Raw genomic sequence first — 44,917 nt, forward strand, 5'->3', positions numbered from 1 at the left:
TATGTGTTTTTTAGGAATCCTTTTGGGACATTTTCTCTTGCGCTTTCTTAAGACATTATCACTTTTGGAGCAGAAAAAATATCTGAAAATGGAAAAAAACAGTTGACGCTTTCAGAAAATTGGTGTATAAAAATAGTGAGTCGACTCACTATTTGTGTTTTTATTGATGAACTATTTGGAGGATAGTGATGAAAAAAGAAATGAATGCACCGAATTTGGCGGGAAGTGAGCGAGAATTTAGCTTTCGTGCGATATTTTTCGGCGTTTTAATCGGCCTTCTTTTGATGGCCTTAATGATGTATTTGGATGCAGTGCTGGGGCTTGATACAGATGTAGCCGTTGTAGCATCCATGATTGGTGTAATTTTAATTCCTCTCTTTGGCGGTCCAACAAACAGGAGGGAAGTCAATCTAATGCAGACCTGCGCAACAGCAACCACCCTTTCTGCCTACTCACTGACGGGCAATGTGGTACCAATGCTTCTGATGGGTGAGGAACTGAGATTGCTGCCAACCTTTGTTATACTGCTTCTTGCAGATGTTATGGGAATTTGCTTTGTATCAATTCTGCGTGATCAGTTTGTTTATGATGAAAATCTGCCGTTTCCAGGTGCAGTTATGTGTACTACTGCAATGGATCAAATTGACACTAAAGATAAGTCTTCTACAAAGATTTTGGCAGGGGCAGTCGTGGTTGGATTGATTGTATCTTTCCTGCAGAATATGGAGTATATACCATGGATGATTAGCTTTACATCTTGGCTGCCTGTGAAAGGTATGACTTTGGAAATGCTGATTATGCCTCTGACGCTTGGTATGGGCTATGTGCTGGGTGCAAAGATTGCACTGTGCATGCTGGCAGCTAACTTGCTGGTTTGTCTCGTTGAAGGTCCAGTGGGAACTAGTTTAGGTTGGTTTGACAATCCTGCGGAAGACTATTTTACAGGAATCCAGGATTTCAATCTGCCGATTGCGGTAGGTACAGCGCTGTTTGCTGCATTGATTCCGATTTTAAAACAGTGGAGAACCTTTGCTGCGGCTTTCAATCTTAAGAAAGAAACAGGACAGAAAACGGAGCGAGATTACTCGATGAAATCTGTACTTGTGCTTCTTGTTGTAACATCCATTGCTTTGACAGCATTTTGCAATATCTACTATGGCATCAGCATACTCCATCTGGCAATTTGCATTGTAATCAGCCTTCTCTTTGCAATGATTGCAGTGCGTGTATTTGCAGAATCAGGTCTCAGTGCGGGTCTGGCACTGAATATAACGATGATTGTCATTGCTTACATGCTTACAAAAAATGGCATTTTCTCTATGCTCCTCGCATTTATGAATTTTAATATGTTCATACTTGCACAGGATACGATGTACGATATGAAAATCGGGCAGATGGTTAGCGCATCACCGAAGAAGCAGATTAAGGCACAGCTGATTGGTGTTTTCTTTGGCTGTATTGCTGGGGTTTTCCTGTTTTATGGGATTATTCAGGTATTTGGACTGGACGGCGATTTATTTACGTTTCCATTTGGAAATATGTACTATTCTATTATTTCAGGCATCTCAGAAGGTGGTGCAACCAGTCTGTTCAATCCGATGCGCTTTGCTATGGGAGCAGGATTGGGTACGCTGTTTACCTTCGTTGGTCTTCCTGCAGGCGGCATTGCACTGGCTCTTTATCTGGCGCCGAGGACCATCATGGGCGTTGCACTTGGCGGCGTGATTCGCTGGATTATTGAAAAAACAAAAGGAAATGATTTTGCTGAAAAAATGGATAATGCAGCAACAGGGCTGGTAATAGGTGACGCAGTTGTCTGCGTAATTATGGTAATCATATCTATTGCAGCATAAGGAAGAAGGGAAACTATGTTTGATATACTGATTCAAAACGGTCTGATTTGTGACGGAACAGGGAAGCCTTCCTATCAGGCAGACATTGGAATTACGGGAGATAAAATTACATATATTGGAAATTCAGAAAACAAAACCGCAGCAAAAATCATTGATGCGGCAGGAAAAATTATAACGCCGGGATTTATCGATCCCCACACTCATGTGGACTGGTCGGTGCTTTCTGAGCCTGCCATGGAGCCGTATCTGAAGCAGGGTGTAACTACTGTGGTGACAGGCAATTGCGGCTACAGTCTGGCACCACAGGGGACGGAAACTCTGTATTATTCCGATAGAAATGAAGCATTTCTTGAGGAAGCAGGTGCATCGGATGAAGATTTGAATCCAGTCATCTTCGAGAAAGAAAAAGGTGCGGCTGCATTGAAGCACCAGTTTGGAATTGATCTGGACTGGACGATCTTTGAGGAATTTTCCGCAAAGTGTGATAGCCTGCCGCTGGGTTGTAATATGGCACCCCTTGTAGGTCATAGCGCAGTGCGTACCGCAGTGATGGGCATGGACTGCAAGCGGAAGGCAACCGAAGAAGAGATTGCTGCCATGAAAGCCGAGGTAAAGGCAGCCATGGAAGCAGGTGCTTTCGGTATGTCAACGGGCAGAGACCCTCTTTATCTGCCGGGACCTTATGCGGATGATGAAGAAATCAGACAACTATTAAAACCGGTTTCAGATTATGACGGTGTGTTTGCCAGTCATACCTATAATTATAACGGCGGAGGAGAAGCCGACCGCATAGGGGGCTATAGAGAAATGTTCAGACAGGCAGAAGGCATGAAGCTGAAACTTCAGGTTTCCCATGTCCATGTAATGGGTATGGCGGTTGACAGTGAAAGTGCAGTACAGGCAACAAAAGATACTCTTGCTTGTTTTGACGAGGCGAAGGCAGCAGGGGTGGACTTGACCTACGATGTAATTCCTTCCCCAACCTGCTCGGACTTTACTTTGGATTCCTTCGGATATTTCATAAAACCCCTTGTAAAAAAGGCGGGTACGTTAGCACAGCTAGCCGAACGGTTAATGGAGCCGGAGTTTTTTAAGGAAACGAAGCAGATGATTGCAGACGGACAGCTGCCGGCCCTTGATGCAGAGGGAGAAAGCGCATGGCTTCCTGAATTTACCATTACAAGGCATAAAAATCCGGCGTACAAAGGGAAGATGATTCCTGCTATCGCAAAAGAGCTGGGCATGGAGATGGCAGATGCGATGCTTACCGTTCTTTCAGAGGATCCCAAGACGGTTGCAGACTTAGTCTCTCCGGAGTTCTCTGCGTCTGTGGATATGCTGTGCGCAAGACCCGAAGCGATGCCTTGCTCTGACGGCGCAAGCTATGCGAAGGAAACCAACTTGACGGGGAATCCTGAAATTGCAGTATACCCGAACAGCATGAATGTGGGTTATATTCCAAGATATTTAACCAGATACGGAAAAGGCGCAGACGGCGCCTTTGAGAACGCAGTGCGGATGGCAAGCGGCTTTGTGGCAGAGAGATTTGACATTGCCGGTCGCGGCGTAATTTGCGAAGGTAATTTTGCGGATCTTGTAATCATAGATCGTGCGCAGCTGCGCAGTTTTGATGAGGAAGAAAATCCGCTGCAGGATCCTGAGGGAATCGATTCTGTGCTGGTAAATGGTCAGATTGTTTTGGAAGACGGAAAGCTTGCAGGAAACGGTGCAGGCAGAGTACTTCGGAAAGGAGAAAAGTAATATGGACAGCAGAATTGAAAAACTTTCAGTCCAGCTTACCGAGTATGCGGTGGACCTAAAGAAAGGGGAAAAAGTGCTGATTGCATATGATGGAAAAGAGACGCTTCCGCTGGTGCAGCAGCTGATTCGGGATGCTTATCGGCTGGGGGCAATGCCCTTTGTAGAAGAGCGTAACGATAGAGTGCTTCGCGAGCTTCTGATGGGCGCTAGCCAGTCCCAGCTTAGGATTCAGTGCAGTGCAGAGCTTACCCGGATGAAAGAAATGGACGCTTATATCAGTGTTCGCGGCGGCGATAATATTACCGAGCTTTCCGATGTGCCGGCTGATAAACTTAAGCTGTACGGCAGAATGATGCAGCCTGTCCTTGACCGGCGTCTTAACCACACCAAGTGGGTCGTTTCCCGCTACCCGAATCCTTCTATGGCGCAGCTTTCGGGGAAAAGTCTGGCGGCATTTGAAGATTTTTATTTTCAGGTATGTAACATGGATTATCAGCGTATGAGTAAAGCGATGGATGCTTTGGTTGATATGATGAACAGGACAGATCGGGTGCGCCTTGTGGGTCCGGGAACGGATTTGACTTTTTCTATTAAGGACATTCCGGCGATAAAATGTGACGGTAAAATGAACATTCCTGATGGTGAGGTCTATACTGCACCGGTAAGAGATTCGATGAACGGAGTTATTACATACAATGCACCCAGCGAAATGCAAGGGTTCGTCTACGAAAATGTTCGTTTTGAAATTGAAAATGGACGTATTGTCGATGCACAGGCTAATGATACGGCGCGCATTAACGAGTATTTGGACAGTGATGAAGGCGCACGATATTTCGGCGAGTTTGCTATCGGCGTAAATCCGTTTATTCTGGAGCCGATGAAGGACATTCTCTTTGACGAAAAAATCTGCGGCAGTATTCACTTAACGCCGGGAATGGCATATGAGGATGCAGATAACGGAAATCGTTCTTCCGTGCATTGGGATTTGGTGCTGATTCAAAGACTGGAGTACGGCGGCGGAGAAATCTGGTTTGATGATAGACTGGTTCGAAAGGACGGATTGTTTGTGGTAGAGGAACTGCTGGCGCTGAATCCGGGTGAACTGATAGGGCACAGCCACCCTTTTTCATGTTAAATTTGTAAGATGGCTTGAAGTTGTGCAGATCACGCTAAATCAGCTTGATTCGCACAACTTTTAGGCTTTCTGGGCTGACGAAGTTGTGCAGGTAACCGTAAATCAGAATTACTTTGCACAACTTTCGAGTGTTGATTCGATATGAAGTTGTGCGGTTGACCCTGAATAAGATTGGTTTGCAAAACTTTAAGCGTTTCTTCAGAGGTAAAGTTTTGCAGCAGTTACGGAATTGATTTAATTTGCACAACTTTAAGATATGGATGGGAGACAAAGTTGTGCAAAAGATCTTCAAATTGATGAATCTGTATAACTTTAATAATTTCAGGGATAGCCTGCGAAGACGAAACGATTACTGGAAAATACTTTCTCCAGCTACTTTTTCATGAATCAAAATGGAGCTGCGTACTAATAATGATTTTCTGTTCATGCAGGCAGCTCCGTTTAAGTAGTTTCTTATTGCCAAAGAATAGACAGGCTTCCGGGGATCCACCCGAAGCAAAGCTTCGAGGAAGGGGGTTATTTTTTAAGTGCAAGTCCGTCTTTGAAAGCCTCGCCGACTCTCTCGGTTACTTTGTAATAGCCGTGGGTATAAGGGTCGAAAGCGATAGCGTTTACCAAAGACATATCGATTTTACCGTCCACAAGGACTTTTTCATCGGCGGTGACATTTACGACTTTGCCGATTACGCCGCAGCCATATTCGTTGTTCTGATATTCGATGAACTCACATTCCAGACAGAGGGGAAATTCGTTGATAACCGGCGCATCTACTGTTTCGGCTTTGCTTGCAGTAAGTCCGCTGTTTTTAAACTTATCAGCAGTGTTGTTGCCGGATACAACGCCGAAATAGTCAGCTTCTACAACATGTTCTGCATCGGCGATGCTGACAGTAAAAGCGCCTCTGGCTTTGATATCTTTTACTGTCTTATGACCCTCTGACAGGACAAGCGCTACATTTCCGCGCTCCTGCATAGTACCCCAGGCAGCATTCATGACATTGACACTGCCATCTTCATTGTAAGCTGCTACCATTAAAACCGGCATTGGGAAAATGCCTTCTGTTATATTCAGTTTTTTTCTCATCATCGTCACCTCATTTTTTGAATTGACAGGATTTGTGCCTGTATATATAATTATATTGATTAATTTAAAAAATACAAGTACTGTCTTTTTTGAAATGTACTAGCGTAAAGGAAAGCATAAAATGATAAAAAATTATATTGAAAAAGCAAATTTTGAAGATACAGGATTTAGTTATACTCTGTCGCTGATTTCCGGCAAGCACAAGATGGTCATTCTTTATTGCCTGATGGAATTTGAGATTGTGAGATTTAATGAGCTGAAGCGATATCTGAAACATATTTCGGACAAAACCCTCAGCACCAATCTGAAAGAACTGGAACGTGATCGACTGATTGTCAGAACAGAGTATCCACAAATTCCGCCGAAAGTTGAGTACCGATTAAGTGAAAGAGGAGAATCCCTGATGAGGGTTTTAGATCAGTTGTGTGTTTGGGGAGAAGCGAATAGATAAAGAAAAACGCTTCGGGTAAAGATCTGCCCAAAGCGTTTTTATATGGCTTAAATCAGCTCTTCCGCGCTGATTTGAAAGACCTCATTTGACTTTTCAATTTGTTCTGCCTGCTCTTTGTTTACCAACGTGACGAAGCCGTAGATTCTGAGACCGTTTTCTTCAACATAGTCGGCAGCTGCAGACAGTTCTTCTGGATATATCTCTAACATTTTACAGAACGCTTCTCTAGATGCAAGGTAACGAAGTTGACTGGTAAAGTGAGACCGCACGGTGCTTTCTTTATCTATATCTATGCCTTTGTCCGTGTCGAAGAACAGGTTCGGATAGGCGTCTCTGTCCCAACCCATAGCTGCACCGTATAGGAAATCGTAATAAAAACCTAGATTTTGTGGAGGGCCAGATGCACGTGTGCACGGCGCACACCATAGAAGCCCCGGAATTTCCTCCTTCTTTGTCCACGCAATGAAGTCTTCGTAAGGCATTTGCCGATTCAGCGTGACAAAGACGACGTATTTGTCTGCTGGGTTCATGGAGACGGTAAGATAATCGACAGGGTCTGTCAGTTCTGAAAGTGGTTGATCTGTCACATAGGAATCTCTGGTTTCAGAAAGAATTTCGCTCCAGCCGAAGATATTCATATGTGGTCTACGTAGAACATTATTGTTATAAAGGGTTAGTCGCCCTTTTTCAATTTTTCCAGAGATGTCAGAGAAACGTCCGTTGTAGGAGATACTTTGTGGGATATTGATGTCGTAGTTACCGTATCCCCGGTCGGTCACGTTGACTACATCGCGGTAATAGCCAGGCAGCATCAGACTGGTGTAAATTGCCATATCCAATTCTATCTGCTTGGTAGTTCTGTATTCCTCCTCACCGATGATTTTTCCTGGATTGTAATAAAACAGGGATACAATCTGTGGCAGCGCAAACTGGATGAAGAGTATCATAATCAGCGCCATCACCAGTATGATTACGCCCAGCTTTCGGAAGGCTTTTCTAATAGAACGATTGATGACCTTTACAAAATCCTCAGAGTCGGACAATGTTCTTTCTTTCAAAAAATCCTCTGACAGGCTGAGATCAAAGACTTCTTCGACTTCTAAAAGGTAGTCGGTGATGGCCTCCTGACGTTCAATATCGGTGCGAACTTTTTCCGCCTCTTGTTCCGTCAATTCGCCTTTTTTATATAATTCGAGTAGTTCACGATATCTCATTTTTCTTCCTCCATATGGGTTTTCAGTTCTTTTCTGGCTCGTACAGCTGCCATGCGCACAGCTGACGGAGTCATTGCCAGTACAGTGCCTATTTCCTTGTGGGATAGCTGGCCGAAGTACTGCATGATTAAAATTTCCCTTGATCTCGCGGAAAGCCGCTGCAGGTTTTTATAGAGCAGCTTGTACTGTTCCTGCTGCAAAATGATTTCCAGCGGCTCTGCGCTTTTTTTCGCTGCAGGGTCAGTTGTCATGTTCTCATACCTTCCTGCTTTTTTTATTGCATTATAGGTCAGGTTTCTTGCTACCAGGTAAAGCCAGGCACGCATATTGGTATGACCGTCTGGCAGAGCCAGAATGGCTTTTAAAAAAGTTTCCTGCAGCAGATCTTCCGTCGCATGCTTGTCTTTACAGATGGAATAAATATACAGGTATAGCTCTCTCTCGTATTTGCGGTAAAGCTGCTCCAGCACCTTGCTGTCCATGACATTTGCGCACCTCCTTTCGGCAGTATTTTGTTCTCTTTACATATATAACAATTGTGCAGTGGAAATGCAACAAGAAATTGTCTCGTTTTGACCTATTGCCATTTATGTATAGTATATATTTGAAAATATTGTATTGCAAAAAAATAATCACAAGGATATAATGAAATAGGAGTTAGCTTTGCGAAAAGGAAATCCAAAGTCTCTCCAGATTATAATTAAAAACAAAATATAAAGAAACCATTTTGTGTTCTTCCTTGTGCGTACCACAGGGGAGCTAAGAGGGAAGCAAGTGAGAGCCTTGCGCGGACCCGCCACTGTAATTGGATTGTTTTTACCACTGGTGAAGAGCCACCCACTGGGGAGACCTGGGAAGGGAAAGAAAAACGATAATCCATGAGCCAGGAGACCTGCATGAGATGAGGATTCCGCGGCGAGGTAACCGTAAGAATCCAGAGTTTAGATACAGTAAATGCGGACTGTAGGCAAAGAGCCTGCAGTTTTTTTGTGGGCAGAAATGTAGAAAGGAAGAACACATGAAGAAAAACGAAACAGTAAAGAAATTTTCTGCCATTCTTCTAAGTATCGTCATGGTACTTTGCATGATGCCGTCTATGGCATTTGCTGCGGAAGCAGATGTGCAGACAGGAAATGTACAGATTACTGTGCCGGCGGATGCAAAAGTATTTGTTGGCACGAAGGAAAAACACTTCAAGCCGTTTATAGAGCAGGAGACTATTGGTGAAGTGCCGGCTGAGGAAGGGCTGAAGACGGTATCCTATAATCTGCCGGCAAACAAGGATTACAATTTCAGAATCAGTGGGAAAGGCTATGTGACTTATACCGGAAAATTCAAGTCACCGGCAGCGTCCAAAGATCCGTATATCTTAAATGTTTCTGAAAGCGATTTGAAGCCGGAAGGAAAAAACGCTAAAACCGTCGATAAAGCTTCAACTTCAAATAAGAATTACAACATGGCAGACATTTATCTGAACATCAATCCCGCAGGCTATCTGAAGTTGAAGAAAAACGATGAATACCAGATCGTATCTCTGAGAAACTGGGAGGCAGTAGACACCCTTACAAATAATTACTTTATTGAGCCGGACTATCACTATGAGGCTGTCAACTTTGACGGAACACCAAGTGATGTGGTATCCGTATCAGAAAGTGGAAAAGTGACTGCGCAGAAGGAAGGTACTGCAGTGGTACTTGTAACCTATGACGCTTTTAATAATATTTCTGCGGTTGGCGGTCCGTTCTTTGGTGCAATCTGGCCGGAAAATACAGGTGTGTTTGTAGTATCTGTAGGATCATCTGATAGTACGGTCAGTGTCAACGCTAAGGTAAATACCGAGACGAACGCAACCGTCAGCAATGGAAAACTCGCAGGGGATGACTTGGATGCGGAGCTGGATATCATTTACTATCTGACAGAGATGACTGATGCTGCCGGGGAAAAAACAGTTTATGATGATGCTCATGGAAGCTATACATTTACACCGACAGGTGAAGTTGCTTCTGTAGAGGTGGCAAATCCTAATTATGCTGGCGGAAAGCTGAACTATGGTGGGTTTGTGCCAGCTGAAAGAAATGCAGACGGCAGTTATACTGTAAAGTTGGTCGAAGGCAGAAATATTGTGAAGGTCAGCGACGGAACTGCCTGTGATTATCAGGTGGTTTCTGCGAAAGGTGTCAAAGCAGCGGTTACCAACAAGACTACGCCGGGCAAGGCGTTAGTGGCAGGCGACCAGTTTGCAATCAGTTTCGATACATTGTATCATCCTGTCAATAAGCTAGCGGGAATTTATAATATGTCAGCAGCGGTAATCTATCAGACTGTAGAAGGAATGGAAGGTAAAACCGTTGGAGGAACCGCAGCACAGTACAATTTTGCAGCTAATGCCAAAGCGCAGACTATGGAAAATCAGGTTAGCATTACAAAGACTACGTTCTTTGGCAGCACTAACTATAGCCTGAAAAAGGGCGATGCAGCAGCTATTCCGGCGGATTATACAAAAGACACACTGACTGTATCCCAAGGGGGTCTTTTCACTTTTGGATTTGGAAGCAGTTACGGCGCACACAGAGAAATTACCTATGAAGTAGGCGCTTCTCCAAACTTTACCGCAGTCAGTCAGACAGCATATTTTGGAATTTTGCCGGATATTACCTTGCAGGTCGAAAAAGCTGACGCTGCCGGCGACATCGAAATCGTTGAAGTGGTTACGCAGCCGAAAAAAACAGCATACTTTGAGGGCGAGTCCTTTGATGGGGAAGGTATGAGTCTGAAAGTCACTTATGCAGACGGCACAGAGAGAACTGTAACAGGCGGTTACAGCGTGACGCCTTCTGTTATGGAGAAGGGTACACAGAAAGTAATGGTCAGCCTGGGAGGAAAAATCGTAGAAGTACCGGTAACTGTAACACCTTTGGAAGTGACAAAGATTGAAATTACAAAAGCGCCTTCAAAGACGGCGTATATCGCAGGAGAATATTTTAACCCGTCTGGTATGGTTGTAAGTGCAGTATATAACAGTGGAAAGAAAGAAGAAATTACAGACTATACTTATGAAGCTGCACCTCTTACAAAAGATGTAACCGGTGTGACAATTTCTTATCAGGAAAAGACTGTGGAACAGCAGATTACTGTAGCTGAACAGCAAATTTCTGCGCCTGAGGATAACAAGATAAAAGTCACCTTTACTCTGCTCGGTGATGAGAAGCACGGCGAGGACGGCGTTTCACATACTTATAAAAAGGGTACAATCGACCGGGAATGGATTTCTGCTATGGAAGTGACTGTGGATAAGGACGCAACGGTTCTGGATGTGATTGAAAAAGCCTTGAGTATCAAGGGAATGGGATTTTCCAACAGCACCGGCAACTACATCAGTGCCATCAACGGTCTTGCCGAGTTTGACAACGGACCGAACTCTGGCTGGATGTATACGGTTAATGGTGTATATGTAAAAAACGGTGTTGCAGAGCAGGTCATCAAAGACGGTGATGTAATCCTATTCCATTATACAGATGACTATACAAAGGAAAGGGCTTCCGCAGGATGGATTGAGCCGCCTGCAGATGATGAGCCGGGAACGGATATTGACGATCCGAACACGCCGCTTTCTCCAGGCCCTGAAGCAGTAAAGGGAAAGGTTGGTGCGATGAAACTAACCGCTTGCTCAGAAAGAACCAGCAAGAAGAATGTGAAAGTCACTGTAAAAGCAGATAAGGCTACGGAGACAGCTGTTAAAGAACTGGAAGAGATGGGCTATACTGTAAAATACAGATATTACCGTTCTACAAAGAAAGCGTCCGGCTATAAGGCAGCGTTAACAAAGAAAGCAAAAACTTATACCAATACTACCGGAAAGAAAGGGCAGATGTACTACTACAAAGTCCAGCTCAGAGTCTATGATAAAGATGGGAAGCTGGTTGCAAAGACAGCGCTGAAACAGTGCAGATACGCAAACAGACTTTGGACAAAGAAATAGCTGAGATGAAGAGGATGTCTCAAATAAAATGAGACATCCTCTTTGCGTATGCACCATTTAAGGCAAAGTTGATTTTGAGACAGACCTGGCTCTTTTCTAATACCATCTTACCATAGGCAGATCGTTGTTTACGCCTTTAGACATAAGAATCTGGTGAAGATCAGTGATTCCGTTGTGAAATGTGGCTGCACAGGAGGACAGATACATCTCCCACATGCGGACGAACCGTTCTCCGAACATCTTCTGAACTTCTTCTATATGGTCGCGAAAATTCTTTTCCCAGCATAACAGAGTGCGGTTGTAGTGATTGCGCAGATTTTCTATATCCAGTGTATGAAAATCATCTTCCGCCATACAGGTCAGCATTTCTCGGAGACTTGGCACGACACCGCCGGGAAAGATGTATTTTTTTATCCACGGATCGCCAGGAAATTCTTTCAGCGCACTGATAAAGTGAAGCAGAAATAATCCGCCTGGTTTCAGCACATGTGCGGCACAATCGATAAACTGTTGATAATTACCGCGTCCCACGTGTTCTACCATACCGACGCTGACAATGCGGTCAAACTGCAGATTGGACTTCTCAAGATCCCGATAGTCCATCAGTCTGACATCCAGCAGGTCCGAAAGTCCTTCTGCCTCAATTCGCCGCTTAAATTCGTCATACTGTTCCTGACTGAGTGTAATCCCCATGCCGCGTACACCGTATTTCTTTGCCGCCCTGATCAAAAGAAATCCCCAGCCGCAGCCGATATCCAGAAGTCGCATGCCTTCCTTCAGGCATAGTTTTTCCAGAATGTAATCGACTTTGTTGACCTGTGCCTGATAGAGACTGTCGTTAGCGCATCGAAAATAGCCGCAGGAATAACTCATCGTTTCGTCAAGCCATAATTTATAAAAATCATTGCCGATATCGTAATGACTTTTGACCTCTTTTTCCTGATTCTTTTTTGATCTGGATGGGAAGATTAGCTTTTTCAGTGCGTTGTGATCGGTGGAAAACTTTCCGATTTGTCCAAGGAAAAGATCAAGCGCTTCATAAAGACTGCCCTCAACTTCCAGATTGCCGTCCATGTATGCTTCACCTAGTGCCAAAGAAGTACTGGTAGACAGATCGCCTAATGGAATCATTTTATGAAATTTTACGGCAAAGGCAGGATTCCCATCTCCGATCTGATACTCTTTTTTTCCCATTTTTATGGTGAAAGGACAAGCATCAAACTTCTTTAAAAACTGTATCATAACATTTTCTTTCAGCATTTTATACCTCCTGATGTGTTTCGCTTATAACAGTATTCCACCTGGTTTTAGGGATTATAACATATTTTAGAAAATAGCAGGTGGTTTGCAGGGGGCACGGCAAGGTCGCTATCGCCGCAATGATTTAACTTAAAACAGGTGTTTTTAGAAAAAAGTGTATAAGAAGGAGGTGGGATTCTTAACCGAAAATCAAAAAATGCTAAAAAAATGTATAAACATATTTGAGACGATTTAATTAGCAGTTGTTCTTGCGAGGATTTATTCTTGCTATATTACTGAAATCTTGCGTTTTTTGTAAGAATTTTATAAAACTATTCCACATCTTGCATAAATTGCAAGGCATATAAAATGGCAAGGCGAATCTTTTATACACTTTTTTAAAAAAATGGCAATTTAGGTTAAATCGCTCTTTTGCTGCGTCTGTAGGTAAGATAAAATTGAATATTGCGTCGAAAAATGGTAAACTATGAATAAATAGTAAGATACCGAAATGAAGCACATTGGATTGGAGGAACTAAGATGGAAGTATTAGGGCTGATTGTGGATTATGTGGGTATCGTGCTGGGAATTATATGAGGAGAGAAAATATCAATTCCTCTTATAGGCGTTAGTAAAGATTTACCCAGCAGTATTACAGGAATTAACAAACATAGGCGCAATGACTAATTCTCCTAAAATGCAATAAAAAGAGCGAGTCGTCTGGTAACTAGAGGGACTCGCTCTTTTAATGTAATTACACAACCATCTGCACAAAATTGATGAATAGTTTTGCACCGTAGAATACGATGATTGCGCCGCAGATGATATTGATAATGCGAAGCACTTTGTCGTTGAATTTGGCGCTGAACAGAGCTAAGATTGTAGAGATGCCGAAAAACCACACAAAGGATGATAAATTGACACCCAGAATAAACTCCGCTACATGCTCTTTCGGCAGGGTAGTTCGAAATGCGCCGAGTAGCATGGTGCCGTCGATGATTGCCTGGGGATTGAACCAGGTAACAACGCATGCGCTGGAAATCACCTTCAAAATCGGAATATCGACTTTGGTGGAGGTATCCATACTGTCCTTTGCTCGTAGAAGACCGATTCCAATCCACATGACAATTAGACTGCCTGCGCCGAGGACAATCATCTGCAGCCACTCAAAAGCTGACATAATGGCGCCGATGCCGAAAAAGCAGGCTAATGCCAGCGTAACATCAAAAAACGTGACAATTAGAGCAGTCAGATAGACACGGCTCTTTTTTTGTGTCAGTGCAGTGTTGATAACAAAGAGATTCTGTAGACCAATGGGTGCTACATAGGCAAGTCCGATGGTAAATCCTTGTAAAAAAAGTGGCATAAAAAAACTCCTTCTAAGTTAATATCAATAAAATCATACCACAGAAAACTGCCTTTGTAACCCACCAAGACGGGAAAAAAGAGACCAACCAAGTTTCTGTTTGGTTGGTCTTATTTTTCTAACATGGTTGTTTCAGAAAAAACAGGCGGTGTTATAATGATTAAAAACAGGAAAGGATGAGGACATGAAAAATAGCTTTAAAAGCAATTTAGTACTGCTTATGACAGCAGTCATTTGGGGCGGCGGACTTGTAGCACAGAAAGCGGGAGCAGTATTACAACCGTTTACATATAATGGAATTCGCATGTTTATTGGAGGTCTGGCGCTAATACCGGTAATTTATTTACTTAAGGTAGCAGGAAAAGACAAGAGTGCAGGAAGCTCCAGGGAAGTGAAGCGAGATGAGAAAGAAGATAAGAAAAACCTGCTGATTGGAGGCATATGCTGCGGATGTTTTTTATGCTTGGCAACATCACTGCAGCAGTTTGGGTTCTATTTTGAAACAAGTGCTGGGAAGACTGGTTTTATCACTTCTCTGTACATAGTAATCGTTCCGCTGCTTGGGCTTTTTCTTGGCAAGCATGTAAGAACGCTGATATGGGTCAGTATATTGTTAGGGGCATTTGGCTTTTACCTGCTTACTATGGCAGGAAAGAGAGAGGGATTTCGACTCAGTACAGGAGAACTGTATATCCTGCTATGTGTAGTTGCGTTTTCTGTTCACATTTTGGCAGTAGATTGTTTTTCGCCGAAGTGCGATGGAATCAGACTTTCATGTGTGCAGTTTCTTACAAGCGGTGTCATAGGAATCGCCTGTATGCTGATTTTTGAAACGCCGGTGCTTTCAGACATTTTGGATTGCTGGCTTCCGATCCTGTACTGCGGTGTGATTTCTACTGGTGTCGGATATACCGGACAGGTTCTGGGTCAAAAAGATACGGAGCCAGCGGTTGCATCACTGATTTTGAGTTTGGAGGCAGTATTTTCTGTAATATTTGGAGTGCTGATACTGAAAGAGCACCTTACTATCATAGAGGGGATAGGATGTGCTGTTATCTTTGCGGCAGTGGTGATTGCGCAGATTCCGTCCCAAAATAAAAGTATATAGAAAAATGTGCATAGAAGCAGTCTGAAACACAAAATCATTTCATTGATTCGGTAGATAGGTCAAGATATAATTTTTATATCTACGGGTAGTGGGAATACTATAGGAGAAATGATATGCTGGGAGGTGAAAATATTGATGGATTATTATGAACCGCCGTTCACGATGACAGAAGAAATTACCAATTTAGTGATTCAGATTGGCGACTTAGCGGGACAAATTTCCACTGCGAATGGATTATCGAGAAATCCAAAGCTTCGCAGAGAAAACCGAATTCTTTCAATCTATTCATCGCTGGCAATAGAACAGAATACACTGACGATTGAGCAAGTAAGCGATATCATTGCAGGCAAACGAGTACTGGGACCTCCGAAGGACATTCGCGAAGTAAAGAATGCATATGAGGCATACGATTTGCTGACGGAATTGAATCCGTATTCCATAGAAGATTTGCTCAAAGCGCATAAAATTATGATGGCTGATTTAGTGGGGGAAGCGGGGCGCTTTCGAAGCAAAGGAGTTGGTGTGTACGCAGGCACTGCACTAATTCATGCAGGTACACCACCTCAATACGTGCCTGAATTAATTGACGAGCTATTCAGCTGGCTAAGAAATTCAGCGTTGCATCCTTTAATAAAATCGTGCATCTTCCATTATGAGTTTGAATTTATTCATCCCTTTGCTGATGGGAATGGGAGAACTGGACGCCTGTGGCATACTTTGATATTAGCAAAGTGGAAAGACTTCTTTTTATGGTTGCCCATCGAAATGATGATACATGAAAAGCAGGAAGCTTATTATAAAGCGTTAAATGATGCAAATGTCAGCGGAGAATCTACAATCTTTGTTTGCTATATCTTAGAAGTCATTCGTGATTTGTTACTGGATTTAGCAGAAGGGAAAAGATTGGTAGATGACAGAGCTACAATAGAAAGACAGATGCTTAAGCTTCTGCAACAGAGGGGAAAATATTCAGCAAAAGGATTGGCTGAGCAGCTTAACATTTCTGAACGGCAAGCGCAGCGCATTTTGAAGAAGCTAAAGGATGAAGGTAGTATTACACGTAGTGGTTCCAACAAAAATGGTAGCTGGATTGTGCGCTGATGTCGTAATAAATATGCGGATTTTCTGCAGAAAGCCTATAAGATAGGGCATGAAATATACTAAAAAAAGAGCGAGTCTTCCGATAGCCAGCGGGACTTGCTCTTCTTTTATGCAATTACACAATCATCTGCTGTTGAATCCTCGTAAGAAAAGTGGCATAGTAATCCTCCAATATTATTTTATTTTTTGATCAGGTATGGTAAAATAATAGCATAGAGTATCATCTTTGTTGTCGACCAAAGAAAAGGAAAGAAACCAACCAAATGATTACACTGGACTGGAAACCTGACAAACAGAATAAAACGCCGATTTACAGACAAATTGTGAAATATATCAGTGATAAAATAGCTGCGGGGGACTGGGTAATCGGCAGTCGTTTGCCCAGCCAAAGAGCTATGGCAAAGGCTTTTGAAGTTAACAGAAGCACTATTGTCAGTGCTATGGAAGAACTGATTTCTTATGGCATTTTAGAAAGTGATTTCGGAGGCGGCACGAGAGTTGCCAGCAACACTTGGTCTCTGCGTATGAGCCAGCCTCCGGACTGGAACAAATACATTGCAAGCGGACCTTTTGGCGCCAATCTATCTACCATTCAGACCATCAACAAGATGGAATTTGAACCAGGATATATTCGTATCGGCACAGGCGAATTATCGCCAGAGCTGTATCCGGGCAAGCTGATTAGCAAGATTTTTCGCAGAATGCCGGAGCGGATTCCTAATCTGGGCTATTTAGGTACTTTAGGTCTTCCAGAGCTGGGACAGGCGCTTTCTGCATGGCTAAAAGAAAGTCAGGGAATCGATGCTAAAGCATCTAATATTATGATTGCAAGCGGCTCCCTGCAGGCTCTGCAGCTGGTTTCTGTGTGTATGCTGAAGCGGGGAAGCGACGTTTATACAGAAGCGCCGTCTTATTTGAAGTCTCTGCAGATTTTTCAGTCGGCAGGGATGAACCTTCATGGTGTACCGCTGGATGAGGAAGGACTGCAGTACTGGAATATCAAGGATGCTTCTAATGAGTCGCTCCTTTATACGATTCCTACATTCCACAATCCGACAGGCACGGTCATGAGCGAAAAGCGTCGAAAAGAGGTTATGGCATTTTGCCAGAAACAGCCTATGCCGATTTTGGAGGATGACGCATACGGACAGCTGTGGCTGGACGAGAAGCCGCCGGTGTCTTTGAAATCCAGAGATAAGACCGGCTCGGTGATTTACATGGGAACCATTTCAAAGACTATGGCGCCGGGACTTAGAATCGGCTGGGTGGTCGGACCGGAGGCGGTGGTCTACAGGCTGGGGGATGTAAAGATGCAGACTGACTACGGCGCCAGCTCCGTTTCCCAGTGGATGATGACGGAACTGATTACAAGCGGCGACTACGACATCTATTTGGAAGAACTTCGAAAGGAGCTCAGAGCGCGCAGAGATAATGCGCTGGCGGCACTGGACAAACATTTCAAGGGTCTGGCAACATGGAAAAAGCCGAAAGGCGGTTTTTATATCTGGCTTCGTTTTGATAAGCGGCTGCCTATGGACAAGATTTTTAACAAGGCGCTGAAAGCCGGAATTCTGCTCAATCCGGGCAATGTATACGACTATGCGGAAAACCACGCAATCAGGCTTTCCTATGCCTATGCGGATCCGGAGGATTTGACCAAAGCGCTGGAAATACTGGCAGCGATTATTGAGAAACATCAGAAGAGGTAACACACATGGCATTTACACATTTACATGTTCATACAGAATACAGCCTGCTGGACGGTGCGGCACGCATTACCGATGTGGTGGCGCGGGCAAAGGAACTGGGCATGGATTCTCTTGCCATCACTGATCACGGCGTCATGTTCGGTGTCATAGATTTTTACAAAGAATGTAAGAAGCAGGGGATCAAACCGGTCGTCGGCTGCGAGGTTTATACGGCGGCAAGGACTATGCACGATAAAGATGCAGATAAGGATAAATATCAGGGTCATCTGGTGCTCCTTGCAAAGACCAACGATGGCTATAAGAACCTGATTAAAATTGTATCTAAAGGCTTCACAGAAGGCTATTACTATAAACCGAGAATCGATAAAGATGTGCTGCGCGCCCACAGCGGCGGCATCATCGCGCTGTCCGCCTGCCTGGCCGGTAAGGTGCAGAGCTGTCTTTTAAACCGGGACTACGAGGGCGCCAAGGCAGAGGCGCTGGCAATGGACGAGATTTTCGGCCACGGCAATTTTTATCTGGAACTGCAGGATCAGGGCCTGGATGAAGAAGCCATGATTAATCCGCAGCTTGTGAAACTATCCAGGGAACTGGATATTCCGCTGGTTGCCACCAACGACGTTCACTACGTGAAGCAGGAGGATGCCGAGGCCCACGATGTGCTCCTTGCCATTCAGACGGCCACTACCATCGACGACGAAAAGCGCATGCGCTTCCCCAATGACCAGTTTTACTTAAAGAGCGAGGATGAGATGCGGAAAATCTTCGCTTACGCCCCGGAAGCCATTGAAAATACCCATAAAATCGCCATGGAATGCGATGTGGAATTCGTCTTTGGCGACTATCATCTGCCGGAGTTTATTCCGCCTGCGGGCAAGACCAACCAGCAGTATCTGCGGGAGCTTTGTCAGAAAGGACTTGCGGAGCGTTACGATGACGTGACACCGGAGATTGCAAGCCGCCTTGATTATGAGCTTTCCGTCATTGAAAATATGGGCTATGTAGAGTACTTCCTTATCGTCTGGGATTTTATCAATTTTGCTAAGACAAACGGCATTATGGTAGGACCGGGAAGAGGTTCCGCCGCCGGAAGCCTGGTGGCATACACCCTTAGAATTACCGACCTCGACCCGATTCGTTACAGCTTGATTTTCGAGCGTTTTCTGAACCCAGAGCGTGTCAGCATGCCCGATATCGATATCGACTTCTGCATCGAACGCCGCGGAGAAGTTATTGATTATGTAATCAAAAAATATGGAAAAGAAAACGTTTCGCAGATCATCACTTTTGGAACCATGAAAGCAAAAGCTGCGGTCAGAGATGTGGGCAGGGCGCTGAATCTCAGCTATGCCGAGGCAGACAGAATCGCGAAAGCCATTCCTTTTGACCTGAAAATGACCATCGATAAAGCCCTTGACATGAATCCGGAGCTGAAAAACATGTATGAAAGCGACGCAAGAGTTGCCAAGGTTATCGACATGTCCCGTGCCATTGAGGGCATGCCGCGCCATGCTTCAACCCATGCGGCGGGAGTGGTAATTTCAAAACTGCCTCTGGACGAATACGTGCCGCTTTACATGTCAGATAAAGGGATCGCTACCCAGTTCAATATGACGACCATTGAGGAACTGGGACTTCTCAAGATGGACTTTCTGGGACTTCGGAACCTGACGGTCATTCGCGACGCCTTAGAACTCATTGAGAAAAACTACGGCGTAACTATCGACTTTGCCAGGATGGGCTACGATGATAAAGCCGTTTACGATATGATTGCCGGCGGCAATACGCTGGGTGTTTTTCAGCTGGAAAGCGGCGGCATGACTCAGTTTATGAAAAACCTGAAACCTTCCTGCTTTGAAGATGTCGTAGCGGGAATTGCCTTGTACAGACCGGGTCCTATGGATTCCATTCCGAAATACATTGAGTATAAGAAGAATCCGGAAAAAATTAAATATGTGACGCCGGAACTGGCACCGATTCTGGACGTATCCTACGGATGTCTTGTTTATCAGGAGCAGGTTATGCAGATCGTGCGGGACCTTGCCGGTTACAGTTTTGGACGTTCTGACATCGTGCGCCGCGCTATGAGTAAAAAGAAAAAAGACGTCATGCTGCAGGAGAAGGAATATTTCATCCATGGAAAGCTGGACGAAGCAGGCAATGTGGAAATTCCGGGCTGCATCCGAAACGGAATCAGCGAAGCGGCGGCGGAGTCCATCTTTGCCGATATGGAATCCTTTGCTCAGTATGCTTTTAACAAATCTCACGCCGCTGTATATGCGGTAGTCGCCTATGAGACAGGCTATTTGAAGAAATACTATCCGGTGGAATTTATGGCGGCGCTGATGACCAGCGTCATGGGAGACGCCAAATCCATCGCAAAGTATATTCGAAACTGCAAGGAGATGGGCATCGAAGTGCTGCCGCCGTCCATTCATGACAGTCAAAAGAAGTTTTCTGTAGTGGACGGAAAAATCCGCTTCGGACTTTTGGGCGTGAAGAATGTGGGCGAAGGCGCCATTGACGCTATTATCAAAGCGAGAGAAGAAAAGGGAAAGCCGAAGGATATTTTTCAGTTTATCAATAACGTGGAAATCAGTGAAGTCAACAAGAAGGCTGTAGAAAGTCTGATTAAGGCAGGCGCTCTTGACTGTCTGGACGTAAACCGCGCGGCTCATCTTGCTGTCTATGAAGGTCTGGTGGAATCTGCCCAGAACAGTGCAAAGAAAAACATTGCCGGACAGATGTCACTGTTTCAGATCAGCAGTGAGGAGATGAACAGCGGTGATACATCGGGGACACTGCCCGATGTGAACAATTTCAGCAAAGACATTTTACTAGCTATGGAAAAGGAAATGCTGGGCGTATATATTACCGACCATCCGCTGAGCGAATATGCGGAAAAAATCGAGAAATACGCCGATGTCACCAGTGAAGATTTGGCAGCAGTTTCCGAAGAGGAACACCATGACAGCAGGATACAGGACGGCATGACTGTAACCCTTGCAGGCATGATTGCGGGAAAGAAGAATCAGATTACAAAGAACAACAAGATGATGGCTTTTGTCAATCTGGAAGACCTTTACGGGGAAGTGGAGATTGTAGTATTTCCAAACGTCTATGAACGCTGCAGTAGTGCAATTTTAGAGGACAATGTAGTTGTTGTAAAGGGAAAACTGAATTTTAAAGAAGATGAGATGCCAAAGGTACTGGCGGACTCTGTAGTAGGCATTCATGAGGTAGAACAGCATCTGCAGAATGAACAGGCGGCGCCGGAAGGAGGCAGAAACGCGCAAGGTGGCAGAACCCAGGGTGCCGGGACAGGCGCGGAAACTGTCAAGGTACGGATTCCGCAGGAGGCAGATGAGCAGGAAATCCTTGGGAGACTGCAGGAGATTTTTAAGGAATATCCTGGAAACACGCCGGTGCTGATTTATCTGCAAAATGGAAAAATCGTGAGAACCGGCGCTGGCGGCGGTGTTTATCCGTCTATTGCGCTGTTTGATACGGTGGCAGAAATGGTCGGAAGACCGAACATAAAAGGGAGAGTGAGAGCATGAAGCGAATCGGTGTTTTAACCAGCGGCGGAGATTCTCCGGGTATGAACGCTGCTATCCGCGCAGTGGTGCGCTGTGGTATAGAGGCGGGGATGGAAGTATATGGAATAAAGCGTGGTTATGAAGGACTTTTAGATGGAGAAATATGTCAACTTGATAGAAATTCTGTAGGTGACATTCTCCACCGCGGAGGCACGATTTTAAAGACTGCCAGAAGTGAGCGATTCCGCACAGAGGAAGGACAGACCCATGGAGTAAGCGTACTGGAAACTTTTGGAATAGAAGGCCTGGTCGTCATCGGCGGCGACGGTTCGCTGCGGGGCGGCTGTGACCTCGACAGGCGTGGAATTAAGGTCATGGGACTGCCGGGCACCATCGATAACGATTTAGGCTATACAGATTTTACTATTGGTTTTGATACGGCGGTAAGCACCGTGCTGGATGCGATTTCTAAAGTGCGAGATACTTCATCGTCCCATGAGCGGACCACGGTCATCGAAGTGATGGGAAGACACTGCGGAGATATCGCCCTTTATGCAGGACTTGCCGGCGGCGCGGAGGCGGTTTTAATTCCTGAGATTGAAACCGATGTAAACGAGCTGTGCCGGAAAATTCTCATCGGGGCAAACCGCGGAAAGCAGCACAGCATCATTATTAAGGCCGAGGGCGTAGAAATTTCTACTGCGGCGCTGACAAAGACCATCGAGGAGAGAACCGGCAGAGAGACAAGGCCTGTAGTCCTTTCTTACCTGCAGCGGGGCGGCACGCCTACTTTGCGCGACCGGATGCTGGCGACTCTGACCGGCGCGAAGGCGGTGGAACTTCTGCAGGAGGATTCTGACAGCAAGGCAATCGGTACGGTAAACGGCGAAATCGTTGCTTACGATTTGCAGCAGGCTCTGGCACAGAAGCGGGAAATCGACAGAGAAATGTACGACCTGATCGGGATATTGAGCAAATAAGAGTGAAGCTAAGAACGCAAACAGAAACGCAAACAGAAACGGAGTTTTAACATGGGAAAAGTCGCAGTCGTTTATGCAGGAAAATACGGAACAACGAAGCAGTACGGGCAGTGGATCTGCGAGGAGACCGGCGGCGCGTTATTTGCCGCGGATCAATGCAGTGAGAAGCTGCTTGAAGATTATGATGTGATTGTCTTCGGCGGAGCGGTACACGCAGGACGGATTCTGGGAATGGACCGTCTGCGGAAATGGTATCCGAAACTCTGCCAAAAGAAGATTGCCGTATATGCTGTCGGGCTCAATGTAGAGGACGAAAATGCCAGAGCGGAACTGCGGGAACTGAATTTCTTCAAGCAGGAATCCTCTTTTAAAATGATTTTGCGGCAGGCAGGCGCAAAGCGAAAACTATCCGATGAAGAGGAGAGCTTCAGCCAGCTGCCGTGCTTTTTCCTTAGCGGCGCTTACGACCCTGCGAAAGTCAGCGGCGGCGATAAGATGATGATGGGCATGGTGAAGAAGATGATTGGAGGAAAACCGGCTTCTCAGATTACAGAATCCGAAAGGAATCTTCTGACCGCCATGGAAGAAGGAGCGGACTATACCGACCGGGCGGCTGCAGCGCCTCTGATTCAGTGGGTGCTGGAGGCCGGAAAGTAAAACAGCGCAGTATATAACGCACTATATAACATACGATACAGAAGATTGTAAAACGAGCTGTCTCAGCCATGAGGGGCTCGTTTTACTATGTAGGAAATATCGATTTTTGATATTTCCGGAATATCAGGAAAGTCTGCATCTGAATAGAATTGGCGCAGCCGACTTTTTCCTTTGCATTTTTTACGTAGTTTCCACGTTATGATATCTCCAGATGGCCAGTGCGGTATAGAAGTCATAGGCTGCAGGCATCAGGTTAAAACTGGTGTTGGTAAGCTGCCGTGCTTTATTCAGACGGTAGGTTACAGTGTTTCTGTGAAGGTACAGCATCTGCGCAGCGGCATTCAGTTTTGAATCGCAGTCGATCATATAGATGGCCAGAGTTTTCAGAAGGTCGTCGCGATCATGACTCAGGGAATCTATGATACTGAAAAGATATTCTGTCCGTTTGTTGCTGGTTTTAGAGAGGGACATAACCTCCTGAGAAAGCATGATGTCGTGATTATCCCAGTTTCTCCGGTTCAGGAAGATTTTCTGCAGAGCCGGCTCGGTTTTCAGATAATCCCGGTAGGTTTGCTTCAGTGAAGCCATATCCTTGTTTCCCCTGTCCATAAAAAAGGTGGCTTTCTCATCATATTTTTCTACAAAACAGTGAAGGTCGTCGTATAGAGCGTAGTCCAGGCTATCGGAGAGAATGAAAGAGGACAGAATCACCAGATGATTGTCAATCTGATCTGCAAGATAGAATTTGTGATATTCTTTAAAAAGACGACAGATCTCGCCCTGCAGCGGTTCCATGGATCCATTTCCCGAGGAAATGATAATCAGATTGGAAATGCGCTCGAAGCTGATATTGGAATTCCGAAGGTATTTTTTTGCCGCAGCTTCCTCGGTTTTAAAGATTAAAGACAGCAGAGCGTGCGGCGACTGAAGGTCTATAGAATATCCCCAGACAGAGGAGAAAAAACCGGTGCAGGCGCACATATCGCTGATGATTTTTTCGTTCAGTACGGTGTTGTGGCAGGAGGCATACAGAGTCATTCTGGTATCTTTGCCATTTGAAAAGTCCATTTTGTAAATATGAAATTCTGCGCCATCCTGTTCCACATCTTTTGAAGCATATCCTGAGGATGAGTCGCGAAAGAGATTACAGAAATAATCGGGGTCGTTCAGGAGATAGGATGGACGGTAGGATGCCTGGAAGTAGACCTGAGAGCTGCTGCTGAGAAGCAGATTGCATTTATAGTGATTGGACATGATACGCAGCAGGTTTTCCATGGTTCTCAGTTCTGTAGGCATCTGGGCAAGTCTTTTTTCCGTTGAACTGATAAAATCTTTTGAGAGGACCTGATCGCGAACGATTACTCCCATAACATCGGTTATAATATCGCTGTATTTAATCCGGTAACTGTCGTTTTTCAGTACGATCAGGGGAAAGCCCTGCTCATCCGCTGTCTGGATCAGCTTTTTGTCTACATAGGGTAAGATTTTTCCGACATAGAACAGGACCAGAGCAATTGAACCGGTATTGGACAGATCCTTGATAGCTTCACACTGCATTTTGACGTCGTTTTTGAAATCATAAAATGCTGACAGGACCAGTTCATTGGGAGTGAACACATCCAGATCATAACTTTCGTGTTCAAAAAATTCCAGTACAGAAACAGATGATACGATCCTGTCTAAGCCGGATGCACCGGCAATCACGGTGCCGAAACTCATGGACGGCAGAGCCAGACAGTCCTTCAGGGTAATGCTCATAACGATTCCTCCTCAATTGGCTAACATGATGATTTTTATTATAACAGAATTTTCATGGCATCACAATAAAAATGTGCAGATGCACAAATGAAATGAGAGGTGTCTCATCAACTGCCTAAAGAAAAGGGCAGAATTTTGTGATATGATGTTTAAAAATTCAGAAAGGAAGTGTAAAAGCACGAAGAATGATGAAAAAAGAACAGAAACAAGTAGAAGCCATGGCATTAAAGCCTATTGGCGAAGATGAACGAAAGGACTGGGTTTCCCTGGCGTTCGTACAGGCAGGTATCTGTGTCTGCGTACCGGCTTTCCTGCTTGGCGCTTTGCTTGCGGAAGCAATGCCTATATGGCCTGCGATTATTTCAGGATCTCTCGGGTATCTGGTCGTTGTTATCGGAATGGTAATCACCGGTATGATGGGCTGCGATTTGGGCGCGGCATCCTGCACGGCCTGCGAAGCCGGCTTCGGAAGATCCGGAGCCAGATTTATCGTCAGCACTATTTTCGCGGTGAACATGATAGGATGGTTCGGCATACAGAACGGTGTCTGCGGAGAGGCGTTCAGCAATGCCATGTATGCCATGACGGGAATCGAAATTCCTGTGATCGTATCTAATACGGTCTGGGGCATCATCATGCTGCTGACCGCTGTATTCGGTGTCAGCGCTTTGGAAAAGCTGGACAAGATATCCATTCCTCTCCTGATGATCATTATGCTCTACGGAACTTTCCTGGCTTTCAGGACCTACGGCACCGGCGGACTGCATACAGCGACTGCCCAGACCATGAGCTTCATGGGAGGCGTGGCACTGTCCTTCAACTTTACAGCAGTAGGCACAATCACTGCTGCTGATTACACCAGATTTCAGAAGAGCAGGAAGGATACTGTAAAATCTGTATTCTACGGCGTATTTCCAATGGGTGTTGTAACGCTGGTCATGGGGATTCTGCTGACCAAAATGTCCGGGGAATACGATGTCAGCATGGTGCTGATCGATGTAGGGCTTCCTCTTCTCGGCATTACGGCGCTGGTTATCTCGACGTGGACCACTAATTCCACCAATGCCTACAGCGCAGGGCTCAATATCGTTATGGCTCTGAAGCTCAATGACAACAGGAGAAGAGAGGCAACGCTGATTTCCGGTATTATCGGCATTATTCTGTGCGATCTTGGCATTCTGGGACATATCGAGGGCGTACTGAGTCTGCTGTCTTATGTAGTGTGTCCGGTCGGCGGCGTCATTATTGCCGACTACTGGATTGTAGGAAGAGGAAAGAAGGAAAACTTCCGGCCGAAAGACGGCGTTAATCTGGCAGGTGTCATCGCATGGGCGCTCAGCGCAGTTATCGCATACTTTATCGGTATTGAGTTTACCGGCATTCTGGTTGGCGCGGCTGCCTATCTGGTCTTAGAAAGACTGATCCCGTCTACTTCAAGAGATGGATCTGATCATACAGCAGTATAAAATTATAACGGAGGAAAATAAAATGAGAGAGTTAAACAAACAGGACATGATCGATGTACTATACGGGTGTGCGGTACTGGGTACCGGCGGCGGAGGACCGCTGGAAGAGGGGCTGTCCCTGATGAAAAAACACTTTGATAAAGGCGAAACTTTGAAACTGATCAAACTGGACGAACTGCCTGACGATGAATATGTTGTTACGCCGTATGGCTGCGGCGCGCCGTCTGCCGGCGGAAAAAATCCGAAATTTGCAGATCTGAGTCTTGCGGAGGAAGCGTCTTCTGTGCTGGCAGTGCAGGCTCTGGAAGGTTTTCTGGGCAAGAAAATTTATGCAGTAGGATCAACAGAATTAGGAGGCAGCAATACAGCGGAAGCTCTTCATGCAGCTCTGGAAATGGGCGTACCTCTTCTGGATGCGGACCCGGCAGGAAGATCCGTACCTGAATTGCAGCATTCTACCTATTACGTAAAAGATGTGCCAATTTATCCTATGGGTGTTGCCACCAAGTTCGGCGAGAAAATCGTGCTTCAGAATGTACAGGGTGACCTGAGAGCAGAGGATATCGTAAGAGCCATTGCTGTAGCCAGCGACAATATGGTCGGCGTTGCAGACCATGCCAATGTAGGCAGAGTCATCAAAGAAGCACTGATTCCGGATATGATTACATACGCTCAGGAAATAGGCGTTACTTTGCGGGAAGCAAAAGAAAAGGGTCTGGATGTGGCAAAAGCTATTGCCGACGCAAAAGACGGAAAACTGCTCTTCAAAGGCGTTGTAACGGAATTCCCTTGGGAGACCAGAGATGGTTTCAACTTTGGAGAAATTCATCTGAAGGGCGAAGCGGAATTTACTGGTGAGACCTATAAGATCTGGCTGAAAAACGAGAATATTATGGCATACAGAAACGGAGAAATCGATGTAATGGCTCCGGATCTGATCTGCATGATTGGAGAAAATGGCGATCCGCTGACTACGCCGAACTTTGATCTGGGTCAGAGAATGACTGTCATTGCGCTGCCGTCACCGGAAATCTGGACGACACCGGAAGGACTTGCCTGCTTTGGACCTAAGCACTTTGGCTTTGATGTAGAGTATAAGCCGTTTGAAAGATAAAGGAACATGGAATGGACAGAATAATAGCTGATTTGCGAAAACTGGTAGAGATAAACAGTGTTTCAGCAAGGACAGAGCAAAAAGAGTGCCCTTTCGGCGTAGGGGTACGGAAAGTTCTGGATACCGCTCTGGACATCTGCGGTTCTTATGGATTCAGGACAAAAAACTGTGACAATATGATAGGATATGCTGAGACCGGTCAGGGCGAGGAACTGATGGGAATCCTGGTTCATCTGGACGTGGTTCCCGCAGGCGACGGCTGGAACTATGAACCCTTTGCGCTGACTGTTGAAGACGGAAAACTCATAGGCCGCGGCGTTACGGATGACAAAGGACCGGCTGCAGCGGTGATTCATGCGATCAGGGAACTGCTTGAAGAAGGATGCGTGTTTAATAAGCGGATTCGTATTATATTCGGTATGACTGAGGAAGCAGGCGACTGGATCGATATGGAATACTATAAACAGACAGAGGAAAAGATTGATTTCGGCTTTACGCCTGATGCGGATTTTCCGGCGATTTATGCTGAGATGGGTATTGCGAATGTTCGATTCACCTTTGATCGTACACGAACCTGCTTTGAGGATATCGAAGGAGGTAACGCGGTAAACATGGTCCCGGATATCTGCAGAGCCAGATTCCGCAGCGAGAGCGGGGAAATTCTTTCCATGACGGAGACAGGAAAGTCAGCTCACGGCAGTACGCCGCAGGACGGGGAAAATGCTATTTCCAAGCTGATGACCTGTTTTCAGACACGGGAGGACTGTCAGCTGAGCAGCTTTTTCCGGGACTGCATCAAAATGGAATACCATGGAGAAAGCTTGAACGGTTATGCCGCAGACAAAGAAAGCGGCGAGATTACATATAACTTCGGCATGATCCGTACAGACGGAGACACTATCAGCCTTACGGCGGATATCAGGTATCCGGTGACCTTCCGCATCGAGGATATTCTGGAACAGATCAGGAAGCATATGACAAGCAGCGGCTATGGGGACGTAAAGATGGAACTCCTCTATAATGAGCCATATGTTTTTCTCGAAGAAGACGGACCGGTGATAACCAAACTGCTGGAAGCCTATCGAGAGCATACCGGAGATATGGGACGCGCCACAGTAATCGGCGGCGGCACTTATGCCCGTGCTATGGAAAATATCGTTGCCTTTGGACCTATGCTTCCCGGCAGGGAGCTGACGGAACATCAGGCCAACGAGTATATGTTCATCGAGGATCTGAGACTGGCCAAAGACATCTACAAAAGCGCCATCAGAAAACTGGCAGCAGAATAAATAACAGTAATAAAAAGAGGCCCAATATAAAATGTTGGGTTGAAGTAAATAACTGGGTAAAAACATTGAGCTTCGGCTCAATGTTTTACTTTGCACGGATTTTGCGATAGGCGTGGCGCAGTGCGTGTGTGTGATTGCACGCTGGCAGCAGGAAATGTTTTCAGAAATTTGTAAATAGGGTGATTTTCTTGTTGCATTTTTTGTCGACCTGTGCTTTAATATATGCAAGAGGTCTTACCACATAAACTGAAGTATCAGGAGGTAGCATAGCAATATGAAGCACAGATTTGTTGCAAAAAGATACTGGAAGGATCAGAGCACGGCCATGGGAAAATCCGATGAAATGGCTAAATCTTTCGATGACTGTATTAACCTCAGTCTGGGAGATCCGGATCTGATTACGGACAGATTGATTATTGACAAATCCTATGAAGATGCCAGGATTGGTCATACCAAATATACGGATTTCAGAGGTGACCCGGAGCTTCGGGAGGAAATCTGCAAATACTATAAAGAAGAGTACGATATGAATGTTGCAGATGAAGAAGTCTTTGTAACAGCCTCCGCATGCCTGGGCATGTATCTGGCACTGGAAGCTATCGTAGACGATGGCGATGAAGTAATCCTGCAGGCCCCATTCTTTACGCCGTATCCGCAGCAGGTGGAACTGGCAAGAGGCATTCCTGTGGAACTTCCCACCTACGAAGAAGAGGATTTTCAGATTAACATAGAGCGTCTGGAATCCCTGATTACAGAGCGGACGAAAGCGCTGGTCATCAACTCGCCGAGCAACCCGACGGGAAACTGCCTGACTGTGGAAACCATGGAGAAGATCGCTGAAATTGCCGTAAAATACGATTTAGTCGTTATCTCAGACGACATCTATACCGCCTTCAGCTATCAGAATCCGTTTGTGCCATTTGCGACAATGCCGGGCATGAGAGAAAGAACCATCATTCTCAATTCTTTCTCCAAGAATTTCACCATGACCGGCTGGAGAGTGGGCAACATCATCGCGCCGGATTACATCATCAAAGTGATTCAGCAGATTAACGAAAACGTGGTATTTACAGCGCCGTCAGTATCACAGAGGGCTGCGCTCCACGCCCTGCGTCACGGAGCAGAAATCCAGCCGCCGATGATAGAGGAATACAGAAAGAGAATGTTTTATGCGGCGGAGAGAATCAACCAGATTCCAAAGCTTTCTGTGATTTACCCACCAAAGGGCAGCTTCTACTTGTTTATGAATATCAAGGAAACAGGATTAAACAGCGATCAGGCGGCGGAACTGATTTTGAGGGAGGCCCACGTGCTGATGCTGCCGGGAAACGCCTTTGGAGCCTGCGGAGAAGGCTACGTGCGTATCGCCTGCACCGTAAACGTGGATACCCTGAAAGAAGCCTTTGACCGTATTGAAAAGATTGCGTTGTTCCAGTAGGCGGGAAAAGCACCGTGAACACATGGATGGAACAACAGGGAGGAAAGAAACATGAATAATATGGATTTAACCGTTGATAAAAAAGCTATCAAAAATTTGTTATATTTTCATTATTGGGCGTTTTACTATTTTTAACGCCAATTCCAAACAATGGATCCTTTACCGTATTGACAGCGATGCTTTCTGATTTTATCATAGCATCAACGGGAAATTTAATTGTATGGTTTACCATGGCGTTACTGGTCGTATGTGCGATTTTACAGCCTGTTGCAAGTATCGCAAAACCTAAATGTATCGTAGAAAACAGGGTACTGAGCAGTCTGTTTGTGACTACGCCGCTGTACTATATCAGCAGCATTGTGGCTGCAGTGTTTATCGTGATGTGCTATTTTCATGTAGGACCGGAAGCCGTTATTTCCGATGCCACCGGTCAGACGATTCTGGGAATCGCAAATCCACTGGTAGGCATTATTCTCGCCATCACGTATTTTATGCCGTTTCTGACGGAGTTCGGACTCATGGAATATGTAGGCGTATTTCTGCGGAAAGTAACGAGGCCGCTGTTTAAACTGCCGGGAAAATCTGCCATCAATATCGTGACTTCCTGGCTTGGCGCGGCTAACATGGCAGTGGTTCTGACCAGAAGCCTTTACAATAAGGGACAGTACACGAAGAGAGAATCGGCAGTCATCATTACGGCTTTTTCCGCAGTAAATGTGCCGTTTTGTCTGGTTGTCGCGGAAACCTTAGATATTACACAGTACTTCCTGCAGTGCTATTTAGTGGTTTGCTTAGTAGGTGTTGTGCTGGCGATTATTACGCCGAGAATTCCGCCCCTTACCAGAATTCCTAATGAATACGCGTCGGGCGTCACGCCGCAGTCCATGGAACTGGTACCGGAGGGTGTAAAGTCCCGCCTTTGGGCAAGAAAGATTGCTTCACAGCAAGCGGAGCGTTTTGAAATTCGCACGATTTTTAAATCCGGCACGGAAATGCTCTTTGGTGTTCTGATTGGTACTTTGCCTGTTATCTTTGCATGGGGTACGCTTACCTTGATTTTGGTAGAGTACACGCCGATTTTAGGCTGGATTTCTTATCCGTTTGGACTGTTATTTGACGTACTGGGTGTAGAAGAAGCCTTTGCGGCAGCGCCGGCAGCGCTGGCCGGTTTTGCGGATATGTTTATTCCGGCAGTTTTAGGCATCAACATTCAGTCGATTGCAACCAGATGGATTATCGGAACCCTTTCTCTGGTACAGATTATATTTATGACTGAAGTTGGAATTCTGGCAATTCAGTCCAAGGTTGGACTCAATGTCGGTAATCTGTTCATTATTTTCCTGGAGAGAACCGTTATCGCAATTCCGCTGATTGTACTGGCGGCAAATATTGTATTTTAGCAGCATGATAGAAGGAGACGGATATATGAAATTGATAGAACAGTCGACACTGACTTTTTCACCGGACCATAAACCGGCGGGCACATGTAAGCCGGGTGAAATCGTAGCATTTCACTCTATGGACGCTTTCAGCAATGTCCTTGTCAGCGAGAAGCAGATGGGTTCAGAAATTCCCCTGGAAGAGTCAAACCCTACGGCGGGACCGCTGTATGTAGAGGGCGCAATGCCGGGAGATGTTCTTGCCGTAAAAATTCTGGATATCGCCTTGGAGCCTCAGGGCGTCATCGTCACCTGTCCGGATTTTGGACCCCTTTGCGATGAGATAGAGGAACGGACAGCCTTCGTGAAGGCAGACCGCGGCAACGCCTATTTTAAAGGCGTGTCTTTTCCATTAAATCCTATGGTCGGCACCATCGGGACAACCCCTGCGGATGGAGAAATTCCATGCTTTTGTACGGGAAAACATGGCGGCAACATGGACTGCAAGCAGGTAAAACCGGGCAGTACCATCTATCTGCCGGTCTTTACGGAAGGCGCGCTTCTGCAGATTGGAGATCTTCACGCAGCCATGGGAGACGGAGAAATTTGCGGAGCAGCCGTTGAATCGGCAGGCACGACAACGGTAAAAGTAGATGTCATTAAAAATACCCACTTAGAGTGGCCGCTTCTTGAAACCGACGAAAAATGGTATGTCAATGCCTGCGGCAATAACTATTATGAGGCGCTGACAGAGGCATGCAGGGAAATGCGCAGGCACCTGCAGAGAGTGACAGACTGGGATAAAACGGACATTTTTATGTATCTTTCCATGCAGGGAGATGCGGAAATCAATGCGTCCTACTGCAGCTCATCGGATATTCCTACAGCTGTCAGAGTCGGTATTCCAAAGGCGATGAATATCAGATTATAGGAGGAAAGGATTATGCAGTATCATTTACCTGCCAATAACATGTATGGCGATAAGCCCATTTCCATTGACTTTCCAGAAAACTGGGAAGTGCATATTTCGGAATTTGCAGGGTATCGGACGCCAAAACTTTCGGAGGAGGAAATTGCGGATAAAATTCATGCCTCCATCGGGACGGTGCCGATTTGCGAAGGTGCAAAAGGAAAGAAAAGCGCGGTGATTATCATAGATGATATTACAAGACCCACGCCCTGTGAAGCGCCTGCAAAGGCGGTCATCAGGGAATTGCTGCAGGCAGGCGTGCCCAAAGAAAACATATGGTTTGTAGCGGCACTGGGCACTCACGGCGTCATGTACCGAGAACATTTTGTAAAGAAACTGGGTGAGGAACTGGTCAGCGATTTTGAAATTTACAATCACAATGTGTTTTTCAATCATATCTTTATCGGCAATACAAGCAACAACGTACCGGTAGAAATCAATGCAGATGTGATGGCCGCGGAATATAAAGTCGCCATTGGAACGACCATGGCGCACAGCTTTTTTGGATTCAGCGGAGGCGCAAAGTGTATTTTGCCGGGAGTCGCATCCATGCGCACCATTACGGCGAACCACAGTTTTACTACGCTGAATGAGTTTAACATGGGAAATCCAAAGACAAAAATGCGTTCGGACGCCGAAGAGGCGGCAAGAATGATGGGCCTGGATTTTAAAATCGACGTGGTACTCAATGGAAAGGCGGAGATCTGCGAGCTTTTTGCAGGGGATTTTGAAGAGGAATTCAAGGAAGCCAATGTCTATGCGGCAAAGCACTATCGGGCTGCCTTTGTCCCGGACTGCGATGTGGTGATTGCCAACAATCATTTTAAACCTGCCGAAGCAAATTGTGCCTATACCCCGGAAACCAAAGCATCCTTAAAGGATGGGGGCACCTATATTCTGGCTGCAAATACGCCTTTCGGCCAGTGTGTGCACTTTCTTTACGACAGCTGGGGACACTCTGAGCCGGGCGGGATGATGTGGTCCGGATGTTACCCAAAGGAGACCAACTATGAAAAGTCAATAGTAAATTGAAAAAAATTTTTAAAAAGTTTTGGCTAAAGCAGTGCATAACAAATAAAGCATCGAATGAGGTGCTTTGAAAATTTAATATAGTTGATAAGCAGGAACTAATCTAAATCAAAGACAAGATTATCTGTCATCATTTTATGGATCACTCTCACCAGCTTGTGTGCAACATGACCAAGGGCATTGTAGTGGCGCCGCCCCTGTGAGACTTTCAAGTCGTAATAGGCTTTGAATGTTTCATTGTGGAGCGTAAGCTGCCATGCTGCATTGATTAGTGCATAGCGCAATAGCTTTGAGCCGCGTTTAGACATTCTGGTTTTCGCAGCGGTAAATTTACCGGACTGGTAAACTGAAGGATCTAAACCGGCGTAAGCCAGGAGCTGGCATGGCTTTTCAAATCTGGAGATATCACCGATTTCACCAATAATCATGGCACCGTTGAGGTTGCCGATACCCGGAATAGTCTTAATTACAGAGTCCATGTTATCCATGATTTCATTGATAGAAGCTTCTACCCTGGAAATTTGCTGCGAATACATTTCAATTTGTTCAATGGATTGCAAAATCTGCAAAGATAGTGTATCATCATTAATACCGACGGATTGCGATGCAAGCTCTTTCAATGCGATAGCATGATTTTTAGTGTAGTGGCCCATAGAGGTCTTTTTCAGCAGGTTTGATAACCGCGTGAGATGCATTTTTGCAATCCTGTCGGGATTAGACTCGGTTTTCAGGAGCGCATAACAGGACTTTGTATGGATTCCAGACTTAAAGAAAAACTGGAGTTCGGGAAAGATAAGGTCCACATAGGATACGAGCTGAATTTTAACCTTTGTTCTTGCTTTCATCAGTTTCTGGCGAAAGCGGCAAAGGTTTTTTAATTGCAAAGAATCATAATCACGCTTTGAAAAACAGCGGTAATTATGTAGAGACAATGCTTTGATGATGAGAAAGGTATCTACGGAGTCGGTTTTTGTTTTACGAATGTTAGACTTACGTAAAGAAGCGGTCTGGATAGGATTGATGATACAGACCTGAAAATCTCTGCTAAAGAGAAAAGAAGTCAGGTTTTCTGCATAATGGGCAGTAGACTCCATTCCAATAAGAAGTTGTTCTTTGGGATAGGAGCCGATGCAGTTAAGCAGTAGTTGAAATCCGGCACGATCATTCGTAAAAGGAAATGGATCTGCAAGGATTTCACCGTCAGAGTGCATGACGCAAGCATAATGTGTTCGTTTGGCGATGTCGATTCCAACATAAATCATAAGAAACCTCCTAAATGAATAATCACTGTGTCTGTCCACATAGTTTTATCATCATAGACTTGCGTGAAATGAAAACTCAAAGGCTTATCCAACTATAAATGATTCAGATAAAACTGTGGCAATACACTCCTTCAAATAGTCGAAGCTATAAAAGAAAGATAAAAAGTCCACAGTGTTACTAACGATTATATCAAAATTGAGAAGAAAGGAGCGTATTGATGTATTTGGACTAAATACATCATACAAGAAGAATATGGAGCAGGCTATCGTGTTTGCAAGCCATACCATAAAGGGCGCAAGAGACGCGTGGTACATCGATGAACGCTCAGGGGCAGTATATGTAAAAACCTGGGACGAGATTCTTTCTCGTATCGACGATGGAGCGCCGAAAAAGGTGGTTGTTTATCCTAACGCGGAAGCGCATATATTGGACAATTCGAAGGATTTCTATAAAAAAATGGATTGAATTTGACAGATGAAAGGCTGATGCAGATGCTTTTGCATCACTTTATGTAATGCAGGAATATCATAAAAAACTGTCATAAAAAACCATTCGTATCTTTCAAAAGAAAGCTGCGGATGGTTTTTGTTTGTCGATATACTGATATGTTCTGCAGGAAGTGTCTTCTAAGCCTATTTTGCGCTGATTGCATCGTTAATCATAGGTACGTTGATCTTGCCCAAATGCTTCTTCATGGCATCCTCGGCAGTCTGAGCGCTGCGATGCTCGATAGCGCTGATAATAGCCTCGTGCTCTTTGTAGATGTTCTCGATGGAGTCTCCTTCAAAGTAAGAAAGACGGACGCTGCGCTCGATGAAACGATCCATGAGATAGGACAGGTTTTCCATAGTATTGTAGAGCAGGGTATTGCCTGCGATACGCACGATTTCCAGATGAAAGCCACGGTCAAAGACTGCCTTTGATGAAGCGTCTTCTGCTGCCATCATCTGTTTCAGATTGCTGCGAAGTGCAAGGATGTCCGTAGGAGAAGCAGTATCAGCTGCTTTGCGGACGGCAAAAAGTTCCAGGCAGCTGCGCATCTCGTAAAGCTCCTGCTGGGTGCCGTGGCTTAGTATGAAGGAAAGAGACAGAGGCTCAAAATAGCTGGACTGGATATTGTTGACGATGAAGTTGCCTCTTCCGTGCTGTCGTTCCACCAGACCAAGCATTTCCAGGGACTTCAGCGCCTCCCGAAGGGCAGGGCGTCCAATGCTGAACCGTTCTGTCATTTCCCGTTCCGGCGGAAGTTTGTCGCCTTCGGAAAGCTCCCCGTCCAAAATCATCTGCTGAATGTGGCGGATGACCTGATCTGAAAGCTTTTTGTTTTCGCTTGTTTTTTCATTTATGTATTCTGCCATGGAAGTTTCCTCCTTATGAAGCTGCGGGAGCGAGGCTCACAACTGTAATGCTCATTTCTTCTATTGTAGCGGAAACAGCAGGAAAAAGCAATGAAAGAAAAGTACATAAATACGGCAAATGCAAGAAGATGCAAAACGCGAAACGAAGCCCATGAAGGTTGGAGATGCACCATTTTGAGAAAAAAATGATGTTATGGTGCGCTTTACTCTGATGCAAATCTGAATTCTGCACCAAATGCCCTGAAAATAAGGGGAATGGTGCGCGTAAGCGCTGAAAATACAGAAGAATTATCGTAAGTCCCTATGATTATGGAAAATTCTTACATAAACTGGAAGCAGAGTCTGCCAGGATTATCTAGTTTATTCCAATAAAGCCATTTATTTTAAACCTTGTACAATAGAATCTGCACCATGACACCTTATTTTAACGTATATGGTGCAGATATTGCTTATAACCTTTAAAAAAGTGCACCATTTAGTCCATTTTTGAAGAAAATGGTGCAGCAAGAAGATTGGGGGCTTATCTCACTTTTTCGCTGGCAAAGGTGTCCGCATATTTCGTTGTTTTACTGTGAAAAAAGTATTGCAAAGAACACAGAATTATTGTACAATACAAGTGGTAAGACCACTTTGAAAAATATGAAAATAAATCTATGAAAAGCAGCGCTGACCGTGAGGCGTGCAGAAGAAAAGCGAAAAGGCCCGGTCGGCTGCTGTGAAAAGACCAAATGAGGAGAGAGATACATGAATATTCTCGTTTTGATAAAGGAAGTACCTGACATGGAGAAGGTCAGGTTTGACAGCGAGCGAGGCGTAGTGGATAGATCCTCTGCGCCGGCGGAAATCAATCCCTTTGATGAGAGCGCTCTGCAGGCGGCTCTGGAGCTGAAAAGAAAGTACGGCGCTCATGTGACAGCCATGACGATGGGGCCGCTGCGTGCAGAAAAGACACTGCAGGATGCTTATGCAAGAGGCGCCGATGAGGGCATTCTTCTTACTGACAGAGCTTTTGGCGGTTCAGATACCATTGCCACTTCCAAGGCCCTGTCTGCAGCTGTCGCTGCAGGAGATTATGATCTCATTTTGTGCGGTGAAAAATCAGTAGATGGCGATACAGCCCAGGTAGGCGCTGAGACTGCGGAACTTCTCGGTATTCCCCATGCCTATTATGTGGATTCTATTGAACTGACTGATGAAAAGACTGTGCGAGTGTCCATAGAAAATCTGTGCGGCAGTCGTCAGATTCGTACCATGTACCTGCCGGCTTTAATCGGTGTGACGAAAAACATCGGAAAGCTCCAGCTGCCGACGGTGGACAGGAAGCTGGAATCCCTCACCGCAGATATACGTAAAATCGGTCTTTCTGATCTTCCGTCTCTGTCGAAAGAGGACACAGGATTTGCGGGTTCCCCAACTAAGGTTGCCTGCATTGAAGTGCCGAAGACCGAGGAGAGAGAAAGCCGGGTATTCAGAGAAAAGCTTCCGGATTTCATCGATTTGCTGAAGAAGGAACTGACGGAAGGGGGTGTCAGAGTTGGATAAGATGATATGTGAAAACGAATACAAGGGCATACTGATTATCGCAGAAATGGAAGGCGACCATATTCACAGAGTTGCCTTTGAACTGTTATACAAAGGACGCCAGCTGGCAGAGGCTGCAGGGGAAAGTCTTTCCTGCCTGCTGCTGACAGGCTGCGAAACCGATGCCTCCGAGCTATGTCTCAAAGGGGCAGAGCAGGTCTACGTGATGGAAGATGCGTGCTTCGCACAGCCGGAGGAAAGACTCTTTGCGGAGAACATCGTCAGCTTTATCAGGGAGCGCCGACCGGCCACGATTTTGATCGGAGCGACCCATCTGGGAAGATCTCTGGCGCCGAGAATGGCAGCGGCTTTGGAAACTGGTCTTACCGCAGACTGTACAGAACTGAAAATCGCTGATGACGGAGCGCTGGAACAGATTAGACCGGCATTCAGCGACAACATTCTGGCTCACATCAAGACGATGAACAGGCCGCAGATGGCTACGGTCAGATATAAGGAGTTTCAGGAGGCGACGCTTTGCGGAGGAGCAGAGATCCGCATCGAAAAGATACAGCCATATGTGAAAGAGCATAAAGGAGTGAAAATCGAAGAGATTATTTCTACCTGCGATGTGGATATCACTGACGCAGAGGTGGTCGTGGCAGGCGGCCGCGGCATCCGAAAGGAAGAGGATTTGCAGCTGCTGCAGGAACTGGCAGATGTGCTGGGCGGCAAGCTTGGCGTATCCCGGGCGCTGGTAGATGCAGGCATGGCGGCCAGCAGCATTCAGGTTGGCTACAGCGGAAACAGAGTAAAACCAAAGGTGTACATCGCCTGCGGTATTTCCGGTGCGCCTCAGCATATTGCCGGCATGAAGGACGCGGATCTGATTATCGCAGTCAATAATGACCCGTCCGCACCGATTTTCAATATTTCCGATTACGGTTTTGTGGGGGATCTCTATGAAATCGTGCCGAAGCTGACGGAGGCATTTGCAGCCAAAGCTGACAGAAAGGACAGGTGATGCAGTATGAAATATAATCCAATCACAAAAGAAGTGACAGAATGTCTGGTTCAGGCAGTAGGTGAGGATTTTGTCATTACCGGAAGGGAGCGGACGAAGGCTTTCCTGTACGACGAAGTGGAGATTACTTATCGGCCGGCTGCAGCGGCAGACTCGGTGGTGGTCAAACCGGCAAATACAGAAGAGGTTGCGGCTGTGGTGAAGATTGCAGATGCTATGACCGTGCCTGTGGTAGTGCGGGGCGGCGCTACAGGCCTTGCCGGAGGGTGCACGCCGGTAGTCGGCAGCATCATCATCTCTACAGAGAGGATGAACCATATTTTGGAAATCGACGAGGAAAATATGGTTGCCGTGCTGGAAGCCGGCGTTACCTTGATGGATCTGCTGGAAGAGCTGGAACATCATGATGGTCTCAGTTTTCCGGTCCATCCGGGAGACGAGGGAGCCCAGATGGGCGGCATGGCTGTGACCAACGCCGGCGGAGCCAGAGCTGTGCGTCACGGCGTTATGCGCAAACACATTCTGGGTGTTACCGCGGTGCTTCCAAATGGAGAGATCCTGGAGCTGGGCGGCAAACTGATTAAAAACAATGCCGGCTATAACCTGACCCAGCTGCTTTTGGGAAGCGAAGGCACTCTGGCTATTGTAACGAAGGTGATTTTGAAGATTTTTCCAAAGGATAAGGCGACTGCTACCATCGTAGCGCCTTTTGAGAAAATTCAGGATGCCTGCCATGCGGTAACGGACATTTTAAAGAGCGGCTACACGCCTCTGGCCGTAGAATATATGGATAAGCGTCTCTTTGTGGACACAGCAAAGATGCTGGGTCTTACGTGGCAGGCAAAGGACGGCAGCGCTGACCTTCTGATTATCCTGTCGGAGCGGACGGAACAGCAGCTGTACGATGCTGTAAAGGCAATTAATGAGATTTGTAAGGCGAACAAAGCGCTCCCGTGTCTCTTTGCGGGCAAGGACAAGGAGCAGGAGGAACTGCTGCTTGTTAGAAGCCAGCACTATGAGCTGATCAAGGATGAAATCTGCGATTCTTTCGACATGGCGGTGCCTGTATCTCACGTATCCGATTTCATTCTGCGGCTGAAAGAACTGGTGGCTGAATACCATACAGGAACTAATGTTATCGCCCACATTGCCGATGGCAACGTGCATAACGACATTCTGTATCTGCCGGACGGATCTATTCCAGACTATGCGGAGGAGTTGAAACACAAGATGTATGACATCTGCTACAGCTATGGCGGCACGGTGACCGGCGAGCACGGCATCGGAAAAATCCGTGTGGAAGAGTTGAAAGCGCAGAAGCCGGCAGCGGAACTGGCACTGATGAAAGGCATCAAAGATGTCTTCGATCCGAAGGGAATCATGAACCCGGGGGCGCTGTTTGCTGCGGAAGCATAAGGGCATAAACGACAGAAATACACAAATGCGGGGAAAGGACCGGAACACTGTAAAGCAGGTGATTCCGGTTCTGTTTATGTGCGCCGGATAATAGGTGTAGTGCTTCTATTCCAAAGCAATTCAGCAAACGCAACCCAAATGTTACATTTTGAAACCGGTACGCCACTTGCGCAGCTTCCGGATTTGCGGTAAGATAAATCCATAAAAACAAGGAGGCGTGCGATGGAAATTGGAAGTAAGATTGCGCAGGCGCGAAAAGAAAAGAATTTGACCCAGGAGCAGCTGGCGGAACTGATGAATGTGACGAGACAGACGGTATCCAGATGGGAGCTGCAGACGGCCTATCCTGAAATGGAAAAAATTGTGATGCTTTCTGACATTCTGGGTGTAAGCTGCGACTACCTTTTACATGATCATATGGAGGCAGATGCCGGGCATGACAGCAGAAAAACTGCGAGGAAACCTGTGGTGACCAGACTTCTTCGGGAAGCGGCAGGGAAACCTGTAAAAATCACGTTTACAGACGAAGACATAGATTTTGATATCAATAATAAGACGTGCAGGATTTTAGACTTTGACGGAAGCTGGGCATATATTGAATATCAGAATGGAAAGAAAACAGAGACGAAGCTGATTCAGATTGCTTCCATCTCTTCGATTAAATTTGAAAGGGAGGACAAGTGATGGAATATTTTGGTGTTTTAGGCTTTATCTTTGGGCTCCTTGCCTGGTTTAATGTTTCCGCCCTTTCAAAGCGGGTCAGAAAACTGGAAGGAATTTTGAAAGAGGAAGGTTATGTCGATTCGGAAAAAGAATCCCTGCGGGAGATTCTTGCAAAGAATATCGGAAAGCATATCAAGCTGGAGCTTTCTGATGAGGCGGCGGACTATGGGTATGCGGTGGAGAAAAAGGACTGCGTCCTTTTAGACGCCGATGAGGATTGGGTTAAAATTAGGCTGAACAATAAAAAGCAGGAGGAGTACCTCCTGCGTATTGATGCCATTGAAAGCGTACAGTTTATAGAATCATAAGTCGATGCCGATGTCGTTGTCAAGAATTTGACCGAAGGTGATGGAACTGTTTCCGAATTTTTTTCGGATATCGTCCATAGTCCGCTCGATGGATTCACCTTTTTGACGGGTTTCTGCCGGCGCATCGAAAAGAGAAAGCTGTTCCTCTGCCGTTTCGTCAGTGAGATTGATGGCGGTCAGGGTCAGAAGCCGAATGGGATCGGAAAGTCGCCAGGAGGAGCCAAGAAGCTCCAGGGCGGCTTTTTTTAAATCCGCGGCAAGATTGGTCGGCTGAGGCAGCTGCTTCTGACGGGAAATCGTTTTAAAGGCAGGATCTTTGATATCAATTTTGACGCCGAAACATTTCATCTGATATTTACGCAGCCGGCTTGCCACCGTGTCGGAAAGGCTGGTCAGCGCTGTGGTGATGTCTTCGATACCTGTCAGATTGCGCGCAAAGGTGATGCCGTTGCCCACGGATTTGATTTTTTCCCGCTGGTTGTAAAGGCAGACCGGGCTGTCGTCAAGACCGTTAGCATAGCTGTGCAGCAGCGGTCCCTGCTTCCCCAGAAGGCGTTCCAATGCCCTGGGATCTGCCGCAGCCAGATCACCGATGGTGCGGATGTTAATGGTCTTTAGCTTCTCTGCTGTGGCAAAGCCGACAAAGAACAGTTCGCCGACCGGTTTTCCAAAGAGGAGCGCGGGATAGTTCTGCCGGGTTAACTCCGTAGTAGCATCGGGTTTCCTGTATTCGCTGCCCATTTTTGCAAAGATTTTGTTGTAGGAAACACCCACTGACAGGGTCAGACCCAGCTCCGATTTGATACGGTGACGAATGGTGTCGGCGATCTGTCTGCCACTGCCAAAGAGTTTCTGGCTGGCTGTGACATCAAGCCAGGATTCATCGATGCTGAAAGGCTCCACCATATCGGTATACTCCAGATAAATTTTATTGATGCGGTCGCTGTATTCCTTGTATTTATCGTGGTGAGGCCGCACAAATTGAAGACCCGGGCATTTTTTCTTTGCCTGCCAGACGGTTTCTGCGGTAACAACGCCTGCTGACTTTGCCAGCTGATTTTTGGCGAGGACAATACCGTGTCTGCCTTCAGGGTCGCCGCAGACAGCAACGGGCATGTTTTTCAGGTCGGGTCTTGACAGAAGCTCTACTGAAGCATAAAAATTATTCATATCGCAATGTAAAATAACTCTTTCCATATTTTTATTTTACCATACTTGACAGGTTACAGACAGAGTTAAATCTAAAAATTTTTCTGCCATGTCATTTCACAGTCTGCCTCTTTTGTGTCTTCATCCATTCCTTTTGCTGCAATAGTCAGACCCTCCCGCAAATAGAAGTTCACTGCGCGCTGATTCTTTTGGTAAACGTGCAGGGAGAGGGCAGGATGGAGTTCCTTGACGAAATCCAAAAGGCACTTTCCAATCCGCTTAGAGCGATATTTTTTGTCGACAAAGATTCCGGCGATATAATCGTCCATCATGCCGACAAATCCTTGTATTTCCTGATTCTGCTCGTATACATAAACGTCTGCTTCCAAAAGCTGCTTCTCCACGTTCGGGTATTGAGACCGCCAGTAAGTCTCCGGCACAAACCAGTGGGCATCTATATTGGAATTGAGCCAGATTTCCATCACGCGGCTTGCGTCTTTGCTTTCAAATTTCCTTATCATGTTTATTTACTCCTTTTTCTGTATTTCATTTGGAATTGTTACATTGAAAAAGGACAATAAAAAGGGACAACTCGTTATTCTGAGTTATCCGCCGCTTGTTTTGCGCCTATAAAAACACATAGGAAACTATATAGGCACCCAAATAAAAACTGCCTATAACAGAAAGTCAGCCTGAATGATTTATCCGCAAAACAAGTACAACAAAAAACTCATCATAACCGTTAGATGAGAACAAATATTTTATTGCCCTTCAATTAGCGAATAAACGACATCAAGCCACCTCCCTTTTTATTAACTTCTTATTACTCTAACATAGCAATAAAGGAAAAGCAAGGCGATATTCTTTTTCGGTTTTATATTTCCTTCAAATAACAATCACAATTATCCAAGGGAGATATGCTATACTGTAGATAATAGATTTTATTGGAGGACTTTATGGGAAATATTATGGTTTGCGTCACCAAACAGAAAACCTGTCAGCGGCTTATCGACTATGGAAAGTCGCTGCAGCGTGCGGGGGATGAGCAGATATTCGTAATTCATATTGCGCCGGAAAACGAAAACTTTCTAAACAACAGCCAGGAAGGCGAGGCGCTGGAATTTCTCTATGAGAAAGCGAAGGATGCAGGCGCGCAGCTGACTGTTGAACGGTCACAGGACGCGATCGGTACATTAGCAAAGCTAGCAGAAAAGAACTACGCCGATCGAGTGATTGTAGGAGAGGCGCCAGAGGGACAGCGAGAAGGCAGTTTTCTTGAGAAACTTGCGGCACGCCTGGGAAGAGAGGTGTCCCTAGAAGTTGTGCCCGCGGCGAGGATGTAAGCAGAGGGGTGAAGATGGGCTCCACATTGACAACGTTGACAAAAAACGTGATTCTGTTAATTTTGTCAACGTTTTCGGTGAAAAACTGTGACAAACTGGACATTTTTCTAGAAATCTGTCCAATTTGTCAATGTTGAAAGTAAAAATAGACGTTTTTTGAGGGCGAAAATCTTGATTTTGTTGACAGAATCGACGAAAATCGGAAATTTGTCAACGTTGCCATACCGCAGACTGCTTATCGCTGCTTGTCTGCTATGGTTTGTGCTGAGCTGTTTCTTGACTTTATTTCCGGCAGCCAGTATAATGTCTAGAGTATAGAGTTGGACAAGGAGGTCTTCTTAGTTGAGAATTATTACTGTAATCGCAGGCATTCTGCTTACTTTTCTAGGGGTATTTTCTGTTGCAAATGCCGGATTATCATTTCTGTCACTTGCATTTCCCATTGGAATTATCCTGATGTTTGTTGGACTTGTGGAATGTTTTGTATATAAGAGAATTAGAAACGATGTAGATGCAGGGCATTGGGTGCTTATCGACGGTCTTACCACATTTATTTTAGGTATTGTAGTTTTGACCGGACGGCTGGCAGCAGATATCGCAGTACCCGTTGTATTCGGAATGTGGAGCATGATTTCGGGAATCAGAGGCTTTTCCGTGCTTGCCTTTGAGACTGATACCAGAGAGAAGAACATTGATTTTTACTGGGCGTTTAGTGTGAGCCTTTTGAATTTGGCGATTGGTATCTACGCATTTTTCAATTCGTCTATGCTGCATTTATCCGTGCTGATGATTTTGGGCATTTGTTTTGTGGTGCAGGGCGCTAATGTGATTAAAATTGGCTTTGACATTGTATACAGCAAGCCGGATCTGATCAAGACTAAGGATGAGAAGATTGCAGAGGCGGAGGAAGCGGCAAAGGAAGCCAAGAGAGAAATGAAAAAGGCGATTAAAAAAGCCAGAAAAGCGCGTAATGCCGTGAAAGAAGCAGAAGAAGCGAAAGAATTTCATGAGATAATCAGTGAGCCGATTGGGGAGACTAATATACCAGAGGATGATAAAACACTGTAGTATGCAGACGGGGTTTCTCGAAAGATGAGAAATCCTGTTTTTTATGACCTAACCCGATGAAAGCAAGTGTCAACGCGGCTTGAATCGCAGGTAGGTCAAACGCGAGGCTTTCCCGAGAGAACGAAT

The 44,917-nt window shown here is 45.7% G+C and carries 36 protein-coding genes and 1 riboswitch; of the genes, 26 read left to right on the plus strand and 10 right to left on the minus strand.

Annotated elements, in window-relative coordinates; genetic code table 11:
• Nucleotides 1-188: 188 nt before the first annotated feature.
• From D1155_RS13350 to D1155_RS13360, 3 genes are read left to right on the plus strand one after another with little or no spacing between them, the layout of a single operon-like run.
• A complete protein-coding gene (locus D1155_RS13350; RefSeq protein ID WP_160202916.1) occupies nt 189-1,853 on the plus strand; it encodes an OPT/YSL family transporter in 1,665 nt (554 codons plus the stop codon).
• Between the two features lie 15 nt (nt 1,854-1,868).
• Entirely contained in the window at nt 1,869-3,614 is a 1,746-nt protein-coding gene (locus D1155_RS13355; RefSeq protein ID WP_160202917.1) for an amidohydrolase family protein, read from the plus strand.
• Between the two features lies 1 nt (nt 3,615).
• Entirely contained in the window at nt 3,616-4,749 is a 1,134-nt protein-coding gene (locus D1155_RS13360) for an aminopeptidase (protein WP_160202918.1), read from the plus strand.
• A 516-nt stretch (nt 4,750-5,265) separates the two neighbouring features.
• On the opposite strand, the gene D1155_RS13365 is transcribed toward D1155_RS13360, so the two are convergent.
• Nucleotides 5,266-5,832 (minus strand): flavin reductase, encoded by a 567-nt coding sequence (locus D1155_RS13365; RefSeq protein ID WP_160202949.1) that lies wholly within the window; start codon nt 5,830-5,832, stop codon nt 5,266-5,268.
• A 121-nt stretch (nt 5,833-5,953) separates the two neighbouring features.
• Here D1155_RS13365 and D1155_RS13370 point away from each other — a divergent pair, with 121 nt between their 5' ends.
• Nucleotides 5,954-6,283: a helix-turn-helix domain-containing protein gene (locus D1155_RS13370; protein WP_160202919.1), complete on the plus strand. Its 330-nt coding sequence runs from the start codon at nt 5,954-5,956 to the stop codon at nt 6,281-6,283.
• Nucleotides 6,284-6,330: 47 nt separating this feature from the next.
• On the opposite strand, the gene D1155_RS13375 is transcribed toward D1155_RS13370, so the two are convergent.
• Together D1155_RS13375 and D1155_RS13380 are read right to left on the minus strand one after the other, a co-directional pair.
• Nucleotides 6,331-7,497: an anti sigma factor C-terminal domain-containing protein gene (locus D1155_RS13375; RefSeq protein WP_160202920.1), complete on the minus strand. Its 1,167-nt coding sequence runs from the start codon at nt 7,495-7,497 to the stop codon at nt 6,331-6,333.
• Nucleotides 7,494-7,979, minus strand: coding sequence for an RNA polymerase sigma factor (locus D1155_RS13380; RefSeq protein ID WP_160202921.1), 486 nt, complete (start codon nt 7,977-7,979; stop codon nt 7,494-7,496). Before D1155_RS13380 ends, D1155_RS13375 begins: the two co-directional genes overlap by 4 nt.
• A 230-nt stretch (nt 7,980-8,209) precedes the next feature.
• Nucleotides 8,210-8,412: riboswitch (cobalamin riboswitch) on the plus strand.
• Nucleotides 8,413-8,515: 103 nt separating this feature from the next.
• Between D1155_RS13380 and D1155_RS13385 the strand changes: the two genes are divergently transcribed.
• Nucleotides 8,516-11,476: a DUF4430 domain-containing protein gene (locus D1155_RS13385; RefSeq protein WP_160202922.1), complete on the plus strand. Its 2,961-nt coding sequence runs from the start codon at nt 8,516-8,518 to the stop codon at nt 11,474-11,476.
• A 96-nt stretch (nt 11,477-11,572) separates the two neighbouring features.
• On the opposite strand, the gene D1155_RS13390 is transcribed toward D1155_RS13385, so the two are convergent.
• Complete coding sequence (locus D1155_RS13390; RefSeq protein ID WP_160202923.1) at nt 11,573-12,736, minus strand: cyclopropane-fatty-acyl-phospholipid synthase family protein; 1,164 nt, start codon at nt 12,734-12,736, stop codon at nt 11,573-11,575.
• 733 nt (nt 12,737-13,469) lie between these two features.
• Nucleotides 13,470-14,081 carry a LysE family transporter gene (locus D1155_RS13395; RefSeq protein WP_160202924.1) on the minus strand — a complete coding sequence of 204 codons (612 nt, stop codon included), beginning with the start codon at nt 14,079-14,081 and terminating at the stop codon, nt 13,470-13,472.
• 184 nt (nt 14,082-14,265) lie between these two features.
• On the opposite strand from D1155_RS13395, the gene D1155_RS13400 reads away from it, so the two are divergent.
• From D1155_RS13400 to D1155_RS13425, 6 genes are all read left to right on the plus strand, one after another.
• The gene (locus D1155_RS13400; protein WP_160202925.1) at nt 14,266-15,189 is read left to right on the plus strand and encodes a DMT family transporter; all 924 of its coding nucleotides are present in this window, start codon (nt 14,266-14,268) and stop codon (nt 15,187-15,189) included.
• 135 nt (nt 15,190-15,324) lie between these two features.
• Nucleotides 15,325-16,290 (plus strand): Fic family protein, encoded by a 966-nt coding sequence (locus D1155_RS13405; protein ID WP_160202926.1) that lies wholly within the window; start codon nt 15,325-15,327, stop codon nt 16,288-16,290.
• A 263-nt stretch (nt 16,291-16,553) separates the two neighbouring features.
• A complete protein-coding gene (locus D1155_RS13410) occupies nt 16,554-17,999 on the plus strand; it encodes a PLP-dependent aminotransferase family protein (RefSeq protein WP_160202927.1) in 1,446 nt (481 codons plus the stop codon).
• Between the two features lie 5 nt (nt 18,000-18,004).
• Complete coding sequence (locus D1155_RS13415; protein WP_160202928.1) at nt 18,005-21,559, plus strand: DNA polymerase III subunit alpha; 3,555 nt, start codon at nt 18,005-18,007, stop codon at nt 21,557-21,559.
• Complete coding sequence (pfkA, locus tag D1155_RS13420) at nt 21,556-22,518, plus strand: 6-phosphofructokinase (protein ID WP_160202929.1); 963 nt, start codon at nt 21,556-21,558, stop codon at nt 22,516-22,518. Before D1155_RS13415 ends, pfkA begins: the two co-directional genes overlap by 4 nt.
• 51 nt (nt 22,519-22,569) lie before the next feature.
• Nucleotides 22,570-23,175 (plus strand): flavodoxin domain-containing protein, encoded by a 606-nt coding sequence (locus tag D1155_RS13425; RefSeq protein WP_160202930.1) that lies wholly within the window; start codon nt 22,570-22,572, stop codon nt 23,173-23,175.
• A gap of 180 nt (nt 23,176-23,355) precedes the next feature.
• On the opposite strand, the gene D1155_RS13430 is transcribed toward D1155_RS13425, so the two are convergent.
• Nucleotides 23,356-24,933 carry a PucR family transcriptional regulator gene (locus D1155_RS13430; RefSeq protein WP_160202931.1) on the minus strand — a complete coding sequence of 526 codons (1,578 nt, stop codon included), beginning with the start codon at nt 24,931-24,933 and terminating at the stop codon, nt 23,356-23,358.
• A gap of 185 nt (nt 24,934-25,118) precedes the next feature.
• Between D1155_RS13430 and D1155_RS13435 the strand changes: the two genes are divergently transcribed.
• From D1155_RS13435 to D1155_RS13465, 7 genes are all read left to right on the plus strand, one after another.
• On the plus strand, nt 25,119-26,399 hold the full coding sequence (locus tag D1155_RS13435) for a cytosine permease (protein ID WP_160202932.1): 1,281 nt from the start codon (nt 25,119-25,121) through the stop codon (nt 26,397-26,399).
• Between the two features lie 22 nt (nt 26,400-26,421).
• A complete protein-coding gene (locus D1155_RS13440) occupies nt 26,422-27,513 on the plus strand; it encodes a DUF917 domain-containing protein (RefSeq protein WP_160202933.1) in 1,092 nt (363 codons plus the stop codon).
• Nucleotides 27,514-27,524: 11 nt separating this feature from the next.
• A complete protein-coding gene (locus D1155_RS13445) occupies nt 27,525-28,802 on the plus strand; it encodes a Sapep family Mn(2+)-dependent dipeptidase (protein WP_160202934.1) in 1,278 nt (425 codons plus the stop codon).
• Nucleotides 28,803-29,076: 274 nt separating this feature from the next.
• Nucleotides 29,077-30,240 (plus strand): pyridoxal phosphate-dependent aminotransferase, encoded by a 1,164-nt coding sequence (locus D1155_RS13450; protein ID WP_160202935.1) that lies wholly within the window; start codon nt 29,077-29,079, stop codon nt 30,238-30,240.
• A 113-nt stretch (nt 30,241-30,353) separates the two neighbouring features.
• Entirely contained in the window at nt 30,354-31,640 is a 1,287-nt protein-coding gene (locus D1155_RS13455; RefSeq protein WP_160202936.1) for a nucleoside recognition domain-containing protein, read from the plus strand.
• A 25-nt stretch (nt 31,641-31,665) separates the two neighbouring features.
• Nucleotides 31,666-32,550: an acetamidase/formamidase family protein gene (locus D1155_RS13460; RefSeq protein ID WP_160202937.1), complete on the plus strand. Its 885-nt coding sequence runs from the start codon at nt 31,666-31,668 to the stop codon at nt 32,548-32,550.
• A gap of 12 nt (nt 32,551-32,562) precedes the next feature.
• A complete protein-coding gene (locus D1155_RS13465) occupies nt 32,563-33,621 on the plus strand; it encodes a lactate racemase domain-containing protein (protein ID WP_160202938.1) in 1,059 nt (352 codons plus the stop codon).
• 95 nt (nt 33,622-33,716) lie between these two features.
• Here D1155_RS13465 and D1155_RS13470 read toward each other — a convergent pair whose 3' ends face one another.
• Nucleotides 33,717-34,880, minus strand: coding sequence for an IS110 family transposase (locus tag D1155_RS13470; protein WP_160202939.1), 1,164 nt, complete (start codon nt 34,878-34,880; stop codon nt 33,717-33,719).
• Between the two features lie 253 nt (nt 34,881-35,133).
• Here D1155_RS13470 and D1155_RS13475 point away from each other — a divergent pair, with 253 nt between their 5' ends.
• Nucleotides 35,134-35,346: a hypothetical protein gene (locus tag D1155_RS13475; protein ID WP_207709533.1), complete on the plus strand. Its 213-nt coding sequence runs from the start codon at nt 35,134-35,136 to the stop codon at nt 35,344-35,346.
• A 167-nt stretch (nt 35,347-35,513) separates the two neighbouring features.
• Here D1155_RS13475 and D1155_RS13480 read toward each other — a convergent pair whose 3' ends face one another.
• A complete protein-coding gene (locus D1155_RS13480; protein ID WP_160202941.1) occupies nt 35,514-36,239 on the minus strand; it encodes a FadR/GntR family transcriptional regulator in 726 nt (241 codons plus the stop codon).
• A gap of 744 nt (nt 36,240-36,983) precedes the next feature.
• Here D1155_RS13480 and D1155_RS13485 point away from each other — a divergent pair.
• The 5 genes from D1155_RS13485 to D1155_RS15615 all read left to right on the plus strand — a co-directional run bounded on the left by D1155_RS13485 (nt 36,984) and on the right by D1155_RS15615 (nt 41,231).
• Nucleotides 36,984-37,781 (plus strand): electron transfer flavoprotein subunit beta/FixA family protein, encoded by a 798-nt coding sequence (locus tag D1155_RS13485; RefSeq protein ID WP_160202942.1) that lies wholly within the window; start codon nt 36,984-36,986, stop codon nt 37,779-37,781.
• 1 nt (nt 37,782) lies between these two features.
• The gene (locus tag D1155_RS13490) at nt 37,783-38,784 is read left to right on the plus strand and encodes an electron transfer flavoprotein subunit alpha/FixB family protein (protein ID WP_160202950.1); all 1,002 of its coding nucleotides are present in this window, start codon (nt 37,783-37,785) and stop codon (nt 38,782-38,784) included.
• Nucleotides 38,785-38,790: 6 nt separating this feature from the next.
• Complete coding sequence (locus D1155_RS13495) at nt 38,791-40,200, plus strand: FAD-binding oxidoreductase (protein WP_160202943.1); 1,410 nt, start codon at nt 38,791-38,793, stop codon at nt 40,198-40,200.
• A gap of 222 nt (nt 40,201-40,422) precedes the next feature.
• On the plus strand, nt 40,423-40,884 hold the full coding sequence (locus D1155_RS13500; RefSeq protein WP_160202944.1) for a helix-turn-helix transcriptional regulator: 462 nt from the start codon (nt 40,423-40,425) through the stop codon (nt 40,882-40,884).
• A complete protein-coding gene (locus tag D1155_RS15615) occupies nt 40,884-41,231 on the plus strand; it encodes a hypothetical protein (protein ID WP_201759605.1) in 348 nt (115 codons plus the stop codon). Before D1155_RS13500 ends, D1155_RS15615 begins: the two co-directional genes overlap by 1 nt.
• Here D1155_RS15615 and dinB read toward each other — a convergent pair.
• Together dinB and D1155_RS13515 are read right to left on the minus strand one after the other, a co-directional pair.
• Nucleotides 41,226-42,428, minus strand: coding sequence for a DNA polymerase IV (dinB, locus tag D1155_RS13510; RefSeq protein ID WP_160202945.1), 1,203 nt, complete (start codon nt 42,426-42,428; stop codon nt 41,226-41,228). The genes D1155_RS15615 and dinB overlap by 6 nt on opposite strands.
• Before the next feature lie 44 nt (nt 42,429-42,472).
• Nucleotides 42,473-42,901 carry an N-acetyltransferase gene (locus D1155_RS13515; protein ID WP_160202946.1) on the minus strand — a complete coding sequence of 143 codons (429 nt, stop codon included), beginning with the start codon at nt 42,899-42,901 and terminating at the stop codon, nt 42,473-42,475.
• Nucleotides 42,902-43,336: 435 nt separating this feature from the next.
• On the opposite strand from D1155_RS13515, the gene D1155_RS13520 reads away from it, so the two are divergent.
• Together D1155_RS13520 and D1155_RS13525 are read left to right on the plus strand one after the other, a co-directional pair.
• Nucleotides 43,337-43,723, plus strand: a complete 387-nt coding sequence (locus D1155_RS13520; protein ID WP_160202947.1) for a universal stress protein UspA — start codon at nt 43,337-43,339, stop codon at nt 43,721-43,723.
• Between the two features lie 342 nt (nt 43,724-44,065).
• Entirely contained in the window at nt 44,066-44,791 is a 726-nt protein-coding gene (locus tag D1155_RS13525) for a DUF308 domain-containing protein (RefSeq protein ID WP_160202948.1), read from the plus strand.
• Nucleotides 44,792-44,917 lie beyond the last annotated feature (126 nt).

The organism is Anaerotruncus sp. 80, from assembly GCF_009936115.1.
GTDB lineage: Bacteria > Bacillota > Clostridia > Peptostreptococcales > Anaerovoracaceae > Senimuribacter > Senimuribacter intestinalis.

Excerpts from the sequence above, each read along its gene's own strand:
- D1155_RS13350 (WP_160202916.1), top strand. The coding sequence starts at position 189 with ATGAAAAAAGAAATGAATGCACCGAATTTGGCGGGAAGTGAGCGAGAA.
- D1155_RS13355 (WP_160202917.1), top strand. The coding sequence starts at position 1,869 with ATGTTTGATATACTGATTCAAAACGGTCTGATTTGTGACGGAACAGGG.
- D1155_RS13360 (WP_160202918.1), top strand. The coding sequence starts at position 3,616 with ATGGACAGCAGAATTGAAAAACTTTCAGTCCAGCTTACCGAGTATGCG.
- D1155_RS13365 (WP_160202949.1), bottom strand. The coding sequence starts at position 5,832 with ATGAGAAAAAAACTGAATATAACAGAAGGCATTTTCCCAATGCCGGTT.
- D1155_RS13370 (WP_160202919.1), top strand. The coding sequence starts at position 5,954 with ATGATAAAAAATTATATTGAAAAAGCAAATTTTGAAGATACAGGATTT.
- D1155_RS13375 (WP_160202920.1), bottom strand. The coding sequence starts at position 7,497 with ATGAGATATCGTGAACTACTCGAATTATATAAAAAAGGCGAATTGACG.
- D1155_RS13380 (WP_160202921.1), bottom strand. The coding sequence starts at position 7,979 with ATGGACAGCAAGGTGCTGGAGCAGCTTTACCGCAAATACGAGAGAGAG.
- D1155_RS13385 (WP_160202922.1), top strand. The coding sequence starts at position 8,516 with ATGAAGAAAAACGAAACAGTAAAGAAATTTTCTGCCATTCTTCTAAGT.
- D1155_RS13390 (WP_160202923.1), bottom strand. The coding sequence starts at position 12,736 with ATGCTGAAAGAAAATGTTATGATACAGTTTTTAAAGAAGTTTGATGCT.
- D1155_RS13395 (WP_160202924.1), bottom strand. The coding sequence starts at position 14,081 with ATGCCACTTTTTTTACAAGGATTTACCATCGGACTTGCCTATGTAGCA.
- D1155_RS13400 (WP_160202925.1), top strand. The coding sequence starts at position 14,266 with ATGAAAAATAGCTTTAAAAGCAATTTAGTACTGCTTATGACAGCAGTC.
- D1155_RS13405 (WP_160202926.1), top strand. The coding sequence starts at position 15,325 with ATGGATTATTATGAACCGCCGTTCACGATGACAGAAGAAATTACCAAT.
- D1155_RS13410 (WP_160202927.1), top strand. The coding sequence starts at position 16,554 with ATGATTACACTGGACTGGAAACCTGACAAACAGAATAAAACGCCGATT.
- D1155_RS13415 (WP_160202928.1), top strand. The coding sequence starts at position 18,005 with ATGGCATTTACACATTTACATGTTCATACAGAATACAGCCTGCTGGAC.
- pfkA (WP_160202929.1), top strand. The coding sequence starts at position 21,556 with ATGAAGCGAATCGGTGTTTTAACCAGCGGCGGAGATTCTCCGGGTATG.
- D1155_RS13425 (WP_160202930.1), top strand. The coding sequence starts at position 22,570 with ATGGGAAAAGTCGCAGTCGTTTATGCAGGAAAATACGGAACAACGAAG.
- D1155_RS13430 (WP_160202931.1), bottom strand. The coding sequence starts at position 24,933 with ATGAGCATTACCCTGAAGGACTGTCTGGCTCTGCCGTCCATGAGTTTC.
- D1155_RS13435 (WP_160202932.1), top strand. The coding sequence starts at position 25,119 with ATGATGAAAAAAGAACAGAAACAAGTAGAAGCCATGGCATTAAAGCCT.
- D1155_RS13440 (WP_160202933.1), top strand. The coding sequence starts at position 26,422 with ATGAGAGAGTTAAACAAACAGGACATGATCGATGTACTATACGGGTGT.
- D1155_RS13445 (WP_160202934.1), top strand. The coding sequence starts at position 27,525 with ATGGACAGAATAATAGCTGATTTGCGAAAACTGGTAGAGATAAACAGT.
- D1155_RS13450 (WP_160202935.1), top strand. The coding sequence starts at position 29,077 with ATGAAGCACAGATTTGTTGCAAAAAGATACTGGAAGGATCAGAGCACG.
- D1155_RS13460 (WP_160202937.1), top strand. The coding sequence starts at position 31,666 with ATGAAATTGATAGAACAGTCGACACTGACTTTTTCACCGGACCATAAA.
- D1155_RS13465 (WP_160202938.1), top strand. The coding sequence starts at position 32,563 with ATGCAGTATCATTTACCTGCCAATAACATGTATGGCGATAAGCCCATT.
- D1155_RS13470 (WP_160202939.1), bottom strand. The coding sequence starts at position 34,880 with ATGATTTATGTTGGAATCGACATCGCCAAACGAACACATTATGCTTGC.
- D1155_RS13475 (WP_207709533.1), top strand. The coding sequence starts at position 35,134 with ATGGAGCAGGCTATCGTGTTTGCAAGCCATACCATAAAGGGCGCAAGA.
- D1155_RS13480 (WP_160202941.1), bottom strand. The coding sequence starts at position 36,239 with ATGGCAGAATACATAAATGAAAAAACAAGCGAAAACAAAAAGCTTTCA.
- D1155_RS13485 (WP_160202942.1), top strand. The coding sequence starts at position 36,984 with ATGAATATTCTCGTTTTGATAAAGGAAGTACCTGACATGGAGAAGGTC.
- D1155_RS13490 (WP_160202950.1), top strand. The coding sequence starts at position 37,783 with ATGATATGTGAAAACGAATACAAGGGCATACTGATTATCGCAGAAATG.
- D1155_RS13495 (WP_160202943.1), top strand. The coding sequence starts at position 38,791 with ATGAAATATAATCCAATCACAAAAGAAGTGACAGAATGTCTGGTTCAG.
- D1155_RS13500 (WP_160202944.1), top strand. The coding sequence starts at position 40,423 with ATGGAAATTGGAAGTAAGATTGCGCAGGCGCGAAAAGAAAAGAATTTG.
- D1155_RS15615 (WP_201759605.1), top strand. The coding sequence starts at position 40,884 with ATGGAATATTTTGGTGTTTTAGGCTTTATCTTTGGGCTCCTTGCCTGG.
- dinB (WP_160202945.1), bottom strand. The coding sequence starts at position 42,428 with ATGGAAAGAGTTATTTTACATTGCGATATGAATAATTTTTATGCTTCA.
- D1155_RS13515 (WP_160202946.1), bottom strand. The coding sequence starts at position 42,901 with ATGATAAGGAAATTTGAAAGCAAAGACGCAAGCCGCGTGATGGAAATC.
- D1155_RS13520 (WP_160202947.1), top strand. The coding sequence starts at position 43,337 with ATGGGAAATATTATGGTTTGCGTCACCAAACAGAAAACCTGTCAGCGG.